Raw genomic sequence first — 54,951 nt, forward strand, 5'->3', positions numbered from 1 at the left:
ACAGCCACGAGAGGGGCGGGGCACAGAAGTCGGGCCGACACGGCCCCCCTCAAGGCATGGGCATCCCCCGCATCCTCCGCCGCAGGGCCCGCTGGGTCTCCGCGCGGCTGCGGCACACCCGCCACTGACCCGGCTCCTCCGGCCTCCCGGACGCGCAAGGCGCCCACAAGGCCCCGCGAGAGCCCCGCAAGGCCCCCGCGAGACCCGTCGGCCTGCCCACCGGCCCGCTCCGGAGCGCCTTCGGAGCGGCTAGAGCGCGCAGCCCTGGCTGTCGACCTCCTGGTTGGCGGTGCGGCCCCGCTCGATGTCCTCGCGCACCTCGTCCACCGTCAGGGCGTAACCCGTTTCCGGGTTGTCGAGGGACTTGGCGAAGACCACGCCGTAGACCTCGCCGCCGGGCGTGAGCAGCGGGCCGCCGGAGTTGCCCTGGCGGACGGTCGCGAAGAGCGAGTAGACGTCACGGCGCACGGTGCCGCGGTGGTAGATGTCCGGCCCCTTGGCCGTGATGCGGCCACGCACGCGCGCGGGGCGGACGTCGTAGGGCCCGTCCTCCGGGAAGCCGGCGACGATGGCGCCCTCACCGCTGGTCGCGTCCTTGGACGTGAACTTCAGCGGCGGTGCCTTCAGCGTGGGCACGTCCAGTACGGCGATGTCCCGCTCCCAGTCGTAGAGCACGACCTTCGCGTCGTACGTCTGGTTCTGGCCGCCTATCTGGACGGTCGGGTCGTCCACGCCGCCGACCACGTGCGCGTTGGTCATCACCCGGCGGTCGGCGAAGACGAAGCCGGTGCCTTCCAGGACCTTGCCGCAGCTGCGGGCCTCGCCGCGCACCTTCACGATGGAGCGCTTGGCGGTCGTGGCGACCTTGCTCCTGGCGAGCTTGGGGTCGGGCGGCCGGACCTCCGTGATCGGCTCGTTCGCGAAGGGGCTGAAGACCTGCGGGAAGCCGTTCTGCGCGAGGACCGAGGAGAAGTCGTCGAACCACGTGTCGGCGTGGCCCGGCAGCGCGCGGGAGACACCGAGGAGCACCTTGGAGTTGCGCACTTCCTTGCCGACCGTGGGCAGCGTCGTACCGGCGAGGAGGGAGCCGATCATCCACGCGACGAGGAGCATCGCCACCACGTTCACCAGCGCGCCGCCCGTCGCGTCCAGGGCGCGGGCAGGCTGCCAGGTGATGTATCTGCGCAGCTTGTTGCCCAGGTGGGTGGTGAAGGCCTGGCCGATCGAGGCACAGACGATCACGATGACGACGGCGACCACCGCGGCGGTCGTACTCACCGTGGCCGCGTCGTCCTTCGTCACGGCGTCCCAGATGACCGGCAGCAGATAGACGGCGACGAGACCGCCGCCGAGGAACCCGATCACCGAGAGGATGCCGACCACGAAGCCCTGGCGATAGCCCACCACCGCGAACCACACGGCGGCGAGCAGCAGCAGGACGTCCAGCACGTTCACCGATTCAATCCTCGCCTCGCATCGCGGCCGCCACGTCCCCGCAACCTTGTCATGCGCGCCAATCGAGCGGGACCTGCCTCTCGCGGTCCCAGGGACGCTCCCAGCCCGCGAAGTGCAGCACTCTATCGATGACTCCGGCGGTAAAACCCCAGACCAGAGCGGATTCAACGAGGAAAGCGGGGCCGTGGTGACCGCTCGGGTGGACCGCCGTCGCCCGATTCGCCGGGTCCGTGAGATCGGCCACGGGGACCGTGAAGACCCGGGCCGTCTCGTTCGGATCGACGACGCCGACGGGGGTCGGGGTGCGCCACCAGCCGAGCACGGGCGTCACGACGAAGTCGCTCACCGGGATGAACAGGCGCGGCAGCACGCCGAAGAGCTGGACGCCCCGCGGGTCGAGGCCGGTCTCCTCCTCGGCCTCGCGCAGGGCGGCGCGCAGCGGTCCGTCCGTCTTCGGGTCGCCGTCCCCCGGATCGAGGGCGCCGCCCGGGAAGGACGGCTGCCCCGCGTGGGACCGCAGGGAGCCCGCGCGCTCCATCAGGAGCAGCTCGGGGCCTCGCTCGCCCTCTCCGAAGAGGACGAGGACCGCGGACTGGCGTCCCGTGCCGTTCTCCGGGGGGAGGAAGCGGCTCAGCTGGAGCGGCTGGATCGTCCTCGCGGCGCGGGCGACGGGCGTCAGCCAGGCGGGCAGGCCGTCGGAGCTGAGCAGCGGGTGCGCCCCGGACGGCGGCCGGGCACCGCTGCCCGTCGGGTCGGCCGCGCCCTCCGTGCCGACGCCGGCCCTGTCGTTCGTCCTGCTCGCCGTGTCCGTCGTGTCAGTCGTGTCGCTCACGTGCGTCATCTGCACCCCCGTCCGTCTCTGGCCAACGCTCTTTGCCCCCGCGTTCGTTCCGTCCTGCTTCCGGTTCACCCCGCGGCCAGCGGCGGCGCGGGCTTTCCGGGGTAGTCCGCCGGGGGCTTGAGGCGCTGGCCCGGGAAGCCGCCCATCTCGTACTTCAGGAGCTTCTTCGCCTTCTCCGGGTCCGTCTCGCCTTCTCCGTACGAGGGGCAGAGCGGGGCGATGGGGCAGGCACCGCAGGCGGGCTTGCGGGAGTGGCAGATGCGGCGGCCGTGGAAGATCACGCGGTGGGAGAGCATCGTCCACTCGCTCTTCGGGAAGAGCGTGGCGACGGCCGCCTCGACCTTCACCGGATCGGTCTCCTCCGTCCACTTCCAGCGGCGGACGAGCCGGCCGAAGTGGGTGTCCACGGTGATGCCGGGCACTCCGAAGGCGTTGCCGAGGACGACGAACGCGGTCTTGCGGCCCACACCGGGCAGCGTGACCAGGTCGTCGAGGCGTCCGGGCACCTCGCCTCCGAAGTCGTCCCGCAGGGCCTTGGCCAGGCCCATGATCGACTTCGTCTTGGCACGGAAGAACCCGGTCGGCCTGATCAGCTCCTCGACCTCCTCGGGGACGGCCGCGGCCAGGTCCTCCGGGGTCGGGTACGCGGCGAACAGCCTCGGCGTCGTCTGGTTCACCCGCAGGTCGGTGGTCTGCGCGGAGAGGACCGTGGCGACCAGGAGCTCGAAGGGGTTCTCGAAGTCCAGCTCGGGGTGGGCGTACGAATACACCTCGGCCAGCTCGCGGTTGATCCGCCGGGCCCGGCGGACGAGGGCGGCGCGGGACTCCTGCGGGGGGACGGCCGGCGCCTTGACGGCGGCGGGCGCGGCGTCCCCGGCGGCGCGCCGCCCGGCGCCGGGAGCGGCCTTCTTGGCGGGGTCCTTCTTAGCGGTGGCCTTCTTAGCGGTGGCCTTCTTGGCGGCGGCCTTCTTGGCCGTGACCTTTTTGACCGCGGCCTTCTTCGCGGGGGCCTTCTCGGCGTCGGTCATCTTGGCGCCGGGTGCCGCCTTCTTCGCCGCGGCCTTCTCGGCACCGGGCGCGGTCTGCTCGGCCGCACTCGCCGCCGGCGTTGTCTTCTTCACTGGAGGTGCCTTCTTCGGGGAGGTCGGTTGCCTCGCGGGTGCCGTTCGCTTCTCGGGTGCCGTTCGCTTCTTTTGGTGCCGTTCACTTGTCGGGGGGGCGTCCGCTTCTCGGGGGACGCCTGCCCTACCGCAGCTGCCCGCTCCGGCGGGGTGTACCCACCGAACGCGCCACGCCTGTCCGATTTGCCGGATTATCCGATCCCCCGGACGTCTGTTCGCCCACAGCGGAATCGGGGGGTGCGGCCACCTTCCCGGCCCCCTTGGCCTGTGAGTTCACCGGCTTTTTGGATACCCGGTCAGCCTAGAGGCCGACACCGACATCCGTCGTCGGCCTCGTGGATCGGCCCCCAATTGGCCCCCTCCCGCACAGCACGCCACGTCGGTGCGGCAGACTTGTGACTGATCACACTGTTTGGACCGTCCGGCAAACTGGGGAACACGGTCCCCTGATGCAGGTCGACAAGGAGAGAACTCGTGGACGACGTTCTGCGGCGCGCCCCGCTCTTCGCGGCGCTCGATGACGAGCAGGCCGCGGAGCTCCGCGCCTCCATGAGTGAGGTGACGCTCGCGCGCGGGGATGCGCTTTTCCATGAGGGCGACCCCGGAGACCGCCTGTACGTGGTCACCGAGGGCAAGGTGAAGCTCCACCGCACCTCGCCCGACGGCCGCGAGAACATGCTCGCGGTGCTCGGCCCCGGTGAGCTGATCGGTGAGCTGTCGCTCTTCGACCCGGGTCCGCGGACGGCCACGGCCTCCGCCCTCACCGAGGTGAAGCTGCTCGGCCTCGGCCACGGCGACCTCCAGCCCTGGCTGAACGCCCGGCCCGAGGTGGCCGCCGCGCTGCTGCGCGCCGTCGCCCGGCGCCTGCGCAAGACCAACGACCAGATGTCCGACCTGGTCTTCTCCGACGTGCCGGGCCGCGTGGCCCGCGCGCTCCTCGACCTGTCGCGCCGCTTCGGCGTGCAGTCCGAGGAGGGCATCCACGTCGTGCACGACCTCACGCAGGAGGAGCTGGCCCAGCTGGTCGGCGCCTCCCGCGAGACGGTCAACAAGGCGCTGGCGGACTTCGCGGGCCGCGGCTGGCTGCGCCTGGAGGCCCGCGCGGTCATCCTGCTGGACGTGGAGCGGCTCGCCAAGCGCTCGCGCTGACGCCCGAGTCCGTACGAAGATGGGCCCCGCCTCTCAGGAGGCGGGGCCCATCGGCGTACCCGGCGGCATGGGGACCACGGTCAGATCAGGCCGTGTTCCCGCAGGTAGTCCAGCTGTGCCCGGACCGAGAGCTCCGCGGCCGGCCACAGGGAGCGGTCCACGTCCGCGTAGACGTGCGCCACGACCTCCGCCGCCTCGACGTGACCGTTCTCCACGGCCGTCTCGACCTGGGCCAGACGGTTCGCCCTGTGCGCGAGGTAGAACTCGACGGCTCCCTGGGCGTCGTCGAGGACCGGTCCGTGGCCCGGCAGGACCGTGTGGACGCCGTCGTCGACCGTCAGGGAGCGCAGCCGGCGCAGGGAGTCGAGGTAGTCGCCCAGGCGCCCGTCCGGGTGCGCCACGACCGTCGTGCCGCGGCCCAGGACCGTGTCCCCCGTCAGCACCGCCCGGTCGGCGGGCAGATGGAAGCAGAGCGAGTCCGCGGTGTGTCCGGGCGTGGCGACCACCCGCAGCTCCAGGCCGCCGGTGGTGATGACGTCGCCGGGGCCGAGGCCCTCGTCGCCCAGGCGCAGGGCGGGGTCGAGGGCGCGTACGTGAGTCCGGGTCAGCTCGGCGAAGCGGGCGGCGCCCTCCGCGTGGTCGGGGTGGCCGTGGGTCAGGAGGGTCAGGGCCACGCGCTTGCCCATCTTCCCGGCCGTCTCGACGACACGGCTCAGATGGGCGTCGTCGAGCGGACCCGGGTCGATGACCACCGCGAGGGGCGAGTCCGGCTCCGAGACGATCCAGGTGTTGGTGCCGTCCAGCGTCATGGCGGACGGGTTGGGCGCGAGGACGTTGACCGCGCGGGCGGTGGCGGGGCCGCTCAGGACCGCGCCACGCGGCTGGCCCGGGAGGGCTGCGGCTTCGGTCATACGGGGGTGACTCCCGTCGGGATCGGGGTGGGCGCGGGGCACGGCAGCGGGGCACGTGCGGGACGCGCACGGGGTCGGTCCTGAGTCATTTCGCGGCGTCCGGGGTGATCCGTTTGGTGAACTCGCCGTGGCCCGGCCATGAGAGCACCAGTTCGCCGCCCTCCAGGCGCGCCTCAGCGAGCACCGGGGCCATATCCTGCCCCGCGGCCGCGTCGAGCGCCTCGGAGGGCGCCACGTAGGCGCTCAGCGCCCGCAGCGTCGCGATCGTCGGCGGCATCATCAGCAGCTCGCCCTTGTCGTAGCGGGCGGCCGCCTCCACGGGGCGGATCCAGACGGTGCGGTCCGCCTCCGTGGAGGCGTTCCGCGTGCGCTGCCCCTCGGGGAGCGCCGCCACGAAGAAGAACGTGTCGTAGCGCTTGGGCTCGAACTCCGGAGTGATCCACCGGGCCCAGGCGGCGAGCAGGTCGCTGCGCAGGAAGAGCCCCCTGCGGTCCAGGAAGTCCGCGAAGGACAGGTCGCGGGCGACCAGGGCCGCACGGTCCGCCTCCCAGTCCTCCCCCGTGGTGTCGCCGACGACGGTCTCCGTAGAGGGCCCGGCGAGCAGCACGCCCGCCTCCTCGTACGTCTCGCGGACCGCCGCGCAGACGATCGCCTGGGCGGTGGCCTCGTCGTCGACGCCGAGCCGGGCGGCCCAGGACGCGCGCGTGGGGCCCGCCCAGCGCACCAGGTGGGCGTCGTCGCGCGGGTCGACGCCGCCGCCCGGATACGCGTACGCGCCTCCGGCGAAGGCCATGGAGGCGCGTCTGCGCAGCATGTGTACTTCAGGCGCCCCGCCGGCCGCCGCGCCCCGCCCGTCCCTGAGCAACATGACGGTGGCGGCGCGGCGCGGGGTCGCCGGGATCAGCTCGCCGCTCGCGAGGGCGCGGATGCGGTCGGGCCACTCCGGGGGGTACCACTGCCCATTTGCCATGGGCGGAGGCTATCCCCTGGTGAGCGGATGTTCGAGAGGCAGTGATGGGGTCCGGCGGGACCCCGCCACGGCTCAGGCCTCGGTCAGCTCCACCTGGAACTCGACCTCTACCGGAGCGTCCAACGGGAGCACGGCCACGCCGACGGCACTGCGCGCGTGCACGCCCTTGTCGCCGAGCACCTCGCCGAGCAGTTCGCTCGCGCCGTTGATCACGCCGGGCTGGCCCGTGAAGTCCGGGGCGGACGCCACGAAGCCGACGACCTTCACGACGCGCGCGATGCGGTCGAGGTCACCGGCGACGGACTTCACCGCGGCCAGGCCGTTCAGCGCGCAGGTGCGGGCCAGGTCCTTGGCCTCCTCCGGGGTGACCTCGGCGCCGACCTTGCCGGTCACGGCGAGCTTGCCCTCCACCATGGGGAGCTGCCCCGCGGTGTAGACGTAGACGCCGGACTGGACGGCCGGCTGGTACGAGGCCAGCGGCGGCACGACCTCCGGGAGCGTCAGGCCCAGCTCGGCGAGGCGGGCCTCGACGGCCGAGCCGCTTCGCGCCGCCCCGCTCATGCCTGCTTCTCGCGCTTCAGGTAGGCCACGAGCTGCTCGGGGTTGTTCGGCCCGGGCACGACCTGGACCAGCTCCCAGCCGTCCTCGCCCCAGGTGTCCAGAATCTGCTTCGTGGCGTGGACGAGCAGAGGCACGGTTGCGTATTCCCACTTGGTCATGTGGCCGACTGTAGTCGGTGTCAGGGGATGCTCAGGCTGGGCATGGGGGAAGCCTCGGGGTGGGTATCGGGGAACGCTCAGGGTGGGCTCCTGCGTAGGCGGGGCGGCGACTGGTTAGGCTCAATGGCGTGAGCAGGCTCCAGGTCGTCAGTGGCAAGGGCGGTACCGGCAAGACCACGGTGGCCGCCGCCCTCGCGCTCGCCCTCGCGACGGAGGGTCGACGCACCCTCCTCGTCGAGGTCGAGGGCAGGCAGGGCATCGCGCAGCTCTTCGAGACGGAGGCGCTGCCTTATGAGGAGCGGAAGATCGCCGTCGCTCCCGGGGGCGGGGAGGTGTACGCCCTCGCCATCGACCCCGAGCTGGCACTGCTCGACTACCTCCAGATGTTCTACAAACTGGGGGGCGCGGGGCGGGCCCTGAAGAAGCTCGGCGCCATCGACTTCGCGACCACCATCGCGCCGGGCCTGCGGGACGTCCTGCTGACCGGCAAGGCCTGCGAGGCGGTGCGCAGGAAGGACAAGAGCGGCCGGTTCGCCTACGACTGCGTGGTGATGGACGCCCCGCCGACGGGCCGCATCACCCGCTTCTTGAACGTGAACGACGAGGTGGCGGGCCTCGCGAAGATCGGCCCGATACACAATCAGGCGCAGGCCGTGATGCGGGTCCTCAAGTCGTCCGAGACGGCGGTGCACCTGGTGACCCTCCTCGAGGAGATGCCCGTGCAGGAGACCGCGGACGGCATCGCCGAGCTGCGGGCCGCGGGGCTGCCGGTCGGGCGCGTCATCGTGAACATGGTGCGCTCGGCCCTGCTGGACGACGCCGAGCTGGAGCTGGGCCTGGGGCAGGCCCCGCGCACGGCCATCGCCGAGTCGCTCTCGGCGGCGGGGCTCGGTGGCGCGCGGCGCGGCGGCAACGCCGAGCGGCTGGTGGACCCGCTCCTGGAGCAGGCCGCGGAGTACGCCGAGCGGCACGCCCTGGAGCGCGATCAGCGCTCCGTCCTCGCGGAGTTCGGCCGGCCGCTGCACGAACTCCCGTTGCTGGCGGGCGGGATGGACCTCGCGGGCCTGTACGAGCTCGCCACGGCACTGCGGAAGCAAGGGATCGCATGACCCCGGAACCGGCACGGACCTCGGACCCGGCGCGGGCCGCCGACTCGGCGCGGCCCCTGGACGCCGCCCGCGCGCTGGACGTCGACGCCCTGATCGACGACCCGAAGACCCGCATCGTGGTGTGCTGCGGTTCCGGGGGCGTCGGCAAGACGACCACGGCGGCCGCCATAGGCCTGCGCGCGGCCGAGCGGGGCCGCAAGGTCGTCGTGCTCACCATCGACCCGGCGCGCAGGCTCGCCCAGTCCATGGGCATCGACCGGCTCGACAACGTGCCGCGGCGGGTCAAGGACATCGACGGGGACGGCGACGGCGAGCTGCACGCCATGATGCTCGACATGAAGCGGACCTTCGACGAGATCGTCGAGGCGCACGCGGACAAGGAGCGGGCCGCCGCGATCCTCACCAACCCCTTCTACCAGTCGCTCTCGGCGGGCTTCGCGGGCACGCAGGAGTACATGGCGATGGAGAAGCTGGGCCAGCTGCGCTCGCGGGACGAGTGGGACCTCATCGTCGTCGACACCCCGCCCTCGCGTTCGGCGCTGGACTTCCTGGACGCGCCCAAGCGCCTCGGGTCCTTCTTGGACGGGAAGTTGATCCGGCTGCTCATGGCGCCGGCGAAGGTGGGCGGCCGGGCCGGGATGAAGTTCCTGAACGTCGGCATGTCGATGATGACGGGGGCGCTGGGCAAGCTGCTCGGCGGGCCGCTGCTGCGTGACGTACAGACGTTCGTGGCGGCGATGGACACCATGTTCGGCGGGTTCCGTACGCGGGCGGACGCCACGTACCGGCTGTTGCAGGCGCCCGGCACGGCGTTCCTCGTGGTGGCCTCGCCGGAGCGGGACGCGCTGCGGGAGGCCGCGTACTTCGTGGAGCGCCTCGCCGCCGACGCCATGCCGCTGGCGGGTCTGGTGCTGAACCGCGTGCACGGCAGCGGGGCCGCTCAGCTGTCCGCCGAGCGGGCGCTCGCCGCCGCGGAAAATCTTGAGGAGAGCGGCATTGTGGATCAGGAGGGCGGGAAGGTTGCTGGTCGTAACTCCCCTGTGAACAAGGCGACTTCAGAGCCCTCCGCGGTGCACGCGCCGATGACCGACCAGCCGCTGACCGACCCACCCGGGACCGACCCCTCCGGAACCAACCCGCCCGAGGCCGACCACTCCGCGACCGACCCCGAGTCCGCCGACCCGTCGGTCGAGAAGTTGACTGTTGGACTGTTGCGTCTGCATGCCGAACGCATGCAGCTGCTCGCGCGTGAGCAGCGCACGCGGGACCGCTTCACCGCGCTCCACCCGGAGGTGGCGGTGGCCGAAGTGGCCGCGCTGCCGGGCGATGTGCACGACCTCGCGGGGCTCCGGGCCATCGGTGACCGCCTGGCGAGCTGAGCGATCGGCGAAATGACCGCCTGGCGGGTCCAGCGGTCGATCAGGACCGCTCGACAGGTCCAGCGGTCGATGAGGACCGCTCGGCAGGTCCAGCGGTCGGCGAGCTGACCGCCCGGCGAGTCGAGGCGCCGACGGGCCGACTCCGTGGGAGCCAGAAGTGCGTCGACCCAGGGGCCCTACCCCACCGCGGCGTAGCTCTCGTACGTCTCCTCGTCCTCCAAGTCCACGGGCAGCAGGCCCGCGCCGCGCTCGTACTCGGAGCGCGCCGTCTCCAGGAGCCTGCGCCATGAGGTGACGGTGGGTCGCCTGCGCAGCAACGCGCGGCGCTCACGCTCCGTCATGCCACCCCACACGCCGAACTCGACGCGGTTGTCGAGCGCGTCGGCCAGGCACTCGGTCCGCACCGGGCATCCGGTGCACACCGCCTTGGCCCTGTTCTGCGCTGCTCCTTGAACGAACAGTTCATCTGGATCGGTAGTGCGGCAGGCCGCCTGCGCACTCCAGTCGGTTACCCAGCCCATACCGGCGCCGTCCTCTCCCGAATCGAGGCTCCCCCACGGCGGCAGCGGCATATTCACCGCCGCCAGTTGAGGACGTTACGGAAGGTGGGCACAGCGCAACACCCCCTTCGGGCCCAATCTTGAATGGCCCGAACGGACTATGGGTAAGCGGCAGATCACCCGACGGAGTGAGCGGGCGACATATGGGGAGAACCCGGCACATCGGGAGAGTTCAGTTGTGTCACGGCGGGCACTCGACGCCACATAAGGGAAAGTCGGGCAGGAATCCGTCGGAATCGGGAGGGACGGAGGCTTGTTGCCGCACCGCACTGCTGTGACAGTTGAGAACAGCTTAGGCCAAGGCCTTCCTCCCTGTCCGGCGATTGGCAACCTCCGTGGAGTGGTGCCCGACCGCTCCTGGCGGCGGGGCGGGCGGCCCGGATGTCACGATCCGGCACTCGAACATCCCGAGGAACACTTGCTCCCTCGGAACGCCGTTGCGTACGGATTAGGCTGCCCCCATGGGAAAGAAGCGCTCCGGCGGTGGTCTGTCACCAATTCAACAGGCCGCGAAGTTCCTAGGTGTCAGCGTGCTGGCGGGTGCGGTGCTGGCCGGGATCGCCCTGCCCGCGGCCGGAGCGCTGGGCCTGGCGGCCAAGGGTTCCGTCGAGGGATTCGACGAGATCCCCGCCAATCTGAAGCAGCCGCCGCTCAGCCAGCGCACCAGCATCCTGGACAGCAAGGGCGGCCACATCGCCACGGTCTACTCGCGTGACCGCACGGTGGTGCCGCTCAAGAACATCTCGCCGTACATGCAGAAGGCGATCGTCGCGATCGAGGACGCCCGGTTCTACGAACACGGCGCGGTCGACCTCAAGGGCATCCTGCGCGCGCTCAATCAGAACGCGCAGAGCGGCGGCGTGTCGCAGGGCGCCTCGACGCTCACCCAGCAGTACGTGAAGAACGTCTTCGTCGAGGAGGCGGGCGACGACCCGACGAAGGTCGCCGAGGCCACGCAGCAGACCCTCGGCCGCAAGATCCGCGAGCTGAAGTACGCGATCCAGGTCGAGGAGAAGCTGGGCAAGAAGCGCATCCTCAAGAACTACCTGAACATCACCTACTTCGGTCAGCAGGCCTACGGCATCGAGGCCGCCTCGCAGCGCTACTTCTCCAAGCCCGCCAAGGAGCTGAAGCTCCAGGAGGCCGCGCTCCTGGCGGGCATCGTGCAGTCGCCCAGCCGGTACGACCCGGTCAACGACGCCACGGAGGCCACCCAGCGGCGCAACGTGGTGCTGCAGCGCATGGCCGACACGCACGACATCTCGCAGCAGGAGGCCGACAAGGCCAAGAAGACGGAGCTCGGTCTGAAGGTGAGCCGCCCCAAGAACGGCTGCATCACCGCCGTCAGCGGCGCCGGTTTCTTCTGCGACTACGTGCGCGAGATCTTCCTCAACGACCCGGTCTTCGGCAAGACGAAGGAGGAGCGGGCCAAGATCTGGAACCGCGGCGGTCTGAAGATCCGTACGACGCTCGACCCGCAGTCGCAGGAGTCGGTGCAGGCGTCCATCAAGGAGCACGTGAACAAGGCCGACGACGTGGCGACCGCCGCCACCCTCGTCGAGCCGGGCACGGGCAAGATCCTCGGCATGGGCCAGTCGCGGCCCTACGGCTTCCGCAAGGACGAGACGACGATCAACCTCTCCGTCGACAGCGACATGGGCGGCGGCGCGGGCTACCAGCCCGGTTCGACGTTCAAGCCGATCGTCGCGGCGGCGGCCCTGGAGGGCGGCAAGTCCGCCGGGCAGAGCTATGCGTCGCCGTACGAGATGCCGTATCCGGAGCGGGTCCCGACCTGTAGCGGCAAGGACTGGGTGAACGTCAACAACGAGAAGCTCACCAACGAGAACGAGTCCGAGGTCGGCCCGTACGGCATGCGGGAGGCGACCGCCAAGTCGGTCAACACCTACTACGTGCAGCTGATCGGCGACGTCGGCATCTGCCCCGTGACGAAGCTGGCCGCCAAGATGGGCGTCGAGCGGGCCGACGGCAAGGAACTGGCGCAGGCGCCGTCGATCGCCCTCGGCACGCAGGAGATGTCGCCGCTGACGATGGCGAGCGCGTACGCGACCTTCGCCTCGCGCGGCACGTACTGCTCGCCGGTGGCCATCGAGTCGATCACCACGCTCGCCGGCAAGTCGCTGCCGGTCCCGAAGACGACGTGCTCGCGCGCGATGTCGGAGAAGACGGCCGACACGATCAACACCCTCCTGAAGGGCGTGGTCGAGGACGGCACCGGCCAGAAGGCGGGGCTCGGCTCCCGGGCGAGCGCGGGCAAGACGGGTACGACGGACTTCCGTTACGCCGCCTGGTTCGTGGGCTACACCCCGAACATGTCGGGCGCGGTCTGGGTCGGCGACCCGCAGCACAAGCGGCAGATGGTCGACATCACCATCGGCGGAGTCCCGTACGACAAGGTCTTCGGTGGCGAGGTGCCGGGCCCGATCTGGCGCGACGCGATGAGCGGCGCGCTGGCGAACAAGCCGGCGCCGAACTTCAGCTCCGTGCGGCTTCCCGGGGGCGACAAGGGCCGCGACAGGGGTGGTGACGGTTCCGGCGACGGCGCGGGTACCGGTACCGGTACCGGCGACGAGGGTGATGGCGGTGTCGGAGGCGGCGACGGTGGCGGTGGCGGTGGCGGGGATGACGGCAAGCCGGGCACCGGCGGGGGTGGCGACGGCGACCCGTGGCCGGGTATCTCGATCCCGCCGGACATGCTCGGTGGCCTCGGGAACGGTGGCGGCCACGGCGGGGGTCACGGCAATGGTGGCGGGACCGGTGGGGGCTGGCGGCGGTAGCGGTAGCGATAGCCGCTGACGGCAGGTGAGTAGTACGAAGATGAGGGCGCCCCCTGGTGCAGGGGGCGCCCTCATCGGCGTACGAGGTGCCGGGAATCGGGGTCCGCGTACGGCGGGAGCCGGAACCGGAGCCGAGTCGTGAGCGCTGCTGAAGCCGGGACCGGAGGCGTAAGCGCCGCTGGAGCCGGAACCGGAGTCGTAAGCGCTGCCGGAGTCAGGGGCCGGCGGGCCGAAAGCGGGAGCCCTCGGGCCGAACGCGGCGAACGGAGAGCGGTGGGGCGGCGGACGGGGAGCGGTGGGGCGGGGTCAGCCCGCGAGGAGCTTCTTGACCGTGGCGGCGACGCGGCCACCCTCGGCGAGCCCCGCGACCTTCGGGTTCACGATCTTCATGACCTGGCCCATGGCGCGCGGCCCCTCCGCCCCGGCGGCCCTGGCCTCCTCGACGGCCTGCGCGACGATCGCCTGGAGCTCGTCGTCGGAGAGCTGCTTGGGGAGGTACTCGGCGAGGACCTCGCCCTCCGCCTTCTCCCGCTCCGCCTGCTCGGTGCGCCCGGCCTGCCCGAACGCCTCCGCGGCCTCCCGGCGCTTCTTCGCCTCGCGGGCGATCACCTTCCGCACGTCGTCGTCGGAGAGTTCGCGCGCCTGCGTGCCCGCGACCTCTTCCTTCGTGACGGCGGTGAGGGTCAGCCGGAGCGTCGAGGAGCGCAGCTCGTCGCGCCCCCGGATCGCGGCGGTGAGGTCTTCCTGCAGCTTCGACTTGAGCGTGGTCATGGGGTGATTGTGGCAGGTGCGGGGCGTTTCCTGCCCACTGATTTCCCCGGGGCGCGGGCAGGTTGGCCGCCGGCTCCCTCGCGTCGGAGGGGCGTCGGCATCTGACACGATGGGAGGATGCGCGCGCGATACGCAGTACCCCTGGGCATCACGGCGACGGCCGCGGCCGGTCTCGCCTACTCCGTGGGCTTCGAAGCCCGTTCGTTCCGGCTGCGGCGGATCACGATCCCCGTCCTGCCGGCGGGGATGCGCCCCTTGCGGGTCCTCCAGGTCTCCGACATCCACATGGTGTCCGGGCAGCGCAAGAAGCAGCGGTGGCTGCGCTCGCTCGCGGGCCTGCGCCCCGACTTCGTGATCAACACGGGCGACAACCTCTCCGACCCGCAGGGCGTTCCGGAGACGCTGGACGCGCTGGGCCCGCTGATGGAGTTCCCCGGGGCGTACGTCTTCGGGTCGAACGACTACTACGGGCCGAAGCCGCGCAACCCCGCCCGCTATCTCGTCGAGAAGGTCCAGGGCAAGCACGGCCTCAACGGCAACGCGCCCGCCGTCGGCGTCATCCACAACCCCTGGGAAGACCTGCGCGACGGTTTCGACGAGGCGGGCTGGGTGAACCTCACGAACACCCGCGGCTCGCTGAAGGTCGACGGCTATGAGATCGGCCTCACCGGCGTGGACGACCCGCACATCAAACGCGACCGGTACGCGCGCGTGGCGGGCGGTCCGGACGCGGCGGCCGACTTCTCGATCGGCATCGTGCACGCGCCGTACCTGCGGTCCCTCGACGCGTTCACGGCGGACGGCTACCCGCTGATCCTCGCCGGCCACACCCACGGCGGCCAGGTCTGCATCCCCTTCTACGGCGCCCTGGTCACCAACTGCGACCTGGACACGGACCGCGTGAAGGGTCTCTCCACGCATACGGCGCAGGGCCGGACGTCGTTCATGCACGTGTCCGCGGGGTGCGGGGCGAACCGGTATACGCCGATGCGGTTCGCCTGTCCTCCGGAGGCGTCGTTGTTGACGTTGGTGGGGCGGGGGTAGGGGGGCGGGCTCGGGGGCCTTGGGGGTCTCGGAGACCCCGGGGGGCCGGGGGCCCGGGGAACCCGGAGATCTCGGTGAGCCTTCTGAAGGGCGGCCCGTGCGGATCACTGGCATACGTGTCCGCCGCCACCACCCCTACGGTGGAATGCATGATCACACCGACCCCCTCGGGCCGCTTGAGCCGCTCGGGCCGCCTGGGCCGCTCGGGCTACTCGGGCCGCTCAGGCCGCTCGCGGGCCTCGCGTGCGGCCGGCGCCGCGAGTGTCCCCGCGGAGGCAGTCGTGCCACCGGTACGCCGCCCCCGCGTGGCCGCCCTGCGTGCCCTGATCGCGCTGGCCGCGGTGACCGGAGTCGTGATCGACCTGGTCACCGGCAGCCCCTTCCGCGTCCTCAGCTACTTCACCGTCCAGAGCAATGTGCTGGTGGCGGTGGTCCTCGGCCTCTCCGCCTGGCGGGCGAGGCGGGCCCGGCGCCCCCTCCCGCCATGGCTGACCGGGGCCACGGTCTTCTTCATCGCCCTCACGGGCCTCGTCTACCACCTGGTCCTGGCGAACGGTTCCAGCGGCTTCTCCATGACGGACGTGGGGCCGACGGCCGACTGGCACGCCCTCGCCAACCATCTCCTGCACACCGTGACCCCGCTCGGGGTGGCCCTCGACTGGCTGCTGCTCACGAGGCCGGGCGGCCTGCGCCCCCGCCACGCGGCCCTCTGGCTGCTCTACCCGCTGACGTACCTGGCCTTCGCCCTGACCCGCGGCGCCCTGCTGCCACCGGGCTCGACGGCCCGCTACCCCTACCCGTTCCTGGACGTGGCCGCCCACGGCTACGCCGACATCCTCGGCAACGCGATCATCTTCGGCACGGCCTTCTACGCACTGGCCCTGCTGACCGTCGCCCTGGACCGCTTCCGCCCCGGCCCACGAAGCCCGAAGAACCGGATTTCGCCTCAGGCCGCCGGTCCGCTAAAGTAATCGATGTCGCCACGGGCCTGCAGCAATGCGGGGCGGTGGAACAACGACATCGGGGTGTAGCGCAGCTTGGCAGCGCGCTTCGTTCGGGACGAAGAGGTCGTGGGTTCAAATCCCGCCACCCCGACAGCCGAAATATCAGGTCGGGCGCCTGATCCGCATCGCGGGTCAGGCGCCCGACCTGCGCCAGGGGTCGTTTGGGAGAAATACGGGAGAAGATCTTGGTCGGCTTCTCCCGGGCGGGGCGACGACCACGGTGCGAGGTGCGTCAGACCCTGGCGCCACACTGCTGCGCCTCCGCAAATTCGGGTCAGGGCTCATGGACGCGCCGTCCGTCGGCGCCGCTCTCGGACCCGCCCGCGCCCGTGGTCGCACAGCGGTCCACGGGCCAAGTCGCCCCCACCCAATCGGTTGCCATCTGCGGGGTGCCGAAGTGAGCCCAACAAGGGCATGGGATGACCTTGAGCCCCTTCCTTTCAGCGTTCCCACTCCAAGGTGAGTACGGCCGCGGTGATAGACGACACTCGATTCGGTCTGCACCGAACTCTGCGGAAGAGTCACCAAGACTTAGGCGGGCCGCACCCCGCTCCGCCGGAGTCCGCGCTGCTGAGGTTGCGCGGCTGACTGTGCGCTGAGTCCACGACAAGGTGCCCTTGGGCGGGCGTTTGACCGGTGTAATCGCCCATGGACCAGCGTCCAGATAGGCGCGCTCGGCGAAAACGGGGATGCCCTGACGCTCGCAGACCCAGGGACGTGGTGGATGCGGGTCGCGGCGAAGTCGTGGGCGCGGCCGGGCAGTGGGTGAGATCCACCACCGCGGCCGTGTAGGCGTGGGCAGTGTCGACGGCGATGCCAAGCCGGCAGCGATCTGGGCGAGGGTGTCGCGCCGACGCAGGCACAAAAATTCGGCCAGGGCACGGCTGGTGCGGCGGGAGTTTGCAGCGGCGGTCATTCCCGCGGGTAACGAAAGACTGATCACCCGCTCCACCAGGGCATGAGACAGGTCGAGGCAGGATAGACCGCCAACCAGGCTCCTGCACCGATGGGTTGAGACTTCAACACCTTCTCCACGGCACGGGAGCCTTGTGCGCTGCGGGCACTACCACCATCTCCCGATCAGTGACCAGGCTGAAACATTCCAGTGAACACCGAGAACTCGATAATTGTTACCCTCGACTGTTCAAGCAAGGCCAACGGGGAAATATCTGTGACAAATGAACTGAGCTCGCTGGACCATCTCTCCACACTGGTGAAGGGCTGGCGCAAACGCCTCACACGGGATCAGATCCCGGAATTGAGGCAGAGCCGTCACGGGAGATCGAAGCTGGTCAGCCAGGAGGACATGGCGCAGCTGACCGGTGTCAGTAGCGTCTGGTACGGAAAGTTCGAGCGGGGCGGAGCGGCGCAGTATTCGGAGGACTTTCTGAACCGGGTCTCCTGTGCTCTGAGACTCGACGAGGCCGAAAGAAAGCTGCTGTTCCTTCACGCGGTTGGCTGGGAGCCGACGAGCCCGGCGCATTGCAAGGACAGCGGCATCACCGACGGAGTCCGACAACTGCTTGAACTCCAGCCGTGGCCCGCCTACGCATCCGACACTGCATGGGATGTCCTTTACCAGAACCGAGCCTTCAGTGAATGGTTCCCCTGTGGGGTCGCCGGTCAGAACGTCGTCAAGGAGGTGTTCGCCCACGACGCCGACAAGCGGATCCGCCTGCACAACTGGGAGCAGGACTGGGCCGGGCCGATGCTGGCCCAGATGCGGATGGCGCAGGCCCGCCACCCCGATAACACCCGCCTGAGCACGGTTATCGAGGAGATTCTCGAAATCAGCGCCTGTGCTCGCCGGCTATGGCGCGAGCACCGGGTCGTCGAGCATGCCCATGGGAACCGGCGCGGTGTGCTCCTGGCGGGCCAAGAGACGCCGACGACCATCGAGATCGTCATGACCTCCCCGCTGAGCAACGGGGAGCTGCGGCTGGTCTCGCTCATCCCAGTGCAGCCGCCGGAGGGATCCAGGTAGCAGACGGCATCGACTGGCGTTGCCCCAGCCGACGGCCGGGGCAACGCCAGATCGATGGGGCAGCACCTTCCGGTTCACCAGGAGGGAGTCTTCGGGAGCGGTTCGCCGTACCAGCATTCGATCATCGAGCGGGCGATCGACACGCCGGAAGGCAACGCCACCACTCCCTCAACCATCGCCTCCCCAAGCTGAGCCCGGGAGAACCAGCACGCCTGGGCGATCTCCTTGCCGTCCACCATGATCCCTGGATTCGTGGTCCGCGCGAAGAAGCCGAGCATCAGACTGGCGGGGAACGGCCACGCCTGGCTGCCGGTGTACTCGACCGAGTCCGCCCGGACGCCCACCTCCTCCAGCACCTCTCGGCGGACTGCCTGCTCCAGTGACTCACCGGGGTCCACGAACCCCGCCAGCACGGACCAACGCCCCACCTCCCACGCCGCGTTCCGAGCCAGCAGGCAGCGGTCCTCGGTATCAGTGACCAGCATGATCACCGCCGGGTCCGTACGCGGGAAGTGCTCCGTCCGGCAGGAGAGACAGCGCCTCATATGCCCGCCGAAGGCAATTTCGGTGGGATTCGCGCAACGAGGGCAGAAGGGGTGGGTCCGGTGCCAGGCGTCCAAAGCCACGGCGTGGACCAGCAGCCCGACGTCCCGGGGCGTCAGAAGCGTCCCGATCTCGCGAAGCCCGGACTCGCGTGCTCCGGGGGTCCGGTAGGGCTTCAGGTCGGGCACCGAGACGGCGAAGTAGTCCACCCCCGCAGTGTCCGAGCCGAGGAAGTACCGCATCCCGTCAGGTGCCGACGAGGCCGGCAGCAGGACGATCCCGACCTGCCCGGTTCCATCTGCGGCCACCAGGGTGCGGTCCTGAGCCACCAGTACCGCCCGGGTACTCTCCCGGTCCCAGGCCGCACTCAGCCAGGTCTCGTCCGTCCGGTGCTCCCCGGCACGGTCCACCGCGGCCCGGGACAGGGCCGGCTCCGGCATTTCGGCAGCTGCGGCCCGCACTAGGACTCAGTCCCCGAAGTGAGTATCTCCACCGTGAGTTCAGCCACCCGTGCCGCCGAGGCGGGATTCTGACCGGTCACCAGGCGGTTGTCCACCACGGTGTGCTCAGCCCACATCGGACCCGGGCGGACCTTGGCCCCACGCTCCGTCAGCCGCGTCTGCAGCAGGAACGGAACCACCTCGGCCAGCTCCATCGACTCCTCCTCGTCATGGGTGAAGACCGCGACCTCCTTGCCGTCGACCAGGTAAGTCCCGTCGGACAGCCGCAGGTTCACCAGCGCCGACGGGCCGTGGCAGACCGCCGCCACCACACCGCCCCGCTCGTACACCGCTGCCGCGAAGGCGGTCAGCTCGGTGGCATTGGGGAAGTCCCACATGGCCCCGTGTCCGCCGACGAAGTACACGGCGGCGTACTCCGCGGGATCGAGCCGGTCCGCAGTGGGCGTGTCGGCGAGCTTCGCGGCCACCGCCGGATCGGCAAGGAACCGGGCCGAGTCCTCGTCATCGGGTGCGACACCGTCCAACGGCGGCGAACCGCCGCGCACGGAGACGAAGCCGACCTGGTACCCGGCCTGGGTGAACACCTCGTAGGGGTGCGCCGCCTCAGGCACGTAGAACCCGGTGCTGCGGCCCGTGTCTCCCAGCTCACCATGGCTGGTGAGAGCGAGAAGGATCTTCGCGGAAGCGGAAGCGGAAGCGGAGGTGGACGAAGACATGGACATGGCTTACCTCTCGGAGGGGACGGTGGGGGTGCGGCCGGAGCGCTGTGCACCCCGTGGGCCACGCCGTGGAGCCGAAAGAGGCGAGGACGTGTCGGCCCACCGGGAGGCCAGGGACCGCCTCGTGGTCGTCGGTGCAGCCGAAGACCACGAGGCGGCAGCGGGGCTCCCCGCCGGCGTCCGCCGACGGATGGCATCGGGCCGCACCGACGGCGTCCGCCGGCGACCGGCAGTGGCAACCGAGCCCTCCAGTCGGCCGTTCGCGGCCGGTGACCGCAGGACGCGGTCCGCGCTGGCCGGGTTCAGTGCCATCGGGATGTCCTGCAGAACCGCCAGCCGCACGAGCGCCTGCACATCGGGGCTGTGCGGGTGTAGTCCCATCGGGTCCCAGAAAAAAATCATCAGGTCCACCTGCTGATCGACGATCATGGCGCCGATCTGTAGGTCCCCGCCGAGCGGACCGCTGGCCACCTGTTGGACGGCCAGCCCGAACCGCTCTGCCAGCAAGGCGCCGGTGGACTCGGTCGCCACCAGCTCGTGCTCGGCAAGTTCGCGGTACTGACGGCCGACCCAGTCGACCATCACCGCCTTCATGCCGTCATGGGCTATCAGCGCGATGCGCATGTCACTTACCCCCGTTGTGAAGTCGGCGCTGTGCGCCACGACCGTGTCCGTTGTCGTCACAGCCCCGACAAGTAATCGCCGTGGTCATCGGTATTCCGTCTGCTGCGGCGCCCACCGCCTACACCGCGTAGCCGTACGGGTCGGGCCAGTGCGGCTCGCCGCCGAGCTTGGCCGCGGCGTAGTGCGGCCAATAGGGGTTGCGCAGCAGTTCCCGGCCGAGCAGCACGACGTCGGCCCTGCCCTGCTCCACGATCTCCTCCGCCTGCCACGGCTCGGTGATCTTGCCGACCGCGCCGACCAGCATGGAGGTCTCGTCGCGCACCTGCTCGGCCAACGGAACCTGGTAGCCGGGGCCCACCGGGATCCGGGCGTCTGGGGCGATGCCACCGCTGGACACGTCGAGCAGGTCGATGCCGTGCTCCATCAGATGCCTCGCCAGCCGCACGGTGTCCTCTCCGGTCCAGCCCTCACGGTCGTCCCGGGTGTCCTCGCTCAGCCAGTCCGTGGCCGACGTGCGGAAGAACATTGGGAGGTCATCCGGCCAGACCTCGCCCACCGCGTCCACGATCTCCAGAGCCAGCCGGATGCGGTTCTCAAAGGAACCGCCGTAAGCGTCCGTCCGCTTGTTGCTGTACGGAGAAAGGAACGAGTTGATCAGGAAGCCGTGTGCCCCGTGTACCTCGACGGCCTGGAAACCAGCCCGCAGCGCCCGCCTGGCGGCGGCGGCGAAGTCCTTGACAATTCCGCTGATCTCACGAACCGTCAGCTCGGTCGGGGACGGATAGTCGCCGAACGGTACCGTGCTCGGCCCCACCGTCTGCCATCCTCCGTCGACCGGGGCGACCGGCTTCCCGCCGCGGAAGGGCGCCGCCGTCGACGCCTTGCGCCCGGCATGGGCCAGCTGGATCGCCGGAACGGTGCCGTGCTCGAGCAGAGAGTCGTTGATCTTCCGGAACGCCTCCTGCTGGCGATCGTTCCACAGTCCGAGACAGCCGGGAGTGATCCGGCCCTCCGGGTTGACCGCAGTGGCCTCGACCAAGATCAGGCCGACCCCGCCCACCGCACGAGTGGTCAGGTGCGTGGTGTGCCAGTCGTTGGGTACGCCGAGCTCAGGGCCGCTGGATGCCGCCGAGTACTGACACATGGGGGCCATCCACACACGGTTGGGGATGGTCAGAGCGCGAAGTCTGATGGGCTCGAAGAGTTTGCTCATGTCTGGTTTCCTTGGAGTGGCGCTGAACGAGATCTGAAGGCGACCGGGCCGGGGCTCAATGCCCCATGCCAAGGCCGCCGTCGACGGGAATGACCGCGCCGGTGATGTAGGCGGCCTCCGGTGAGGCGATGAACCGTACGACCGGGGCGATCTCGCCCGGCTCCGCCATCCGCCGCAGTGGGACGTGCGCACGGATCTCGTCCCTGCGCTCCTGGGAGAGCACGGCTGTCATGTCTGTCGCCACGATGCCCGGCGCCACGATGTTCACCGTGATTCCGCGACTGCCCAACTCTCGCGCCAGCGAACGACCAAAGCCGATCAGCCCCGCTTTGGCCGCCGCATAGTTGCACTGACCTGCCTCCCCCGACAGGCCGACCACCGACGAGATCAACACGATCCGCCCCGACCTGGCCCTCAGCATCCCTCGGCCGGCGCGCTTCACGACCCTGAAAACTCCGCCGAGGTTGGTCTCCAACACGGCACCGAAGTCGTCTTCGTCCATCCTGAGCAGCAGCCCGTCTCGGGTGATCCCGGCATTGGCCACCACCACCTCAACCGGCCCGTGCTCCGCCTCGACCTCGGTAAAGGCGTGTTCCACGTCCGCCGCCGACGTCACATCGCAGCGGACCCCGAAAAGGCCCTCCGGCGGTTCGCCCGAGCGGTACGTGATGGCAACCCGGTCACCTGCAGCGGCGAACTCCCGGGCGATCGACAGCCCGATCCCCCGATTCCCGCCGGTGATGAGAACTGAACGTCCCACAGACTTCTCCTTGCTGTCGCGCGCGGCATCCATCCATTCGGATGGCTCCCCCGTTGGCGCCGACAGATCAGAGAGTAGAAACAAAGATCAACAACTCGCACTTCCGAAAGTCCTGGTTGCCTACCGGGCCTGGTAGAAGTTCATTTGGCTGAGTAGGGACGCGAGTTGACAACCCCGGCGGTGGTCTCTTTCACTGGCCTCCTGATTCCGGGGGCGCATGAAACCGCGATGACAGTGCCGCGCTTCAGCCGAGTGACCGTTCCCGAGCTACACACCGCCCCGAATTCGGCAGGGCGTATCACGGATGACTACCCACACGACCAAAGGAACAGCGCATATGAAGTTCTGGCTCGTTGCAGGCGGCGCCGGCTACATCGGTGGACACGTCGTGAAGGCAATGCACGACGCCGGGGAGCACGTGCTCGTCGTGGATGATCTCTCCACCGGTGCGAAGTCCAACGTGCCCGAGGGAGTCCCCCTTGTCATCGCCGACGTTCGCGATGAACGGGCCTTGGAGCGGGTTTTCCAGGCATACCAGGTGGAAGGCGTCGTCAACCTGGTCGCTCGCACACAGGTCGGCGAATCCGTCGAACTCCCCTTGGCGCACTACCACCAGAACGTCGAGGGTTTCCGCGTTCTATTGTCCGCGATGAACACCGCCGGGGTGCGGAAGCTGGTGTACTCCTCCAGCGCCTCCGTCTACGGGATGCCGGATGTGAACCTGGTCACCGAGGAAACCTCGTGTGCACCGATGAGCCCGTACGGCCAGACCAAACTCATCGGCGAATGGCTCGGCATGGCGGCCCACCAGGCTCACGGCGTGGACGTGATCAACCTGCGCTACTTCAACGTCGCCGGGGCCGCCACCCCGGCCATGGCCGACAAGCGCGTGCTGAACCTCGTCCCGATGGTCTTCGAGAAGCTCACCGCCGGTGAGGCGCCTCAGATCTTCGGTGACGACTACGCCACGCCGGACGGCACCTGCGTGCGCGACTACATCCATGTGGTCGACATCGCCTCCGCACACCTGGCCGCCACTCGCTACCTGCGCGAGCACGACGGCGTCGCACGGACCTTCAACGTCGGTCAGGGCGAGGGCCTTTCGGTGCGTGAACTGATCGAGGTCGTTACCAGGGTGACCGGCCACGGCATCGAGCCGGTCGTGGTCGAGCGGCGTCCGGGAGACCCGGCGAAGGTCGTCGCGGACGCCACTCCCATCAAGCAGCACCTGGGCTGGTCCGCCCGGTACAACGTGACCGACATGGTCTCCTCAGCCTGGGAAGGCTGGTGCCTGCGCCACCCCGAGGCGCGCAGGACCGCCTGACCGCCTGACCGCCTGACCGCCTTCCGTACGCATGCTCTACAGGTCGAGACGACGACCCGCCGCGCCGCGCCCACCCGAGTGTGCCCGAGTACGGACTGTGGCTGAGCAGGGTGTACAACGCCTGGCTCGCCCGGTCCGAGTACGGGCACAGCGTCCGGATGCTGGAGGACATCGTGGCCCTCAGCTCTGGCGTGCGTGGCTCGGTGGAGACGCTCGGCCTGGCCCCGCCGACCAGCGTCGTGATCGAGTCCGACGGCTCCATCGAGGCTGTGGACACCCTGCGGTCGGTCGAGGAGGGTGCCACCCGACTCGGGCTCGACGTCCTCCGCCACTCCTTTGACGAAGCTCTGTCCCATCCAAAGCTGTTGCACCGGCAGCACGGCAAGGAAGCGCTCGCCGAGCAGTGCCGCGCCTGTCCACTCGTGGACGTGTGCGGCGGTGGCTACCTCCCACACCGCTTCAGCGAGGCCCAGGGCTACCGGAATCCGTCTGTCAACTGCGCGGACCTGGAGTACCTCCAAGGCGGCGGGCCGTGCGACGGTGCACCACCTGTGAGGCGAACCTCGCGCAGGGCTGACCATCGCGCTGCGACGACGCTCTGTTCTCGCTTGGATGGGCGCGGCCTCACTCGTCCATGGCCGCGCCCACCTGCATCCGGATCAGTAGGCGATGACGAGCCACACGGAGGGCCGGTCAATCGCGGCTCCGCCGGCGACATCACCGGTGCCGGTCACGGTCGCCGAGGGCGAGGCCGGCGAGTTGCGACGCGAGCGATGCCGGGGGTGCCGTCGCCCCGGACGGGCGTCTCGGTGCTGGGCGAGGAGCCATCGGGCTCTGCGGAGGCTGTTCCGCTCTGCAGCGGTTGAGGGCTTCGGGGGAGGCCCGGGTGGCGGGTATGGCGGCGTTCATCGTGGTCGGAGGCCCCGCAGGAGTAGGGTCGAAGGTGCCGAGAGGGATGTGGGATCGGCTTCCGTGTCGGTTTCTCGTTCGGCTTTAGCGCACCGGGCCGGCACCACTGCCCGGGGACAGGTCGACACCATGACGGTGCTCACCGTAGGACCCTCGCAGAACACGCTGCCCGTCGCGCCTTCCGACCGTTCGGGCTTGCGGTTGTCCCTCAGGCCTCCGGGCCCGCAGGCAGGGCTGCTCGACGGTGCCTGGTGGCCGCGCTCCCGTGACCTCGGGCGTGAACTGCCCGCGCTGACCGCGTTGCTGGACCCCCTGTGGGGACGTATCACTCGGGTCGCCGTCAATCCGGAGTACTGGGCCGGCGTACCGCGCGACGTGCCCGTCAAGGGCCATGTGGTCAAGGTGGGCGGGTTCCGTACCGAGCAGGACCCCCACCAGCTCCTGTTGCTCTCCTACCGCGTCGGTCGCTGGGACCTGTTGGTCGTTCCTCCCGAGGCCGATCCGGCCGTCGCCGCACGGCTCATGGCCGCCGCCTGCGATCCCCGGATCGTCCGCACCGCCAGCGCGCTCATCGCCGCGGAGGCGGGACAGTCGGGCCGCACACAGGCGACGGCGGCCGCAGCGGCAGCGGTAGCGGTGTGGGAAGTCGAGGGGGGCGCCACGGCCGCCCGCCTCAGCGTTCCCGGTGAAGGAAAGTGACAGCCATGGGTATCGGCATCGGCATCACCATCGTCGGCATCCTCCTGTCGATCGCTCTCACGGCGCTCCTCATCCGTCTTCGCGAGGGTCGGCACTCCTCTCGTCGGCTTCCCGTACGCCCTGACGGCCATGACCGGGACGGTCATGGCCACGCCCCGCAGCAGCCCGATGCGAGGGGTACGGCCGCCGGGCACGTCGAGGTCCGCCTCATCTCCGCCGACCCCGACGCGGCGCGGCAGGTCACCCAGCTCCTCAGCCGGTTCTTCGTCTCCGACGAACCCCGCAGCTACCCCACGGGCAGCGAGGGAGGCGGCAGCCGCTTGCACATGACCGTCAACACCCGGCTCACCCGGGAAGCCGAGCCGCCGGCCACGTCCTGGCTCGCCGGCAGCCGCTCGCAGGCCCGGCGCACCCACGTCGGTGAGACGGTCTGACCCCGAGTCTCCGTTTCCCTCCAAGCCACCCCCGTCACCGTCCGAGTCGCCCCGTCGCCGCCCGGTGTGCCGCTTCGTTTTCGCGGCAGGAAAATTCGTGATCTGTGTTCGCGAAGTGAGAGTTTAATGATCCGGGCAGGAAGGGTTTTTGGTGGAACGGGTGGAGGGGAATTATCCGGCGCGCATCGGCCGAGATGTCGTGCTACTGTCTTCATCAGTTGCAGTTGTGGTTCCCGAAAAACTTCAAGTGCTCCTGGTCGAATACTGCGATCGGAGCGCTTTTGTATGACCGGTCTTTTCCGGCGGGGTAATCATCGCGGCGACACGGTGTCCGCGCAGCGCGGATCCCGATGTACTGCCCCAAAGGAGATAGACATGGCTACTGGCACTGTGAAGTGGTTCAACGCGGAAAAGGGCTTCGGCTTCATCGAGCAGGACGGCGGCGGCGCCGACGTCTTCGCCCACTACTCGAACATCGCCGCCCAGGGCTTCCGCGAGCTGCTCGAAGGCCAGAAGGTGAGCTTCGACATCGCGCAGGGCCAGAAGGGCCCGACGGCCGAGAACATCGTTCCCGCCTGACGCGTACGCGCACACTTGCAGCTGGGGCCCGCATCCTTCGGGGTGCGGGCCCCAGCTGCATGCATTTCCCGCACGTCCTGGGGCCCGCCCCTGGTCACGGTCCGGCCGGTGTCCCGGCCGCACCCGTACGCGGGGATGGGTGTGGGCGTTCCAAGCCCCCCTCCCCCGCCCCACTGAACCCGTCACTCGTCACCCGTGACCCCCTCCGCGCCCTGCGCCCTGCGTCCGCCCGATCAGCGACATCAGTGGCATCAGTGGCCAGTTTCGCCTCCGGCTTCCGATATTGATTTCGGCCCGGTTTCGGCTCGCGTTTGAGTTCGGGTTTGAGTTCAGGTTTCAGTCTCTGTTTTTTCTTCGGTCCATTCTTGTGATTCTCTGCGCTGCTCATCGCTGCGGGAATTCCTTGATATGCGCCGCATCGAGGAAGGTTCCCCGCATGAACCGCACACGTTCGAACGACCGTTTCGCCCGCCCCCGTAGTGGCAGTGGTCACAGCCGTCGGCCCGCCGCCGTGCAGGGTGAGTTCGCTCTCCCCAAGACCATCACCCCGGCGCTTCCCGCCGTGGAGAACTTCGCCGAGCTGGGCATGCCGGCCCCGCTCCTCGCCGAGCTCGGCAGGCAGGGTGTGGCCGTCCCGTTCCCGATCCAGGGCGCGACGCTGCCGAACTCCCTCGCCGGCCGTGACGTCCTCGGCCGCGGCCGCACCGGCTCCGGCAAGACCCTCGCCTTCGGCCTCGCCCTGCTGGCCCGTACGGCGGGGCAGCGCGCCGAGCCCCACCAGCCGCTCGGGCTGATCCTCGTACCCACCCGTGAACTCGCGCAGCAGGTGACCGACGCGCTCACCCCGTACGCCCGTTCCATCCGGCTCCGCATGACCACCGTCGTCGGCGGGATGTCGATCGGCAAGCAGGTCGCCGCGCTGCGCGGCGGGGCCGAGGTCGTCGTCGCCACTCCCGGCCGGCTGAAGGACCTCATCGACCGCGGCGACTGCCGGCTGAACCAGGTCGGCATCACCGTCCTGGACGAGGCCGACCAGATGGCCGACATGGGCTTCATGCCGCAGGTCACCGAGCTGCTCGACCAGGTACGTCCCGAGGGCCAGCGGATGCTCTTCTCCGCCACCCTGGACCGCAACGTCGACCTGCTCGTGCGCCGCTACCTGACGGACCCCGTCGTCCACTCCGTCGACCCCTCGGCCGGCGCCGTCACGACGATGGAGCACCACGTCCTGCACGTCCACGGTGCCGATAAGCACACGGCCACCACCGAGATCGCCGCCCGCGACGGCCGCGTGATCATGTTCCTGGACACCAAGCACGCCGTCGACCGGCTCACCCAGGACCTGCTCAACAGCGGTGTGCGGGCCGCCGCGCTGCACGGCGGGAAGTCGCAGCCCCAGCGCACCCGCACCCTGACGCAGTTCAAGTCCGGGCACGTCACGGTGCTCGTCGCCACGAATGTCGCCGCCCGCGGCATCCACGTCGACAACCTCGACCTCGTGGTCAACGTCGACCCGCCGACCGACCACAAGGACTACCTCCACCGCGGCGGCCGCACCGCCCGCGCCGGTGAGTCCGGCAGCGTCGTCACGCTGGTCACCCCGAACCAGCGCCGCGGCATGGTCCGCCTCATGTCGGACGCCGGGATCAGCCCGCAGATCACCCAGGTCCGCTCCGGCGAGCAGGAGCTGCACCGCATCACCGGCGCCCAGGCCCCCTCGGGGATCCCGGTCGTCATCACCGCGCCGGTGACGCAGCGCCCCAAGCGTGCCGGTGCCGCCCGTGGCCGTCGCCGTCCCGTCTCGGCGGCGCGGCGTGCGCACGTACAGCAGCAGCGGAGCGCCGGTGACGCGCCGGTCGCCGCGGCCGTGGCCGTGACCGCCGCGTAGCTCTCGTTCCCCGAAGCCGTCCCCTCTCCGTAGGAGCACCCTTGACGCTGGTTCAGACGCTGGTCCGCCCCATGAGCGCCGGGTCCGTGCTCACCTCGGAGGACGACACCGCGGAGGAGGCCGAGCCGCGGGTCTGGGCCGACATGACCGTCGAGGACGCCCTGTGCGTCATGGCCGGCGCTCGCGTCAGCCGCCTCGTCGTCTGTGACGAGGACGGCAAGCGCACGGACCTGGTCACGTTGGCGGGGCTCACCGCCGTCCGTTCCGCTTCCGGGTACACGGACCGGGTCCGCCTGCGCGACATCGTCGCCCTCGGGGCTGTCGGTGCTGTCGGTGCCCCAGGGGCTGTCGGCGCCCGCGGCGCCCTCGCCGTCTGAAACAACTCATCGTCGCCACCCTCTCCCTGCGAGGTCTCATGCGCTGTGTCATCGCTCGTTTCCCGTTCGACCTGACCAAGAGCGGCGTGCTCGAGACGATGAAGGGCGTCAAGCCCGAACCCGTCACCGGGCAGTCCGTGATCATCGGGCGGCGCCACTACCCCGTCAAGCAGGTCGGCCAGGTCATCACCCGCCAGGACCCCCGCGACTTCAGCGCGGGCGAGGTGCTCCGCTCCATGGCGCAGCTCGGCTTCACCTGCCGTACGGCGCCTCCTGTCCGGGTGCCGGCCGTCGCCCCCTCGGCCGTCCTCAGCCCGCTCCAGCGGGCGTCCGCCATGCTGGGCGCCCCTGTGTCCGCCATGGCCGCCGTGCCCGCCGTGCCCGCCGTGGCCGTCTGATCGGAACAGCAGCAGCGAGGGCCGGTACTGATTCCAGTACCGGCCCTCGCTGTTTCCGTACCGGCCCACCGGCTTTCCGCCACGAACGGGTGGCGGGCGCCGGGCAGAGTGAAATCATGTGGCCCACGTGGCCCTTGTGGCCTTGAGGTGGTGGGTGGCCCGGGGCCTGGGGGGCGGATGGAGCGCGTCGTTCGGAAGGCGCTGTTGATCGGGGTGGGGGAGAGCCCCGGCGTCGAGCGGTACCTGCGGCCGCTCTCCGCCGCCGTCGACGCCGATCTGCGGGCCATGAGCGCCGCCCTCCGCGGCAGTGACTACGTGGTGGAAGTGCTGCGGGATCCGACGCGCAATGCCATCACCGAGCGCATCACCGCCCTGTCCGCCGAGGCGCCCCCGGACAGCACCCTGCTCCTCTACTTCACCGGGCACGGCGTACGCATCGGCGACACCGACTACCTGGTGCCCGCCGACGCCCGAGCCCCCGCCGCCGATGCCCCCACCCGGGCTGCCACCGATGCCCCCACCGGGGTCGCCGCCGGTGCCGCCGCCGACCGCTGGGACCAGCCGCACGTCCGTGAGTCGCTGCTGGGCGCCGACATCAGCAAGTACCTGGACCGGTGCCGTGCCGACACCGTGCTGTGGCTCGTCGACGCCTGTCGCTCGGCCGGGGACGGCGGGAACACGGCGTTCGGCAGCCGGGTCGTCAAGGGCCCGCCGAACGCCCGCTTCGCGATGATGACCGGGTGCGCCCCCGGCGAGCGCAGCGGCTTCGCCGACACGGGCAGCTTCTTCTCGCTGGCGCTCGCGCACGCCTTCGATCCGCTGACCGAGGCCACCACCGTGGAGCAGGTGTACGAAGTGGCCCGGCGTGAGGCCCGGACGCTGGCACGGCGGGCCCGGGCCGAGCCGCAGCAGGTCCTCGTCCGGTACGGCAGCGACCTTGAGGCCGAGTGCCGTGGCCGGCAGGTCGCCCAGGGCCGGCGGTTGCTGGAGACCTGGCGGGAGGCCGTGCGTACGCCGGCGCTCTGGCAGCACGTGCCGGAGGGCGACGCGGAGACCGTCGACCGTCTCCAGGACTGCCTGGGCGCCCTCGCCGGGGACGTGGCCCGCCATGTGCACCGCGCCCAGGAGCGGCTGCCCGACCCGTGGGCCGACGACGACTGTCCCGTACGACTGCTGCGTGACCGGCTTCCGATGGTGCTGCCGAAGGACGCCGAGCTGTCCGCGCTGGAGGTCACGGCGCTGATCGCGGGCGTACTGCTGCACGAGGCGGCCTGGGCCGAGCGGCTGAGCCAGGCCGCGGAGCTCCGCCCGCACCTCACCGACCGCCGGTCCGACGCGGACGCGCAGCGGCGGCACTACGAGCAGATCGCCGAGCAGCACCCCCAGATCACCGAGAAGCTCGGGGGCTGGCACTGGTGGCGGACCGGCCCCTCGGACGACCGCAACGCCGTCATGCTCTGGCTCGTGCACCGCTGGATCGGTGAGCGGTTCGCCACCGACGAGGAGGCCGTGCCCGCGGCCTGGGCGGACGCGTTCGTCACCCGGCTGCTCCAGCCCCAGGTGGCGCCGTCCGGGCCGGGCGTGCCCGCCGGCGAGGGGAGCGGTCAGGACCGTGCGGGCTCCGGGCCGGGCGTGCCCGCCGGCGAGGGGGCCGGTCAGGACCGTGCGGGCCGGCGCCCCTCGGCTCCGTCCTCGCTCAGCGGTCGGGCCGGCCAGTTGTCCCTCGCTCTGCGGACCGTCGCCGCCGGTCTCGTGCTCGGCGCGCCGCCCGACGAGCAGCGGCTCGCGCTCCCGGACCGCCACGTCCTGCCCGCCTCCTCCAACTCCCCTGCCGAGCAGGCGATGTGTAAGAGTCCGCAGCGCCTGCGCGTACGTCCCCTCGCCGCGCTGTTGCGCCTGGCGGGGCTGCTCGCCCTCGACGCCCGGCGCCTGCCCGAGGTCCTCGCCGAGCATCTCGCCGTCTCCGATCCGGTCGTGCCGCGCGACGTGATCACCGTCTTCCGGGACGCGACATGGGATCTCGAACAGGACGGTGCCGCCCCCGCGTACCTGCACCTGGACGCCGTCTGCCCGCATCCCTCCATCCACGCCGCGCTCGCCTCGGTGGTCGAGGACGCGGACGAGTTCGGGCACGCGCTCAAGGAAGCGGCGGCGCGGCTGTCGGCCGACGACGCCGCGCTGCTGCGGAGCGTGCCCGCCCGGCTGACCGACCACCGGCTGCGTCCGGACGAGGTCGACGGCTTCAGCGCGTACGACATACCGCTCGCGCACTTCTCCCTCGCGCAGACGGAGATCCGCCGGCTGCTCATGGGCGAGCAGCTCTACGACGGCAAACGGTCCCTGGCGCTGCGGGAGTTGTACCAGAACGCCCTGGACGCCTGCCGCTACCGGGAGATGCGGGTCCGCTATCTGCTCGGCTGCGGCAAGGAGCCCAGGCCCTGGGCGGGTCACATCCGCATCAGCACGGGCCGGGACGAGCGCGGGCGCTACGTCGAGTGTGTCGACAACGGCGTCGGCATGACCGTCGACCAGCTCAGGAACACCTTCACCCGGGCGGGGCGCCGGTTCGACCAGTCCCACGCCTTCCGGCGCGAGCAGGCCACCTGGCTACGTCATGACCGGGCCCTGCGTCTCTACCCGAACAGCCGTTTCGGTATCGGGGTGTTCAGTTACTTCATGCTCGCCGACGAGATGACCGTCGTCACCCGGCCCGTCGGCCCCGACGGACGCCCCGCCCGACGGGCCCTGCGCGTGGACATCCCGGTCAGCGGCAGCCTGTTCCGGATCCAGGAGGCCGACGAACGCGAGGGCGCCGTCCTGCCGGAGGGCGGTACCCGCGTACGTCTCCATCTCCGCAGCCCGGGTGCGCTGAGCGACGACGCGTGCCTCGACACCCTGAAGTCCCTGGTGCTGTACAGCGAGTTCACGCTGGAGGTGGGTGGCGGGAGCGGGGACGGTGACGGGGAGCCGCAGACGCATGTCTGGGCGCCGCGGTCGCTCCAGGCGGGCGGGGGCGCGTTCGAGGTCGGGGCGGAGTCGGCGCTCGAAGCGGTGCCGGGAGTCCTGTGGTGGGTTCCGGACGACGGCGCGATCGTGTGCGACGGCATCGTCAGCGACAAGCGCACCTTCGGTCACGTGCTCAATCTGACGGGCGCGCACGCGGGCCGGCTCAGCGTGAACCGGAACAAGCTGGAGGACTACGACTTCCGGTGGAAGTACCGGCAGATCCGGCGGGGCGCGGCCGCCCTCGCCGCGAGTCCCGGGCTGAACCTGCCCTGGCTGCGCAGCATGGAGTCCAGGAACCCCGCGATCGCCCGCATCCTGTGGCAGGAGTGGCGGGGCAAGGGGGTCCGGGCCCTGGCCGACTTCGGCCGTACGGTCGATCTCGACGAGGTCGGCTGGTTCAAGCTGGACGCGTTCCTGGGCGGACGCGCGGGACGGTACGAGGAAGACTGGGTGAGGGAGGCGGTCCGGCCCTGGCGGAACGCGGTCCTGGGGTCCGACGGCGGACCCGGCAGCCCCAACACCCCCGGCCACCCCACGCAGCGCGAAGCGGTCCCCCTGTCCCTCGAAGGTCACCCGGTGCCGTGTCCGGGCTGGTCGGACATCGCGAGCGGCGTCCACGGCGACTGGCGCAACGCCGTGCGGCTCGCCAACATGCACAAGATGACCGTGTCGGAGGCGGTACGCGCGGCCCGGGGCCTGCGCGTCGCCCACCCCCGCCTGGCGGCCCCCGCCGTGCACGCCCCGCACCCTCCCCCAGGTGACGGTCTGGAATGGCGGCCGGGCTTCCTCGACCTGGAGATCGTCGCCGGTCTCCTCGGCCCCGATCCCCACCCCATGGACGCCTCCCCCGGCCCGGGCCCGGGCCGTCGCTCGGCCTCGCGGGAGTCCGTGCGGGAGATCTACTTCCGGCATGAGCCCGACGACCTGAGCGGCATCGTGCGCACGTCCGCCAAGCGGCGCCGGACACTCGGTGAACTGGCGGACGTATGCGCCAAGTTCGCCCCGTTCCTGGCCACCGCACCACCCACCGCCCCCGCCCACCACCGGGAGTACGTCTGCACGGACGACGACCTCGCCCTGCTCTACCTCAAGGTGGACAAGCACAACTGGCGGCCCACCACGACGCCGTGGGACGTGCGGGCGGCGGCGGAGCGGATCGGCTGCGCCCCCGCCGACGCATGGCGGCGGCTGGCGGACTTCGACTGGTTGCGGCCCGTCCCCGACCCCGCCCTGACCAGCCGCTGGGCCGCCGTGCCGGACGACCTCTTCCCCGTGCTGTGGCGCTACGTCGTGGAGGACGACGACGGCAGCGCGACACTCCCGTGGGCGGCCACCATCGCCCTCGCCGCGGAACACGGGCTGCCGCTGCGCAAGGCGGAGCGGATCCTCGCCGAGCAGGCACGGCTCCTCGCCCTGCGCCACCGGCGGCGGTACCGCAAGGGCTCGCCGGGACGCGACGTGGTGCCCTCGCCCGAGGCCGGCGACCTCACGCACTGGCTGCACGACGCCGGCGTACGCGTGGAGGACGGTGTCTCCCTGCGGGACCTGGCCTACGTACAGCCCCACCAGATGTCCCGCGTGGAACTCTCCTGGTACGCCGACGAGTTGCGGGGCGCCGGGGTGGACACCCCCGACGCCGCCCCTCTCCTGGAGGCGTGGGACGACCTGCCGACGCCCAGCCGGTACGCGTTCTCGGGCGTGGACCCGTCCTTCGACGCCGGTGACTATCCGGTGCCGGCCACCTCGGCCGTGTTGTTCGTGGCGAGTCAGCAACTGCGGGAGAAGCTCTCGTACTTGTGGCGGACCGCCCGCCAGGAGGCGAAGCGCCTGGGGCTCGGCCCGGAACTCGTCGCGCCCGCACTCCCCAAGGGGCTGAAGAAGTTCTCCCCCACCTCGGACGAGACGGCGGCCCTGGTCGAGTACGGCTGGGAGGAGGACAGTGACTACGAATGGTGCGAGAGCCCTGTCTGGACGCCCCTCACCGCGCGGCACCTCGTCGCCTACGCCCGCGCCCGCCACCTCGGTGTCCGAGCCGCCTTCGAGGCGCTGGCCCCGCTGCGCGCCATCGGCGCCCTGGTCCCGGAGCTGTCCGCCGAGGCCGTGGCCGCCCTCCCCGAGGGCGTGCCCGGGCCCCACGACGTGGCGGTCGTCGATCCGGGCCACCGTGTCTCCGCGGCCGGGACGCCCCTGGTGCCGCTCGACCTCGTCAGCATCGCGGGCCGGCTCGGCGAGCCCGTACGGGACACCTGGCGCCGGCTCGCCCCGTACCTGCCGCTGGAGGGGACGGCGGCGGCGTTCTCCGGTGTCCCGGACACCGTGCCCCGCTGGCAGGACCTGGCGATCCTCTCCGAGAGGCTCGACGGCCGGCTGCCCGCCCTCGCCGGCCCCGTCGGCCGGGAGCGGCTGGCCGTCTGCGCGGCGGCGGTCGGCGAGACGCCCGACTGGGTGCGCGCCCGACTGACCACGTACGCACGGTTGTTCGGCATCGAACCGCCACCCCCAGACGACCCAGACGACCCCGACGGCCCCGATGGCCCCGATGGCCCCGACAGCCCGGACGACCCCGCCGGTCTCGCCGATCCCACCGATCCCGAGGACCAGCCGCCCCCCGCCGCCCCCGGGAACGACGCCCCTGAAAACGGCGCACGATGACTGCGAGAACGCCATGACGACGCCGCACGGCCCCATCGGCCCTGCCGGTCCCACCGACCCCCCTGGCCCCACCGGCCCCACCGCCGCCAACGCCCCCGCCCACGACCACTCCCTGGCGTACGCCGAAGAAGACCTCGGTGAGATCGACGCCGCCTCGTTCAGCCGGCGTGCCGCGCCCGGCGACGCGGGGGTCCTCGTCACCGGGGCCTGCCCGCGCTGCCACGGCCGTACGCAGACCCTGTTCCCCTGGGGCCTGCCGGGGACGGGCGGAAAGGGCGTACTGCGCCGGTTGCTGGGGGCGGGCCCGGCCGTGAGGCCGGCGGCCGGGGCCGATCCGCTCGTCGACGAGGTGCACTTCTGTGAGTGCGGCCACGCGCACCCCCTGTCCCCTGCGGACACCTCGTACCGAGGGTGCGGGGCGAGCTGGCGGATCGGGCGGTGACCGCGCACCGCGACCGGCGCTGGGCCGAACTGGCGCGCGACCTGGAGTTCACCCGCCTCCCGGAACTGCGCAGACAGGCCGAGGGCTGGCGCACCGGCCTCACCGGGCTGACGGCGCTCCTGGCGGTGCTCGTCCTGCTGAAGGGGCAGGACAGCCTGACGGCCCTGCCGGCCTGGGCCCGCCACACGGCGACCGGGCTGCTGCTGACCGCCTTCGTCCTCCTGGTGGTGGGCTCGCTGCTGGCCGTACGGGCGGCACACGGCGTCCCGGGCGGCGAGATCCTCCTGGGCGGTCAGTCGCTGCGGCGCTGGACCGAGCGGGAGGTCTCGCGGGTCACCCGGGCGCTGGGGTGGGCGTCCCTCTGCTGCGTCCTCGGGGTGGCCCTGGTGGCGGGCGCGCTCGTGCTTGCCTGGGCCACCACGGACCCCGCCCCGACGCATCTGGTCGAGGTCAGGACGGCCGACCGCGTCGCGTGCGGGGAACTCCTCGGCGCCGACCGCCGCCGCCTGTCCCTTCGTACGGAGACGGAAGGCATCCTCCGTCTGCGCCGGGCGACGGTGCTGGACTTGCGCCCGGTCCAGTCCTGCGCCGCCACCACGACCGCGGAGGCCGCCGTCGCTCTGCGGGGGTGAAAACAAGGGGCGGAAGCTGACCCGGGCGTTCCGGGGGACGTTCGTACGTCGTTGGGCTCTGCATGGCGGCTTTCGACGACTCCCCCCGCGACGCTTCCACGCCCACCGCTCAGGGCGGCGCGGTGACCTGGCCCGGCGCGGCGACCTGGCCGGGCGAGCTGGACGCGGCTCTCGACCACTGCGAGTGGTGCGCGCGGCTGCGGCAAGCCGATGGAGCTGCTGCGTCTGACGGATCGGACAGGTCTGACAGGTCTGACGGGCCTCCCGCCACGTTCGCGCTCTTCGCGCATATGCGCGTGGCAAGGAGAAACGATTCCGTGGCCGCCCGTCGGCTGTGGCCCGGCGGGTGGCGCGGGCGCGGGCGGGTCGTCCTGTGGTCCGCCGCGACCGCCGCGCTCGTGTCGGGGGTACTGGCCGTCGCGCTCGGCTGACCAGGGCCCGAGGCGGTGGCCCGAAGCGGCGGCCCGGGACCCGCCCCGCCCGTCATCCGTTCGGTTCGGCCCGAGCGGCCGGTGATCCAACCCGGTGGTAGACACGGACGCAGGAGCGGGCGCCGTTGCGAGAGCCCCGCTCGTGGGGATCCGGACGCCCGCCGCCACCCGCGCGCGGGCCACAGCGAGTGGAGGACCACTCATGTCCCAGGGCATAACCCTTTCCGTGAATTTCACCCGGGGTCTCGACGACGCCTGGTCGAAGGTCGCCCAGTTCGTGCCCAAGCTCATCGGGTTCCTGGTCGTGCTGGCGATCGGCTGGATGGTCTCGAAGCTGATCACACGGGTGCTCGACCGGGTACTGAGAAAGCTGGGCTCGGAGAAGCTCGCCGAGCGCGCCGGGGCCTCCCGGATGCTCGCCGGCTCCAAGTACGACATGACCGCGATCATCTGCAAGGTCGTCTACGCGGCCCTGCTGCTGATCACGCTCCAGCTCGGCTTCGGCGTCTTCGGCCCGAACCCGGTCAGCGCCATGATCGACGGCATCGTCGCCTGGCTGCCGCGCGGCATCGTCGCCGTCGTCCTGATCGTGGTCGCCATGGCCGTGGCGAACCTCGTGCGGGACATCGTCACCAACGCCCTCGCCTCGCTCTCGTACGGCAAGACGGTCGGCACGGTGGTCTGGGCCTGCATCGTGGCGCTCGGCGTGATCGCCGCGCTGGGCCAGGCCGGCATCGCCACCGCCGTCACCCAGCCCGTGCTGTACGCGGTGCTCGCCTCCGTCGCCGGAATCCTGGTCGTCGGTGTCGGCGGCGGCCTCATCGGGCCGATGCGGGAGCGCTGGGAGCGCTGGCTGCACACGGCCGAGCAGGAGACCGCCAAGGCCCGCACCAGCGCCGGCGCCTACCAGGCCGGGCGGGAGGACGCGCTGGCCAACCAGCCCGTACGCGACCGGGAGCCGACCGACCCCTTCTGAGCCGTACCCGCCCCCCTCGGGGACGGATCGTCAGAGCAGACCGTGCCGTCTCACCAGCCAGGAAATGGCGGTGAGGCGGCACACCGCGTAGTCGTGGCCGACCGGCTCGCGCCAGTCCGACTCGGCCAGCGCGTCGAGGAAACCGAGGGCGTAGTCGCTCAGCACCTCGGGGTCGGGAGCCCGCGGCACCAGCCCCGGGCCACCCGCCGCCAGGCGGTCCCGCAGATGGGCCACGTGCTGGTCGACGGCGGCGGTGAACGCCGCCTCGAAGGCGAATTCCGCGAACCGCGGGGTGTACGACGCGGTGATGCGGGCGAGCGGGGACATCCCTCCAAATTAGGGCAGCAGGACCGCCCCTCAGGGGGCATTTCGCCATGCCGTTGGTCACAGGGCGCCCGCCGCCGCGCACCGGGACACGCCGGCCGCGCACAGCGACAGAGGGAAGCACCCGGTGGGTGCTTCCCTCTGTGACCCGCTCTGTTCCGAGGTCGCGGTGCCGCGGTCAGCGGCGCGGGCCCTGCTTCCCCTCGCGCCAGCCCTCGCCCTCGACGCCGCGCTCGCCCTTCATCCCACGCTCGCCCTTCAGGCCGCGCTTGCCCTTCATGCCGCGCTCACCCGTGGCGTCGTCGAACTCGATCTGCTCCTTGCGGACGGTGTCCGAGATCTCGCGGGTCTCGGTGACCTTCTCCGTCTCCAGGTGCACGCGCTCGACCGGCACGGTCTCCTTGCTGACGACGGGCCGCTCGGAGTGCAGGGTCACCTCCGTCTCGGCCTCGCCGATGGTGCCGCGCACCCGGTCGCCCTCGCGGATCGGCTCCCGTACGACACGGACCTCCTCGTGGGAGACGGGCACGGACGTCGTGACGTCCTCGGTCACGACGACCTTCCGCAGCCGGGCGCGCCCGACCTCCTCCTCCTCGGTGCCGACCCGCAGCCGCTCCTCGGAACGCACCATGTCCTGGTCCTTGGAGCGGTCGTCCACCCCGGAGCGCGTGGCGTACTCGCGCTGCCCGGCGCCCGCGCCCACTCCGGTGCCGCCCGCTCCGGCCAGGCCGGCCGACCCGGTGAGCGGGTGCTCAGGGGTGCCCGCCGTGCCGGTGCCGGTGCCGGTCGCCGCCGTGCCGGGCCGGGTCAGCCCGTAGTGGGCGTAGAGCTCGTGCTCCTGGCCAGGGTCGAGGTGCTGGTCGGCGTCCACCCGCGGGGCCTCCTTCACGGCCTCCTTGGTGGCCGTGACATGCAGGTCGTCGCCGCGCAGCCGGGCTCCCGTGAGCGGCACGAAGCTCTCCTTCATGCCGAAGAGGCCGGTCTTGACGGTCACCCACTCGGGACGGCCGCTGCGGTCGTCGAGGTAGACCCGTTCGATGCTGCCGATCTTTTCGCCGGTCCGGTCGTAGGCTGTCAGGCCCTTGAGCGCGTCGGGGTTGGTGAAGGCCTCGCCCTGGGTCATGGATGATCACTCCCTTGGAGCATGCGACGGGCAGGAACCAATCCGCCACGGAACGACGCACGCCTCAAGGTCCATCGCGCTCCGCCAACGTCCGTCGCGCAAGGCGAAGAGTCACGCAGCGTACGGAGAACGCCCCGCGGGCCTGCGCCATCCCGGTCCATGCCGCGATCCGGCCGCCCCGCCCCCGATAGGGCCATTCGGGTGAACGCGTGCGCAGTGCGCCCACCCCCGCCCGGCGTCAGCCCCACGGCCGCCGGCTCTGCAGGGCCCGCGCCAGGCGGGGGCCGAGGCTCTGCTTGAGCCGGCGCAGGGAAGGGAGGCGGCCCACGGTCTGGTCCAGGTGGTAGTAGAGCTGCGGCGGCACATAGGGCAGCAGCGGCGAGTGGCGCTGGCCGAGCAGCGCGAACATCTGCCGGGGCTCCAGGCCGATGTACCGGGGCAGGTTCTCGTACCACTGGGCACTGTGCCGGGCCGCGCTCTGCACCGAGAGCAGGGCCTGCTTGCGTTCCCGCTCGTAGCGCGCGAGCGCGGCGGGCAGCTCGGCCGGGCCGGTGGATTCCAGCGCGCGGGCCAGGCACACGGCGTCCCGCAGCGCGAGGCTGGTGCCGGCCCCGATGGAGTAGTGCGTGGTGTGCGCGGCGTCGCCGATCAGGGCGAGGTTGCCGTGCGACCAGGTCTCGTTGGTGACGGTCGGGAAGGCCTGCCACTGGGCGTGGCTCTCGATGTCGGTACGGCCGAGCAGCGCGTGCCCGTCGAGCATCCCGGCGAAGAGCTTCTCCAGCAGGCGCAAGGCGTCGCCGTGGTCGAGGCGGTCGAGGCCGAGGCCGCTCCAGGTCGCGGCGGAGCACTCCACCACGCAGGTGCTGTGCCCGGAGCTGTAGCCGTAGGCGTAGCACCAGATCCAGCCGTGCTCGCTCTCCACGAAGGAGAAGGTGAACGCGGTGAACACCCGGGTCGTGCCGAGCCAGACGAACCGGTTGGCGCCGTTCGTCACCCGGGTGCCGAAGTGGGCGGCGCTCTCCGTACGGAGCCTGCTGTGGGCGCCGTCGCCCGCGACGACGAGGTCCGCGTCGGGCAGGTCGGCGCGGCCGCGGATCTCCGTGCCGAAGTCGAGGCGGACGCCCAGCTCACGGGCGCGGTCCGCGAGGATGGTCCGCAGGCGGTGGCGTCCGATGGCGTGGCCCACGTCGCCGTCGTGGGCCACGGTCCTGTCGCCCACGTACGCGAAGCCGCCGCGCCAGCACACCGACTGCTCCTCGACGGCGTGCGCGGAGACGGGGTCCTGGGCGCGCAGTTCCGCCAGGAGGTCGGGCCAGAACGTCACGCCCCAGCCGTGGCTCGCGCCGGCCGGATGTCTCTCGTGGACGGTGACCTCGTGGGCCGGATCGCGCAGCTTGGCGAGGATGGCCAGGTACAGGGAGGCGGGTCCCCCACCGACGCAATGGATCTTCACGCCGCCAACGTATGCGCCGTCCGCCGCCCGGCGGCCGACCCACGCCCCTGTGTCGCCGCCCCGGGCCGCCGCCTCCCCCACTCGGACGAGCGCCGCGTTTCCGTCACCGCCAGTGACGGAATAGCGATCATGAGTGACATCTGCGCAGGATCGAGAGGTCTCGGGATACGACGATGACGAGGAGAACGGACGTGTCGGTTCACCTCAGGCTGTTTCTGTCACTGGTCGTGGTGCTGGTGCCGCTGCTCGTGTGCGTCCCCACCGCGGCCGCGCCCACCGGCCCTGCCGCGCCCCGGGTCGGGTCCGTCGGCGGCCAGGTCGAGTGCGACTGGAAGTACGGCAGGTCCTGCGTGGTCGGCGGCGGCATGTCCTTCATGTGACACGCGCCGGCGCAGGTCCCGTGTCCTTCACCTGGCGTAGTCCCGGCGGCCACGGGATGCGTGCCGGGCCCGCCGCTAGTGAGCTGTCGGGCATGGATGACGACATGGCGAAGGCGCTCGCGCCTCCCTCGCGGCGCCACGCCCTGCGCCTCACCGCCGCGGGAATCCTGACCGCGGGAGCGGTCCCGCTGACCGCGCACCGCGCCACCGCGCGATCGGACGACGTCTGTACGGGCGGCTACGACGCGGAGTTCGAACGGGACCTGGCCGAGGCGGACGCCCGCATCGCCCCGGAGGACGACCGGGCCCTGTTCCCCGCCCGGGCCCCCCGCGGCCGGTACACCCTGCCCCTGCGCCGTGACTTCCGGGTCAGCGCGCGCTACGGCGTCCGCGGCGACTGGCTCGCCGGGCACCACACGGGCATCGACCTCGCGGTGCCGCGCGGGACACCGGTGTACGCCGTGGGAGCGGGTGTGGTGGTGCTCGCCCGCTGGTCAGGGGCGTACGGCAACGCGGTGACGGTGCGGATGCGGGACGGTCACTACGCCGTCTACGCCCACCTCTCCCGCATCCGGGTCCACCAGGGGGACGGGATCGGCGCCGGTGCCCGGGTCGGGAGCAGCGGCGCGACGGGCCGGGCCACGGGCCCGCACCTGCACCTGGAGATACGGGTCCGCCGCGGCTACGGCTCGGACATCGACCCGGTCCGCTACCTGGCCGAGCGGGGGGCCCGGCTCCTGTAGGCCTGGGCGGTGGGCCTGTCCGGCGGATCAGGTCGCGTCGCGCGTCCCGGCCCCGGTGCTACTGGACGGACGGCAGGAGGTTGGTGACGGGCGCCACGAGGTCGGTGACCTGCCGCAGCTGGTTGAGCTGGTTCAGGGCACCGAGCTGCTGCTCCAGGGTGGGTACCGCGGCGCGGTGCTCCTCGGGGATGCCGCTCATCTGGATGTCGTCGAGCGTGCCCTGGACGGAGATCATGCCCGGTCCCGGGGCATCCGGGGCGGCGTGGGCCGCCGGGGCGGCCAGGGCCGCGGCTCCGGCGGCCAGCGAGACAGCGGCGATGATTCGGCGTGCTGATGTCATGTCCTCAGAAACGTTCGTGCGGTGCGGAGGACACGGTTTTCGCGGCGCTCTCACTCAGGAGATCCGCAGAATCGCGCATCCGGCGCGTCGACTTGACGCCTTGACGTCTGGGAATGTGCCCTCCGAAAGAGCGTTTCTCTTCTCCTGTCACCTCCCTGCCGACGTGTCGCACGCCGTTACTTCGCCGGGAGAGCGGACGTTAGAAGCATGCGGCTGCGCGGAGCAGTCGCTCTTTCGATCCAAAGGAGAACGTGATGTCTCGCATCGCGAAGGCAGCCGCCATCACCATCGGCACCGGCGCCGTCGTCCTGGCGGGCGCCGGCCTGGCTTCGGCCGATGCCGGTGCGCAGGGCAGCGCCGTCAACTCGCCCGGCGTGCTCTCGGGCAACCTGCTCCAGATCCCGGTCAACGTGCCCGTGAACATCTGCGGCAACACCGTCAACGTCGTCGGCCTGCTGAACCCCGCCTTCGGCAACCAGTGCGTGAACGGCGGCGGCGGCCACCACGGTGGTCACCACCAGGGCGGCCACCACCAGGGTGGTCACCACCAGGGCGGCCACCACCAGGGCGGCCACCACGGCGGCGGTCACCACAAGGGCGGCAACCACGGCGGCGGTCACCACAAGGGCGGCCACCACGGCGGCGGCAACCACAAGGGCGGCTACGGCAGCTGACCCCAGCAGCTCGAAGAAGCCCCCGGGAAGCGTTCCCCCGGGGGCTTCGTGTTGTCCCCGGTTCCCTACGGCTGACGCCCGTACGTGTAGAGGCCTTTGTGGCCCAGCAGGTCGTCCGGGGCGACGTCCCACGGCGGCATCGGCTCGTGCCGGGCGACGATGCGCCGGTGCTGGGACGAGTCGGGGCCGGGGGGCCGCGCGGGAAGGTAGGGGGCCGCGTGGGGGTGGTGGCGCTGCCAGCGGTCCCACAGCAGGTCCACGAAGGCGTGGTTCAGCCAGAACACCGGGTCGTTCACCGAGGCCCCGCCCAGCATGTGCCCGCCGACCCAGCGGTGCACGCGGTTGTGGTTGCGCCAGCGCGCGTCGCCCTTCGCCGACGTCCAGCCCTCCAGCTTGTTGCGGAAGCCCTCGGGGGACCTGGAGTCCCAGGGCGGGACGTCGTAGCGCGGGTCGGCCATGGCCCAGGCCACGTCCCGCGCGGTGGGCAGGGCGATGGGGTCGCGCGAGCGTCCGAGGTCACGGGTGAGGAACTCCCCGTCGGTGATGCTCTCCCTGATGACCCAGTGCCCGCGGCGGTGGGCGAACGGGCCGGTCATGACCTGCCGGTCGGACCGCCGCCCGTTGCCGCCCATCAGGTCCTCGCCCCACAGGGACGCGGCGGGGCTGCGGTCCTTCGTCCAGTCCCAGTAGGGCACGGTGACCCCCGCGTCGAGACGTTGCAGGGCGCGTTCGAAGTCGAGCAGGAAACGGCGGTGCCAGGGGAAGAACGACGGGGCCATGTGCGCCACCCGCAGCCGGTCCTCCCCGTCCGACACGTAGTAGTCGATGTGCGTCCGGACGAATTCGTCGTACTCCCCTCTGCGCTTGAGCTTCAGGACCGCGTCGACGAACCTGCGCCGTTCGGCGCGGCTGAGGCTGCTCTGGTTCCTGCGCGTGGGGGCCATGGCCGTCCGTTCTGCTGTCCGGTGCGGGCGGGGCGGCTCAGTGGCCGCGGCCGCTCAGGGCCTGGAAGGGACCCAGCTCGTCGACGGCGCCGCGGGCGGCGGCGAGCGGTGTCTCGTACGACTGGTAGTGGTCCACCATGCTGAGGTAGCCGCCGTCCGCGCGGCGCATGAGCGCGAGCGGCCGCCCGTCGACGGTGACCCGCCAGCCGCCCGGCGCGTGCCCATGCGGCGCCGTCACGGGCTCGCCCTGGATGCGGCGGCCCCGGTAGGTCTCGTCGAACGGCGGCCCGTTCGGCGCGGCGGCCGGGACGTCCTCGGCGGCCGGCCGTGCGGTACGCGCGACACCGGCGGCGGCGAGCAGCGCCGAGGCCGCGACACCGAGGAGGTGGCGGCGCCGTACGCGCTCGGTCAGCGGCGGGGTGGTGCGGGCCCGGCTCGGGACCGGGCCCGCACAGTTCGGGAGCGGCGGCACGGTCAGGTGAGGCCGAGCTGCGTCATGGGGGCGGCGCTCAGCGTCGGCGCGTCGAGGCCGACGCCGGGCAGCGTCGGGGCGGGCAGCCCCCAGAGGTCGCCGCGCGGGGCGGTCAGGGGCAGACCGGGACTGGCGCCCGGAGTGGCGGCCTCGACGTCCGACGCGTTCACCTCGGCCTCAACGGCGTCGAGGCCGTTGTCACCGAGCAGACCGGACAGCGGGACCGCGGCGCGCACGGACGGCAGGCTGTTGTCGACCGGGACGCGCGGCACCAGGTGGTCGGGCAGCAGCTCGCCCTCCACGTAGTCGGGTCCCTGCGGGCCACCGCTGGGCACGGGTACGGGAACGCCGAGGGTGACCTCGGGGGCCTGCAGGTGCAGGGCGTTCTCGATCCCGTGCAGCGGAACGGTCACCTCGGGCTGCTCGGCCGCCGTCGCCGAGGCGGCGCCACCGGCCGCCGCCGCACAGGCCATGACCGCGGCGAGGGCACCTCTGGTCGACTTCTTCATTGCGGGTTTCGTCCTTTCGCCGTGACGGCCGCTCGGCCGTCACCGAATCAACGATCCTGCGCCGACATCAGCGCGAACTTCCCCCGTATGCAGCAATTCCTCACCCGGTCCAGAAGTCCCACCAGCGCGTCAGTACGAGCATCCCGATGACGCCCAGGTGCGCGAGAGGCAGGACCCAGGTGAATTCGTCGAGGAAAAGGCGTACGCCGCGCGGGACGGGGAGGAATCCGTGGCGCGCGTTGTGCGACGTCACCGACCAGAACATGAGAAGGGTCGCCGCCCACGCCAGACAGCACCACAGGCACAGCGAATTGATGCGGTAAAGGGACTGGAACTGCAGCCATCCGCAGAAGGCGACGCCGAGAGCCGTGCCCGCGTTCAGCGTCAGCCAGTACCAGCGCGGAAAGCGGGCGCCCGCCAGCACGGCCGCCCCGGCACCGGTCACCAGGGCATAACCGACGAGGCCGAGCAGCGGGTTGGGGAAGCCGAACACCGCAGCCTGCTCGCTCTTCATGACGGTGCCGCACGCCACCACCGGGTTGAGGCTGCACCCCGGGACGAAGTCCGGGTCCTTCAGGAGGGCGAGCTTGTCGAGGGTGATGACCCACGACGCGAGCAGCCCCGCCGCGCCGGTGACGACCAGCAGCAGGCCCGACCACCGGCCCCCCTCCTGCCGGTGGGGGCCGTCCCCGGGCGCCGCGGGGGCCGGCCCGGGCGCGGCGGCGCCCTGCCTCGGCACCCGGCGGGGCAGGTCTGTGGTGCTCATCAGCGCAGGCTTCGGGCGGGCAGCAGGCAGTGCGCGGCGTTGAGCAGCGTCTCCCCGGCACCGACGAAACCGCTCAGGCGCTCCTCGTCGACGGGCTCGCCCGGCCTGGCCTCGGGCCACGCGCGCGTGGTGGCCATGAAGTAGGCGTGGCCGCGCTGCTGCACGGCGGTGATCCACTCCGGCGGCACCACGCACTGCGCGTGGAGGTGCGGCATCGTGACGACGGCCTGTTCGCCCTCGACGAGGAGGGTGACCGGCAGGGAGGGGTGGTGGCTGCCGTCGACGACGGGGCCGCCGACGGGCAGGCCCGCGTCATGGAGCAGGACGCCCATGGCCCGGGCGGTGGCCTCGGGTCCCCCCTCGGTGTCCCCGAGGGAGTAGGCGAGCAGGAAGGGCATGTCCTTGTCGTCCTCGGGATGCTCGCCGCTCCAGGCGAGAACAGCCAGAGTTCCGAGATCGGCCGCTTGGAAAGGGCGCTGTTCGCCGGCAGTTGAGGTCATGAGGGGAACCGTATAGACGCGGGGAGCCCCGACCGGCCCCGTTGTCACCCATGTGGCCGAACGCCGGGACGTCATCACACGATGGGGTCATGCGGGCGATGCCTTGACCCTGCTTCCGGGCCCAGGGCAGGTGCCCCGGGTACACGAAAGGAGCCCCCGGGCACACGAAAGGGCCGGCCCGTGGAAGAGGTGGCCGGCCCTTGCGTCATCGTCTGTTCCCGCTTCGCGCCCGGGGCGATACACCGGGCGTCCAGGGGAATTGACCGCAAGTCACCGAGGAGGAAGTGCCGGGGGGACTGCCGGTCACTTGGCGACGGGGAGTCCGCCGAGGAGCTTCGCCGGGCCGCCGTGGGCGTTCAGGCCGTCCGCGGTGTCCTTGACGGTGCTGACGACGGAGTCCTTGTTCTCGGTGTCGAGCATGTTCGTGTTCACCGGCTTGGTGTCGAGCAGGGACTTGCCGGCCAGGCTCTCGAGTCCGCCGTTCAGGCTGGTGGGCGTCAGGTCGCCGGCGAAAGCGGGCGCGGCGGAACCGGCGATGGCGATCGAACCGGCAAGGACAGCGGCAGCCTTCAGGGCCTTCATCATGTTCCTTTCTTTGGCAACGCGTGTCGCCTATGGGAGCACCGTTCAGGCATCGATTGCCTGGCGTCTCACTTCACCGGGGCTAACGAGCACGTGCCGGTACGGAAACCCCTCGGCCTGAAACTTCCCCGAACCCGGAGGAATGAAGAAGGCATCTCGTCATCACATCGACCGACCGATTATCGGGCCGGTGGAAAGCCCCTCCCTCCGGGGTGTTCAGGGTGCCTTGGGCCCCGGCGGCGGGCCCGGCAGGCTGGGGGCGGGCAGGCCGCCGCCGACCATGGTGGCCGCGACCACGTTCACCAGGGCGGAGACCACCTTGGGGGCCTGTGCGGGTACGGCCGCCTTGTCGCCCGCGCCGGTGGCCTTCAGCAGGTCGTCGACCGACTTCTGGAGCGCGGCCAGGGCGTCCGCCTTGGGGTCGAGCGGCACCGCGCCGCGGCCGGGCGCGCCCGCGGCCGGCGGGGGCGCGGCGGGGACCTGCGCCCCGGGCAGGGCGGGGGCCTGCGGCAGCGCCGGCATCTGCGGCAGCCGGACGGCGGGGTCGGCGGGGCCCTTGGCGGTGGCCGGGTCCCTCACGGCCTTGGGGGCCGGGGGCTTGGCCGCCGCGAGTGCCTCCAGCGCCTTCTTCACCGCTTCGGTGTGCTTCTTGACGTCCTCGGGGGACAGCTTGTCGTCCTTGGCCTTGAGCACCGCGGTGAGCAGTTCCGAGACGGCGTTCAGGGCGCCGCCGAGGGCGTGCAGCTGCTGGGTCTGGGCCGCCAGGGTGTTGGCGTCGGGGGCCGGTGCGCGCGGGGCGGTCCTCGGCTCGTCCCGGGAGGCGTCGTCGTGGGCGAGGGCGGGGCCGGCCGCGCCGAGGAGCAACGTGGCGCACAGGGCGCTGGTCGCGAGACGCCGCAGGGGCAGAGCGCGCATGGGGTGGGTCCCTTCCGGTGCTGCGTCGGTTCTTGTGCTCACCGTGGGAGCGGCACACCCCCGCCGCAACCGAGCGCTCCCCTGGGCCGTGCCGTCGGCGGGGCACATCGGCGCAGGTGGGAAGGGAAGGTGACGGCCCGTCGGCCGGGCGTTGTGCCGACCTCCATTCGGGGCACCGCTCTCCGAGGACCCGTCAGAAGAGGACCGGTACGGCGAACGGCCGCCCCCGCCTTCGCGGGGACGGCCGTTCGACGGGACGACGTGTCAGTCGTTGACGCACGTGTTGCCGAACGCCGGGTTCAGCAGGCCGATGATGTCAACGGTGTTGCCGCAGAGGTTGATCGGGATGTGGATCGGCACCTGGACGGCGTTACCGGAGATCACGCCGGGGGAGTTGGTGGCGGCGCCCTGCGCGCCGGCGTCGGCGGTGGCGACGCCCGCGGTTCCGGCCACAGCGGCAGCGGCTACGGCGGAGAGGGCGAGTGCCTTGGTGGTACGCGACATGGAGTGCTGCTCCTAGGTAAGGGTGCGACGTACGGGCCGGGTGCCCGTATACAGGGATCAACTGCCGATCGGGACGGCGAGTTGTGCGCCCAGACGAGTGATGTGTGACGGGCCTCCCCCTGCGCGTAGGTCGATCCACCACGCCCTTCACCGTTCCGACACACGTACTCAGGTTGACGAAGCGGCACCGGACAGCGGCTACAGTTGCCCTTCTATTTAGGGCATTTCAGTCATACGCGCCAGATTCGCGCAATTACTGCGAACCTCTCATATCCGCTGTGGTCAGAGCTCTTCACACGTCGGAAGGCCAACGCCGTCATGCCACGGATCCTGCACGTCAGCCAGCCCGTGGACGGTGGTGTGGCACGGGTCGTCGCCGAGCTGGCCCGTGCCCAGGCGGCGGCGGGCATGGACGTCCACGTCGCCTGCCCGGACGAGGGCCTCCTGCCCCGGGCGCTGAGCGGCGCCGCGGGCGTGCGCACCCACCCCTGGGCGGCGTCCCGCTCCCCCGGCCGGCGGCTGCGCGCCGAGGTGGCGGACCTGCGCCGCGTCATCGACGACGTACGGCCCGCGCTCGTCCACGCCCACAGCGCCAAGGCCGGGCTCGCCGCGCGGCTCGCGCTGCGCGGGCGCATCCCGACCGTCTTCCAGCCGCACGCCTGGTCCTTCGAGGCCGTCGGCGGGACCACCGCCCTCCTGGCCAGGCTCTGGGAGCGCCGCGCGGTCCGCTGGACGACCCGCGTCGTCTGCGTCAGCGAGGCCGAGTGGCTCACCGGCCGCCGCGCGGGCGTCGACGGCTCCTACGCGGTGGTCCCCAACGGCGTGGACGTGGACCACTTCGCGCCCGGCGCCGGGCAGTGGGCCCGCGACCGGCTGCTGCCCGCCTCCTTCGCCCGCGCGCCCCTCGTGGTGTGCGTGGGCAGGCTCTGCCGGCAGAAGGGGCAGGACGTCCTGCTGCGCGCCTGGCCCACCGTCACCTCGCGGGTGCCCGGCGCCCGGCTGGTCCTGGTGGGGGACGGGCCCGACGCCGCCTTCCTGCGCGCGCGGGCGGACGCCTCCGTGCTGTTCGCCGGGGCGGCGCGGGACGCCGCCGACTGGTACCGGGCGGCCGACGTGGTGGTGCTGCCCTCCCGGTGGGAGGGCATGGCGCTGGCACCGCTGGAGGCCATGGCCTGCGCCCGGCCGGTCGTCGTCACCGATGTGAACGGCGCCCGGGAGAGCCTGCCGTCGGCCGCCCGCGCCCACGGACTCGTACCGCCGGAGGACCCCGCCGCGCTGGCCCGGGCCCTGGTCGCCGTGTTGCGGGACGCGCGGTTGCGCGACGCGCTCGGCCGGCGGTGCCGACGGCATGTCCTGGACCACCACGACGCGCGGTACGCCGCGGACGCCATCGACGTGGTGTACCGCGAACTGCTGGACGCGGCGCCCACCGAGTACAGGGAGTGCACCACCACGTGAGTGCGGAACGAACCGTTGCCTCCTCGTCAGGTCAGTCCCGGCAGGGCACCGCCGCCCCGCCCGGAACCTTCGTCATCGCCCCCCGGGGGGAACACGGCGCACCCACCCGGGACCGGACGCGACGCCCCTCCCGGCGGCGGCGCTCGGTCGCCGCGCTGGTGGCCGTCGACACCGCCGCCGCGCTGCTCCCCCTGCTCCTGCTCGACGGACCACGGCGCTACGCCGTCCTCGCGCCCCTACTGCTGGCCGTCGTCGTGGCCCTGAACGCCCAGGGGCGCCTGTACGCGTACACCGCGCTGCCCACGACGCTGGACGAGGTGCCCGCGCTCGCCGGCCGTGCCGCGCTCGGCTGGTCCCTCACCGCCGTCCTCGCCCCCGCCCTGCCCGCGCCCCCGCCGCCGCTCGCCCTGCCGACGCTGCTCGCCCTCGGCGCGGCCCAGTGCCTGCTCGGCGTCGGGGGGCGCGGCCTGGTGCACGGGCACCGGCGGGCGGGCGCGCTGCGCAGACCCCGGCCGGTACTGGTCGCCGGGCCCGTCGCCGACGCGCGCTCGGTGGCCGCGGCCCTGCTGCGGCGGCCGCGCTGCGGCATGCGGCCCGTGGGCGTGGTGAGCGACACCGACCAGCAGAGTGAGGCGGAGGCCCCCGGGCCCACCGTCGAACTGCCGGTGCTCGGCACGGAGGACGAGGTGCACCGGGCCGTGATCCAGAACGACGTACGCACCGTGCTCCTGATCCCCGGCGGCGCCCCCGGGCTCACCGGGCGGCTGCCGACGCTGAGCGGCTGCGAGCTGTGGGAGATCGAGGCGCGCCACGCGGAGCCGGCGCCCGCGCGGGACGGTGTCCGGCAGTACGTGGCCGGGTTCGCCTGCCGCCCCCTCGCTCTCTCGGGGCCGCGCGGGACCAGCGTGGGCAAGCGGGCCCTGGACATCGCGGTGGCCGGGGCGCTGCTGCTGGTGGCCGCTCCGGTGCTGCTGGCCTGCGCGCTGGTGCTGCGCGTCACCGAGGGGCCCGGTGTGATCTTCCGGCAGGAGCGCGTCGGCAAGGACGGGCGGCTGTTCACCCTGTTGAAGTTCCGCACCCACCGGCCCGCGGACCCACAGGAGGCGGCGACGCGCTGGAGCGTGGCCGACGAGCACCGGATGAACCCGTTCTGCCGCTTCCTGCGCAGCACCTCGCTGGACGAGCTGCCGCAGCTGTGGAACGTCCTGCGCGGCGACATGAGCCTGGTCGGACCCCGGCCCGAACGGCCCTTCTTCGTAGCGCAGTTCAGCCAGACCTACCCCGACTACGCGCGGCGGCACCGGATGCCGACCGGCATCACCGGGCTCGCCCAGATCCACGGGCTGCGCGGGGACACCTCCATCGAGGACCGGTGCCGCTTCGACAACGCCTACATCGACAGCTGGTCCTTCTGGCAGGACCTGTGCATCCTGCTGCGCACGCTCGGCTGCCTCGTGCGCCGCACGGGGAGCTGAGCGCCGTGCCCCCACGCGATGCCGTGCTGCGCGAACTGCGGCGCAGCGCACCCGTCCTGCCGGTCGTCCTGCTCATCGCGCTGCTCGCCCTGCCGGTGCCGGCCGGCGGCCAGGCCTCGGGCAGCGGCACCGGTCCCGGCACCGGGACGCTCGCCGACGCGGTCTCCGCCCTGGTCGTCGGCCACTGCGTCGTCCAGCTGGCCCGCACCGGCCGGCGGCCGCTGAGCAGGACCGCCGCGGTACTCCTCGGCCTGCCGGTCGTCGGCGTCACCGTGGCCGCCCTCGGCGCCTCCTCCGCGGCGACCGGTGTCGCCGGCGCCGCGCGCTACCTCCAGATCTTCGTGCTGGTCCCGGCAGCCGTCATGGTCCTCGTCCGCGACGCGCGCGACGTCCGCCTGATCGGCTGGGCGTTCGTCGGGCTCGCCCTGTGGCAGGGCGCCATCGGCGTGCACCAGAACCTGACGGGCACCGGGGCCTCGTACATGGGCGAGGACATCCGCGCGGTGGGCACGTTCGGCTCCACGGACGTGATGGGGATGGCCACGGTCGTCTCGTACGGGCTCGTCTGCGCCCTGGCGCTGGCCTTCCGCCCGCACGCGCCCCGGCAGCGCGCGGCGGCCGGGATCTGCGCGGCCCTGCTGACCGTGCCGCTCGCCCTGTCGTACAGCCGCGGGGCGTGGATCGCCACGGTCGCGGCCTGCCTCGGCGTGCTGCTGCTGGCCGGGGCCCGCCGGGCGGGCCGGGTGCTGCTGGCCGGGGCGGCGGCCGCCGTGGTGCTCGTCGCGGGGCTCGGCGTGGGCTCGGCGATGCTCCAGGAGCGGCTCAGCAGCATCACCCAGGTCACCGACGCCCCCGACCAGTCGGTCACCGACCGGTACACGATGTGGGCGGCCTCCGCGGACATGTGGCGCGAGCGCCCGCTGACCGGCGTGGGCCTCAAGGGCTTCCCCGAACACCGCGACGGCCACGCCTCGCTGGCCCTGTCCTCGGGCAGCGACACCGCCGGGGCGGGCAGCGGCTTCTTGCGCCAGCCCCTGCTGTCCCCGCACAACATGTACCTGCTCGTCCTCGGCGAGCAGGGGTTGCTCGGCCTCGCCTCGCTCGCCGGCGGCTGGGCGGCGCTCCTGGTGTGCGGGCTGCTGCGGTGGCGGCGCCGGTGCATGCGGCCGGGCGGACCCGGCGGCCCGGAGCTGGAGTGCGCGCTGTCGGCCTGCGGGCTGCTGATCTGGCAGCTGACCGACTTCGTCTACGCGGACATCGGCGGCCCCTCCACCGTCCTGACGGCGGTCGCCCTCGGCGTCGCGGCGTGGTGGGCGCTCGGCGCACGGCCCGCGACGGGAGAGGCGGCCACGCGATGACGACCGTGCCGCCGACGGTGGCCCCGCCCCCGCCCTCCGGCGCGCGGGCGGCCGAGGCGGGCCCGGCGCCCGACAGGAGCGGCGGCTCCTTCCTCGCCAAGGCCGCGCTGGTCACGGCCGCGCTGTCGGTGGCCGGTTCGCTCCTCGGGCTCGTCCGGGACCAGGCGCTCGCGCACTTCTTCGGCGCCGGCACCGACACCGACGCCTTCCTGGTGGCGTGGACCGTCCCGGAGCTGGCCGCGACCCTGCTCATCGAGGACGGCCTGGCCTTCTTCCTCGTACCGGCGTTCAGCCTGGCGCTGGCCCGCCGCGCCGCGAACCCCGCCACGGACCCCGTACGCGACCTCGTGCGGGCGTCGCTGCCCTGGATGTCCCTGTGGTTCGCCGCCGCCTCGCTCGTGCTGATGGCGGCGGCGCCGTACGTGGTGGCGCTGCTCGCTCCCGGGCTGCCCGACGCGCACCGGGCCGTGGACTGCACGCGGCTGACCGCCACCTGCGCCTTCACCTTCGGCCTCACCGGCTACTGCAGCGCGGCGCTGCGGGCGCACCACCGGTTCGTCGCCCCCGCGGCCGTGTACGTCGCCTACAACGCGGCCATCATCACCGCCCTGTTCGTGCTGGCCGCACCCTGGGGCGTACGGGCCGCGGCGGCCGGTGTCGCGGTCGGCGGCGCCCTGATGGTGGCCGTCCAGGCGCCGTCCCTGTGGCGGCAGTTGCGGCGGAAGCCGGGCGCGGCACCGGCCGCGGCGGGCCCGGCGGCGGACCGGACGCTGCAGACGGCGATCATCTGGACGGTCCTGCTGTTCGCCCTCTGCCGTCAGTCGCAGGTCCTCATCGAACGGTTCCTCGCCTCGTCGCTGCCCGCCGGCGCCATCTCGCACCTGAACTACGCGCAGAAGGTCGCGCAGATGCCGATGGTCCTCTCCCTCATGCTGTGCACCGTCACCTTCCCGGCGCTCGCCCGCGCGCTGGGCGCCGGGGAGACGGAGCGCGCCCGGGACCGCGTCGAGCGCGACCTCGTCCTGGTGGGCTGCATGGTGCTGGGCGGCACCGCCGCCATCGTCGCCACCGCGCCCCCGCTCATCGAACTGCTCTTCCAGCGCGGTGCCTTCACCGCGCCCGACACCGCCACCACCGCCTCCGTGATGCGCGTGTACGCGCTCGGCCTGCTGGGCCACACGCTGGTGGGCGCGCTCGCCCGCGCCCACTTCGCCGTCGCCCGCACCACCTGGATCCCGCTCTACTCGATGGCCGTCGGCATCGTCATGACGGCCGGGATCGGGTTCCTGAGCGTCGGCACCTGGGGCGTCCACGGCATCGCCGCCGCCAACGCCACCGGCATCTGCGTCACCGCGCTGCTCCTGCTGCGCGGCATGGGCCCGCGCACCGTGCCCATCAGGACGCGGGCCGTCGCCGGGCAACTGGGCCGGCTGGTGCTCGCCGCCGGGGGCGCGAGCGCGCTCGGCGCCCTGTGCGCGGGGCGGGTGGCGCAGCCCGCGCTCGCCGTCGCGGCGGGCTGCGCGGTGGTCACCGTCTCCTTCGTGCTGCTCGGCCTGCTCCTGCGGGCCCAGCCCTGGCCGTCCCTCCTCCGCTCCGTCACAGGAAAGCCGCGCCATGCCCGTTGACACCACCCCGTCCCCGTCCTCCTCCGCCCCCTCTCCCTCCGGCACCGACGCCGAGCCCTTTCTGCGGCTCAAACAGCCCCGTACCGCCGCGTGGATCGCGATGTACCACTCCGTCGCCGACCCCACCGACGACCCGTACCGCGTCACCGTCTCCCCCGACCGCCTCGCCGCCCAGCTGCGCTGGCTGCGCCGCCGGGGCCTGCGCGGGGTGTCGATGCGGCACCTCCTGGACGCGTGCGCGCGCGGCCAGGAGGAGAACCTGGTGGGGCTCACCTTCGACGACGGCTACCAGGACTTCGTCGACCAGGCGCTCCCGCTGCTGCGCCGCCACGACTGCTCCGCCACCCTGTTCGTCCTGCCGGGCCGCCTCGACGGCGACAACGCCTGGGACCCGCTGGGCCCCCGCAAGCCGCTCCTCGGCGCGGACGGCATCCGCCACGCCGCCGAGAGCGGCGTCGAGATCGCCTCGCACGGCCTGACCCACATCGACCTCACCACCGCCGACGACGAGGTGCTGCGCCGCGAGGTCGCCGGCAGCCGGGCGGCGCTGACCGGTCTGACGGGCACCGAGGTGCAGGGCTTCTGCTACCCCTACGGCCACGTCGACCAGCGGGTGATCGCCGCCGTACGGGACGCCGGGTACCGCTACGCCTGCGCCATCTCCCCCGGCCCCCTGACGGGCGTCCTCGCGCTGCCCCGCGTCCACATCGGCCAGCAGGACACGGCCGCGCGCCTGCGGCTGAAGCTGTGGACGAACCGGCTCAGGCACCGCGCCCTGGACCGTCCGGCGGTCGGCGGATGAGGGTGCTGCACGTCATCACCGGACTCGGGGTGGGCGGCGCCGAACTGCAACTGCGCCTGCTGCTGCGCCATCTGCCCGCCGACTGCGACGTGGTCACGCTGACCGACGCGGGCGCGGTGGCGCGGGGCATCGTGGCCGACGGGACGCACGTCACCGACCTCGGGATGGCCGGCAACCGCGATGTGGCGGTGCTGCCCCGGCTGGCCCGGATCATCAGGTCCGGCCGGTACGACGCCGTGCACACCCACCTCTACCGCGCCTGCCTGTACGGGCGCATCGCGGCCCGGGCGGCCGGGGTGCGCGCCGTGGTGGCGACCGAGCACTCGCTCGGCGACTCCCAGATGGAGGGCAGGCCGCTGAGCGCCGGGGTGCGCGCGCTGTACCTCGCCGGGGAGCGCCTCGGCCGGATGACGGTCGCCGTCTCCCCCGCCGTCGGGGAGCGGCTGAACCGCTGGGGCGTGCCCCGCCGGCGCATCCGGGTGGTGCCGAACGGCATCGACGTGGACCGCTTCCGGTACGACCCGGCCGCCCGCGCGAGGACCCGGCGGCGGCTGGGTCTGGCGGAGGGGACGTTCGTCGTGGGGGGCGTGGGTCGGCTGACCGGCGGCAAGCGTTTCGACGTACTGCTGCACGCGGCCGCCCGGCTCCCGACCGACGTCACCGTGCTGCTGATCGGCGCGGGCCCCGAGGAGCCGGGGCTGCGGGTCCTGGCCCGGCGTCTCGGCCTGGCCGAGCGGGTGCGGTTCGCCGGCGAGGCCGCCCACGAGGAAGGCCCCGACCGGGGCGAGGGCGCCGGGAGCGCGCCGGGCCTGCCCGCGCTGCTGTCCGCCATGGACGCGCTGGCCTCCCCCTCCCCCGAGGAGGCCTTCGGGCTCGCCCTCGTCGAGGGCCTGGCCTGCGGACTGCCCGTGCTCTACGCGTCCTGCCCCGCCGTCGACGACCTGCCGGCCGACGCCCGGGGCGCCCCTGCCGCGTACTGCCCGAGCGACCCGGACTCCTTCGCCCAGGCGCTCCACGACCTGCGCGGCACCATCCCCCCGCGCCGCTCGGCACCACCGGCGGCGGCCCAGCACTACAGCATCACCCGCAGCGCCGACCGGCTGATGCGTGTCTACGCGTCCGTCG

Annotated in this window: 54 protein-coding genes, 1 tRNA gene and 1 pseudogene (2 of these 56 only partly in view); 29 read left to right on the forward strand and 27 right to left on the reverse strand. The window is 71.9% G+C overall.

What is annotated here, in order from left to right; genetic code table 11:
• On the forward strand, nt 1-128 hold the 3' portion of the coding sequence (locus ACZ5GP_RS12705) for a hypothetical protein (RefSeq protein WP_358581329.1). 61 nt of this gene lie to the left of the window's left edge; the window shows 128 of its 189 coding nt (coding positions 62-189); its start codon lies off the left edge, out of view; the stop codon is at nt 126-128.
• Between the two features lie 121 nt (nt 129-249).
• On the opposite strand, the gene ACZ5GP_RS12710 is transcribed toward ACZ5GP_RS12705, so the two are convergent.
• The 3 genes from ACZ5GP_RS12710 to nth all read right to left on the reverse strand — a co-directional run bounded on the left by ACZ5GP_RS12710 (nt 250) and on the right by nth (nt 3,417).
• The gene (locus ACZ5GP_RS12710) at nt 250-1,455 is read right to left on the reverse strand and encodes a MarP family serine protease (RefSeq protein ID WP_468750864.1); all 1,206 of its coding nucleotides are present in this window, start codon (nt 1,453-1,455) and stop codon (nt 250-252) included.
• Between the two features lie 49 nt (nt 1,456-1,504).
• On the reverse strand, nt 1,505-2,296 hold the full coding sequence (locus ACZ5GP_RS12715) for an NUDIX hydrolase (protein ID WP_468750865.1): 792 nt from the start codon (nt 2,294-2,296) through the stop codon (nt 1,505-1,507).
• 65 nt (nt 2,297-2,361) lie between these two features.
• On the reverse strand, nt 2,362-3,417 hold the full coding sequence (gene nth, locus ACZ5GP_RS12720) for an endonuclease III (RefSeq protein WP_468750866.1): 1,056 nt from the start codon (nt 3,415-3,417) through the stop codon (nt 2,362-2,364).
• A gap of 474 nt (nt 3,418-3,891) precedes the next feature.
• On the opposite strand from nth, the gene ACZ5GP_RS12725 reads away from it, so the two are divergent.
• On the forward strand, nt 3,892-4,566 hold the full coding sequence (locus tag ACZ5GP_RS12725; protein WP_016642758.1) for a Crp/Fnr family transcriptional regulator: 675 nt from the start codon (nt 3,892-3,894) through the stop codon (nt 4,564-4,566).
• A gap of 80 nt (nt 4,567-4,646) precedes the next feature.
• On the opposite strand, the gene ACZ5GP_RS12730 is transcribed toward ACZ5GP_RS12725, so the two are convergent.
• From ACZ5GP_RS12730 to ACZ5GP_RS12745, 4 genes are all read right to left on the reverse strand, one after another.
• On the reverse strand, nt 4,647-5,477 hold the full coding sequence (locus ACZ5GP_RS12730) for an MBL fold metallo-hydrolase (RefSeq protein ID WP_358581322.1): 831 nt from the start codon (nt 5,475-5,477) through the stop codon (nt 4,647-4,649).
• A gap of 85 nt (nt 5,478-5,562) precedes the next feature.
• The gene (locus tag ACZ5GP_RS12735) at nt 5,563-6,447 is read right to left on the reverse strand and encodes an NUDIX hydrolase (protein WP_468750867.1); all 885 of its coding nucleotides are present in this window, start codon (nt 6,445-6,447) and stop codon (nt 5,563-5,565) included.
• 72 nt (nt 6,448-6,519) lie between these two features.
• Entirely contained in the window at nt 6,520-7,008 is a 489-nt protein-coding gene (locus ACZ5GP_RS12740; protein ID WP_358581318.1) for a RidA family protein, read from the reverse strand.
• Nucleotides 7,005-7,166, reverse strand: coding sequence for a DUF4177 domain-containing protein (locus ACZ5GP_RS12745; RefSeq protein WP_003975360.1), 162 nt, complete (start codon nt 7,164-7,166; stop codon nt 7,005-7,007). The genes ACZ5GP_RS12740 and ACZ5GP_RS12745 overlap by 4 nt, the downstream gene beginning before the upstream one ends.
• Nucleotides 7,167-7,294: 128 nt before the next feature.
• On the opposite strand from ACZ5GP_RS12745, the gene bagA reads away from it, so the two are divergent.
• Both bagA and bagB read left to right on the forward strand, forming a co-directional pair.
• Nucleotides 7,295-8,275, forward strand: coding sequence for an ATPase BagA (gene bagA / locus ACZ5GP_RS12750; RefSeq protein ID WP_468750868.1), 981 nt, complete (start codon nt 7,295-7,297; stop codon nt 8,273-8,275).
• A complete protein-coding gene (gene bagB, locus ACZ5GP_RS12755; protein WP_468750869.1) occupies nt 8,272-9,654 on the forward strand; it encodes an ATPase BagB in 1,383 nt (460 codons plus the stop codon). The genes bagA and bagB overlap by 4 nt, the downstream gene beginning before the upstream one ends.
• Before the next feature lie 176 nt (nt 9,655-9,830).
• On the opposite strand, the gene ACZ5GP_RS12760 is transcribed toward bagB, so the two are convergent.
• Nucleotides 9,831-10,175 carry a WhiB family transcriptional regulator gene (locus ACZ5GP_RS12760; protein WP_030782081.1) on the reverse strand — a complete coding sequence of 115 codons (345 nt, stop codon included), beginning with the start codon at nt 10,173-10,175 and terminating at the stop codon, nt 9,831-9,833.
• A 500-nt stretch (nt 10,176-10,675) separates the two neighbouring features.
• Between ACZ5GP_RS12760 and ACZ5GP_RS12765 the strand changes: the two genes are divergently transcribed.
• Entirely contained in the window at nt 10,676-13,009 is a 2,334-nt protein-coding gene (locus tag ACZ5GP_RS12765) for a transglycosylase domain-containing protein (RefSeq protein WP_468750870.1), read from the forward strand.
• 306 nt (nt 13,010-13,315) lie between these two features.
• Here ACZ5GP_RS12765 and ACZ5GP_RS12770 read toward each other — a convergent pair whose 3' ends face one another.
• Entirely contained in the window at nt 13,316-13,780 is a 465-nt protein-coding gene (locus ACZ5GP_RS12770; protein WP_468750871.1) for a GatB/YqeY domain-containing protein, read from the reverse strand.
• 117 nt (nt 13,781-13,897) lie between these two features.
• On the opposite strand from ACZ5GP_RS12770, the gene ACZ5GP_RS12775 reads away from it, so the two are divergent.
• From ACZ5GP_RS12775 to ACZ5GP_RS12785, 3 genes are all read left to right on the forward strand, one after another.
• Nucleotides 13,898-14,824, forward strand: a complete 927-nt coding sequence (locus ACZ5GP_RS12775; RefSeq protein WP_468750872.1) for a metallophosphoesterase — start codon at nt 13,898-13,900, stop codon at nt 14,822-14,824.
• A gap of 149 nt (nt 14,825-14,973) precedes the next feature.
• Nucleotides 14,974-15,795: a Pr6Pr family membrane protein gene (locus tag ACZ5GP_RS12780; protein WP_468750873.1), complete on the forward strand. Its 822-nt coding sequence runs from the start codon at nt 14,974-14,976 to the stop codon at nt 15,793-15,795.
• Nucleotides 15,796-15,845: 50 nt separating this feature from the next.
• A tRNA-Pro gene (locus tag ACZ5GP_RS12785) sits at nt 15,846-15,919 on the forward strand.
• A gap of 349 nt (nt 15,920-16,268) precedes the next feature.
• Here the strand turns inward: ACZ5GP_RS12785 and ACZ5GP_RS12790 are convergent.
• Nucleotides 16,269-16,822, reverse strand: a pseudogene (locus ACZ5GP_RS12790) (transposase family protein).
• A gap of 177 nt (nt 16,823-16,999) precedes the next feature.
• Here ACZ5GP_RS12790 and ACZ5GP_RS12795 point away from each other — a divergent pair.
• On the forward strand, nt 17,000-17,812 hold the full coding sequence (locus ACZ5GP_RS12795; protein ID WP_468750874.1) for a helix-turn-helix transcriptional regulator: 813 nt from the start codon (nt 17,000-17,002) through the stop codon (nt 17,810-17,812).
• A 74-nt stretch (nt 17,813-17,886) separates the two neighbouring features.
• Here ACZ5GP_RS12795 and nudC read toward each other — a convergent pair whose 3' ends face one another.
• The 5 genes from nudC to ACZ5GP_RS12820 form a co-directional block, all read right to left on the reverse strand.
• Complete coding sequence (gene nudC / locus ACZ5GP_RS12800; RefSeq protein WP_468750875.1) at nt 17,887-18,795, reverse strand: NAD(+) diphosphatase; 909 nt, start codon at nt 18,793-18,795, stop codon at nt 17,887-17,889.
• Nucleotides 18,796-18,815: 20 nt separating this feature from the next.
• A complete protein-coding gene (locus tag ACZ5GP_RS12805) occupies nt 18,816-19,532 on the reverse strand; it encodes a type 1 glutamine amidotransferase domain-containing protein (RefSeq protein ID WP_468750876.1) in 717 nt (238 codons plus the stop codon).
• 9 nt (nt 19,533-19,541) lie between these two features.
• A complete protein-coding gene (locus ACZ5GP_RS12810; RefSeq protein ID WP_468750877.1) occupies nt 19,542-20,159 on the reverse strand; it encodes a methylglyoxal synthase in 618 nt (205 codons plus the stop codon).
• Nucleotides 20,160-20,277: 118 nt separating this feature from the next.
• Nucleotides 20,278-21,372: an NADH:flavin oxidoreductase/NADH oxidase gene (locus ACZ5GP_RS12815; protein WP_468750878.1), complete on the reverse strand. Its 1,095-nt coding sequence runs from the start codon at nt 21,370-21,372 to the stop codon at nt 20,278-20,280.
• 55 nt (nt 21,373-21,427) lie between these two features.
• Entirely contained in the window at nt 21,428-22,132 is a 705-nt protein-coding gene (locus ACZ5GP_RS12820; protein WP_468751270.1) for a beta-ketoacyl-ACP reductase, read from the reverse strand.
• A 337-nt stretch (nt 22,133-22,469) separates the two neighbouring features.
• Here ACZ5GP_RS12820 and galE point away from each other — a divergent pair, with 337 nt between their 5' ends.
• The 11 genes from galE (at nt 22,470) to ACZ5GP_RS12875 (ending at nt 36,879) form a co-directional block, all read left to right on the forward strand.
• Nucleotides 22,470-23,456 (forward strand): UDP-glucose 4-epimerase GalE, encoded by a 987-nt coding sequence (gene galE / locus ACZ5GP_RS12825; RefSeq protein ID WP_468750879.1) that lies wholly within the window; start codon nt 22,470-22,472, stop codon nt 23,454-23,456.
• A 1,038-nt stretch (nt 23,457-24,494) separates the two neighbouring features.
• Nucleotides 24,495-25,064 carry a DUF5994 family protein gene (locus ACZ5GP_RS12830; RefSeq protein ID WP_468750880.1) on the forward strand — a complete coding sequence of 190 codons (570 nt, stop codon included), beginning with the start codon at nt 24,495-24,497 and terminating at the stop codon, nt 25,062-25,064.
• A 5-nt stretch (nt 25,065-25,069) separates the two neighbouring features.
• Nucleotides 25,070-25,498: a hypothetical protein gene (locus ACZ5GP_RS12835; protein WP_468750881.1), complete on the forward strand. Its 429-nt coding sequence runs from the start codon at nt 25,070-25,072 to the stop codon at nt 25,496-25,498.
• A gap of 375 nt (nt 25,499-25,873) precedes the next feature.
• Nucleotides 25,874-26,077, forward strand: a complete 204-nt coding sequence (locus tag ACZ5GP_RS12840; protein ID WP_004986771.1) for a cold-shock protein — start codon at nt 25,874-25,876, stop codon at nt 26,075-26,077.
• Between the two features lie 436 nt (nt 26,078-26,513).
• Nucleotides 26,514-27,965, forward strand: a complete 1,452-nt coding sequence (locus tag ACZ5GP_RS12845; RefSeq protein WP_468750882.1) for a DEAD/DEAH box helicase — start codon at nt 26,514-26,516, stop codon at nt 27,963-27,965.
• A 41-nt stretch (nt 27,966-28,006) separates the two neighbouring features.
• Nucleotides 28,007-28,342 (forward strand): CBS domain-containing protein, encoded by a 336-nt coding sequence (locus tag ACZ5GP_RS12850; protein WP_468750883.1) that lies wholly within the window; start codon nt 28,007-28,009, stop codon nt 28,340-28,342.
• 38 nt (nt 28,343-28,380) lie between these two features.
• Nucleotides 28,381-28,740, forward strand: coding sequence for an SCO5918 family protein (locus tag ACZ5GP_RS12855; protein WP_468750884.1), 360 nt, complete (start codon nt 28,381-28,383; stop codon nt 28,738-28,740).
• A 177-nt stretch (nt 28,741-28,917) separates the two neighbouring features.
• Complete coding sequence (locus tag ACZ5GP_RS12860; protein WP_468750885.1) at nt 28,918-34,398, forward strand: HD domain-containing protein; 5,481 nt, start codon at nt 28,918-28,920, stop codon at nt 34,396-34,398.
• Nucleotides 34,399-34,411: 13 nt separating this feature from the next.
• Nucleotides 34,412-34,840 carry a hypothetical protein gene (locus tag ACZ5GP_RS12865; RefSeq protein WP_468750886.1) on the forward strand — a complete coding sequence of 143 codons (429 nt, stop codon included), beginning with the start codon at nt 34,412-34,414 and terminating at the stop codon, nt 34,838-34,840.
• On the forward strand, nt 34,837-35,472 hold the full coding sequence (locus tag ACZ5GP_RS12870; RefSeq protein WP_468750887.1) for a hypothetical protein: 636 nt from the start codon (nt 34,837-34,839) through the stop codon (nt 35,470-35,472). Before ACZ5GP_RS12865 ends, ACZ5GP_RS12870 begins: the two co-directional genes overlap by 4 nt.
• A gap of 633 nt (nt 35,473-36,105) precedes the next feature.
• The gene (locus ACZ5GP_RS12875) at nt 36,106-36,879 is read left to right on the forward strand and encodes a mechanosensitive ion channel family protein (RefSeq protein ID WP_468750888.1); all 774 of its coding nucleotides are present in this window, start codon (nt 36,106-36,108) and stop codon (nt 36,877-36,879) included.
• A 30-nt stretch (nt 36,880-36,909) separates the two neighbouring features.
• Here the strand turns inward: ACZ5GP_RS12875 and ACZ5GP_RS12880 are convergent, their stop codons facing one another.
• From ACZ5GP_RS12880 to ACZ5GP_RS12890, 3 genes are all read right to left on the reverse strand, one after another.
• Nucleotides 36,910-37,206, reverse strand: a complete 297-nt coding sequence (locus ACZ5GP_RS12880) for a DUF6401 family natural product biosynthesis protein (RefSeq protein WP_468750889.1) — start codon at nt 37,204-37,206, stop codon at nt 36,910-36,912.
• Nucleotides 37,207-37,381: 175 nt separating this feature from the next.
• A complete protein-coding gene (locus tag ACZ5GP_RS12885; RefSeq protein ID WP_468750890.1) occupies nt 37,382-38,326 on the reverse strand; it encodes a DUF2382 domain-containing protein in 945 nt (314 codons plus the stop codon).
• A 238-nt stretch (nt 38,327-38,564) separates the two neighbouring features.
• Nucleotides 38,565-39,779 (reverse strand): FAD-dependent monooxygenase, encoded by a 1,215-nt coding sequence (locus ACZ5GP_RS12890; RefSeq protein ID WP_468750891.1) that lies wholly within the window; start codon nt 39,777-39,779, stop codon nt 38,565-38,567.
• A 191-nt stretch (nt 39,780-39,970) separates the two neighbouring features.
• On the opposite strand from ACZ5GP_RS12890, the gene ACZ5GP_RS12895 reads away from it, so the two are divergent.
• Both ACZ5GP_RS12895 and ACZ5GP_RS12900 read left to right on the forward strand, forming a co-directional pair.
• On the forward strand, nt 39,971-40,159 hold the full coding sequence (locus ACZ5GP_RS12895) for a hypothetical protein (RefSeq protein WP_468750892.1): 189 nt from the start codon (nt 39,971-39,973) through the stop codon (nt 40,157-40,159).
• Between the two features lie 92 nt (nt 40,160-40,251).
• Nucleotides 40,252-40,902: a M23 family metallopeptidase gene (locus ACZ5GP_RS12900; protein WP_468750893.1), complete on the forward strand. Its 651-nt coding sequence runs from the start codon at nt 40,252-40,254 to the stop codon at nt 40,900-40,902.
• 58 nt (nt 40,903-40,960) lie between these two features.
• Here the strand turns inward: ACZ5GP_RS12900 and ACZ5GP_RS12905 are convergent, their stop codons facing one another.
• A complete protein-coding gene (locus ACZ5GP_RS12905; protein ID WP_468750894.1) occupies nt 40,961-41,242 on the reverse strand; it encodes a hypothetical protein in 282 nt (93 codons plus the stop codon).
• A 254-nt stretch (nt 41,243-41,496) separates the two neighbouring features.
• Between ACZ5GP_RS12905 and ACZ5GP_RS12910 the strand changes: the two genes are divergently transcribed.
• On the forward strand, nt 41,497-41,916 hold the full coding sequence (locus ACZ5GP_RS12910; RefSeq protein WP_468750895.1) for a chaplin: 420 nt from the start codon (nt 41,497-41,499) through the stop codon (nt 41,914-41,916).
• A 65-nt stretch (nt 41,917-41,981) separates the two neighbouring features.
• Here the strand turns inward: ACZ5GP_RS12910 and ACZ5GP_RS12915 are convergent, their stop codons facing one another.
• The 8 genes from ACZ5GP_RS12915 to ACZ5GP_RS12950 all read right to left on the reverse strand — a co-directional run bounded on the left by ACZ5GP_RS12915 (nt 41,982) and on the right by ACZ5GP_RS12950 (nt 47,108).
• Nucleotides 41,982-42,860, reverse strand: coding sequence for a tyrosinase family protein (locus ACZ5GP_RS12915; RefSeq protein WP_468750896.1), 879 nt, complete (start codon nt 42,858-42,860; stop codon nt 41,982-41,984).
• Nucleotides 42,861-42,897: 37 nt separating this feature from the next.
• A complete protein-coding gene (locus ACZ5GP_RS12920) occupies nt 42,898-43,332 on the reverse strand; it encodes a tyrosinase family oxidase copper chaperone (protein WP_468750897.1) in 435 nt (144 codons plus the stop codon).
• Nucleotides 43,333-43,334: 2 nt separating this feature from the next.
• Nucleotides 43,335-43,841, reverse strand: a complete 507-nt coding sequence (locus ACZ5GP_RS12925; RefSeq protein WP_468750898.1) for a hypothetical protein — start codon at nt 43,839-43,841, stop codon at nt 43,335-43,337.
• 100 nt (nt 43,842-43,941) lie between these two features.
• Nucleotides 43,942-44,607, reverse strand: a complete 666-nt coding sequence (locus ACZ5GP_RS12930) for a vitamin K epoxide reductase family protein (RefSeq protein ID WP_468750899.1) — start codon at nt 44,605-44,607, stop codon at nt 43,942-43,944.
• Complete coding sequence (locus ACZ5GP_RS12935; protein ID WP_468750900.1) at nt 44,607-45,107, reverse strand: DUF5949 family protein; 501 nt, start codon at nt 45,105-45,107, stop codon at nt 44,607-44,609. Before ACZ5GP_RS12935 ends, ACZ5GP_RS12930 begins: the two co-directional genes overlap by 1 nt.
• Nucleotides 45,108-45,410: 303 nt before the next feature.
• Nucleotides 45,411-45,689, reverse strand: coding sequence for a hypothetical protein (locus ACZ5GP_RS12940; protein ID WP_358701227.1), 279 nt, complete (start codon nt 45,687-45,689; stop codon nt 45,411-45,413).
• A gap of 216 nt (nt 45,690-45,905) precedes the next feature.
• On the reverse strand, nt 45,906-46,604 hold the full coding sequence (locus ACZ5GP_RS12945; RefSeq protein WP_468750901.1) for a hypothetical protein: 699 nt from the start codon (nt 46,602-46,604) through the stop codon (nt 45,906-45,908).
• A 264-nt stretch (nt 46,605-46,868) separates the two neighbouring features.
• On the reverse strand, nt 46,869-47,108 hold the full coding sequence (locus ACZ5GP_RS12950) for a chaplin (protein ID WP_358701484.1): 240 nt from the start codon (nt 47,106-47,108) through the stop codon (nt 46,869-46,871).
• A gap of 318 nt (nt 47,109-47,426) precedes the next feature.
• Between ACZ5GP_RS12950 and ACZ5GP_RS12955 the strand changes: the two genes are divergently transcribed.
• The 6 genes in view from ACZ5GP_RS12955 to ACZ5GP_RS12980 are tightly spaced (at most 5 nt apart) and all read left to right on the forward strand, a layout consistent with a single transcriptional unit that may run on beyond the window.
• Nucleotides 47,427-48,566: a glycosyltransferase gene (locus tag ACZ5GP_RS12955; RefSeq protein WP_468750902.1), complete on the forward strand. Its 1,140-nt coding sequence runs from the start codon at nt 47,427-47,429 to the stop codon at nt 48,564-48,566.
• Nucleotides 48,563-50,041, forward strand: coding sequence for an exopolysaccharide biosynthesis polyprenyl glycosylphosphotransferase (locus ACZ5GP_RS12960; protein WP_468750903.1), 1,479 nt, complete (start codon nt 48,563-48,565; stop codon nt 50,039-50,041). Before ACZ5GP_RS12955 ends, ACZ5GP_RS12960 begins: the two co-directional genes overlap by 4 nt.
• 5 nt (nt 50,042-50,046) lie before the next feature.
• Nucleotides 50,047-51,399, forward strand: a complete 1,353-nt coding sequence (locus ACZ5GP_RS12965; RefSeq protein ID WP_468750904.1) for an O-antigen ligase family protein — start codon at nt 50,047-50,049, stop codon at nt 51,397-51,399.
• Complete coding sequence (gene murJ, locus ACZ5GP_RS12970; protein ID WP_468750905.1) at nt 51,396-53,024, forward strand: murein biosynthesis integral membrane protein MurJ; 1,629 nt, start codon at nt 51,396-51,398, stop codon at nt 53,022-53,024. Before ACZ5GP_RS12965 ends, murJ begins: the two co-directional genes overlap by 4 nt.
• Nucleotides 53,014-53,826: a polysaccharide deacetylase family protein gene (locus ACZ5GP_RS12975; RefSeq protein WP_468750906.1), complete on the forward strand. Its 813-nt coding sequence runs from the start codon at nt 53,014-53,016 to the stop codon at nt 53,824-53,826. Before murJ ends, ACZ5GP_RS12975 begins: the two co-directional genes overlap by 11 nt.
• A protein-coding gene (locus ACZ5GP_RS12980; RefSeq protein ID WP_468750907.1) for a glycosyltransferase crosses the window boundary here: on the forward strand, nt 53,823-54,951 show its 5' portion. Its footprint extends 35 nt past the window's final position; 1,129 of the gene's 1,164 nt are visible here — the first part of the coding sequence; the start codon lies at nt 53,823-53,825; its stop codon lies beyond the right edge, outside the window. The genes ACZ5GP_RS12975 and ACZ5GP_RS12980 overlap by 4 nt, the downstream gene beginning before the upstream one ends.

It is taken from the genome of Streptomyces sp. NPDC031466 (genome assembly GCF_055581265.1).

Coding starts and splice junctions, on each gene's coding strand:
- ACZ5GP_RS12715 (WP_468750865.1), bottom strand. CDS start 2,296: ATGACGCACGTGAGCGACACGACTGACACGACGGACACGGCGAGCAGG.
- ACZ5GP_RS12730 (WP_358581322.1), bottom strand. CDS start 5,477: ATGACCGAAGCCGCAGCCCTCCCGGGCCAGCCGCGTGGCGCGGTCCTG.
- ACZ5GP_RS12735 (WP_468750867.1), bottom strand. CDS start 6,447: ATGGCAAATGGGCAGTGGTACCCCCCGGAGTGGCCCGACCGCATCCGC.
- ACZ5GP_RS12740 (WP_358581318.1), bottom strand. CDS start 7,008: ATGAGCGGGGCGGCGCGAAGCGGCTCGGCCGTCGAGGCCCGCCTCGCC.
- ACZ5GP_RS12745 (WP_003975360.1), bottom strand. CDS start 7,166: ATGACCAAGTGGGAATACGCAACCGTGCCTCTGCTCGTCCACGCCACG.
- bagB (WP_468750869.1), top strand. CDS start 8,272: ATGACCCCGGAACCGGCACGGACCTCGGACCCGGCGCGGGCCGCCGAC.
- ACZ5GP_RS12760 (WP_030782081.1), bottom strand. CDS start 10,175: ATGGGCTGGGTAACCGACTGGAGTGCGCAGGCGGCCTGCCGCACTACC.
- ACZ5GP_RS12765 (WP_468750870.1), top strand. CDS start 10,676: ATGGGAAAGAAGCGCTCCGGCGGTGGTCTGTCACCAATTCAACAGGCC.
- ACZ5GP_RS12770 (WP_468750871.1), bottom strand. CDS start 13,780: ATGACCACGCTCAAGTCGAAGCTGCAGGAAGACCTCACCGCCGCGATC.
- ACZ5GP_RS12775 (WP_468750872.1), top strand. CDS start 13,898: ATGCGCGCGCGATACGCAGTACCCCTGGGCATCACGGCGACGGCCGCG.
- ACZ5GP_RS12780 (WP_468750873.1), top strand. CDS start 14,974: ATGATCACACCGACCCCCTCGGGCCGCTTGAGCCGCTCGGGCCGCCTG.
- nudC (WP_468750875.1), bottom strand. CDS start 18,795: ATGCCGGAGCCGGCCCTGTCCCGGGCCGCGGTGGACCGTGCCGGGGAG.
- ACZ5GP_RS12805 (WP_468750876.1), bottom strand. CDS start 19,532: ATGTCTTCGTCCACCTCCGCTTCCGCTTCCGCTTCCGCGAAGATCCTT.
- ACZ5GP_RS12810 (WP_468750877.1), bottom strand. CDS start 20,159: ATGCGCATCGCGCTGATAGCCCATGACGGCATGAAGGCGGTGATGGTC.
- ACZ5GP_RS12815 (WP_468750878.1), bottom strand. CDS start 21,372: ATGAGCAAACTCTTCGAGCCCATCAGACTTCGCGCTCTGACCATCCCC.
- galE (WP_468750879.1), top strand. CDS start 22,470: ATGAAGTTCTGGCTCGTTGCAGGCGGCGCCGGCTACATCGGTGGACAC.
- ACZ5GP_RS12830 (WP_468750880.1), top strand. CDS start 24,495: ATGACGGTGCTCACCGTAGGACCCTCGCAGAACACGCTGCCCGTCGCG.
- ACZ5GP_RS12835 (WP_468750881.1), top strand. CDS start 25,070: ATGGGTATCGGCATCGGCATCACCATCGTCGGCATCCTCCTGTCGATC.
- ACZ5GP_RS12840 (WP_004986771.1), top strand. CDS start 25,874: ATGGCTACTGGCACTGTGAAGTGGTTCAACGCGGAAAAGGGCTTCGGC.
- ACZ5GP_RS12845 (WP_468750882.1), top strand. CDS start 26,514: ATGAACCGCACACGTTCGAACGACCGTTTCGCCCGCCCCCGTAGTGGC.
- ACZ5GP_RS12855 (WP_468750884.1), top strand. CDS start 28,381: ATGCGCTGTGTCATCGCTCGTTTCCCGTTCGACCTGACCAAGAGCGGC.
- ACZ5GP_RS12860 (WP_468750885.1), top strand. CDS start 28,918: ATGGAGCGCGTCGTTCGGAAGGCGCTGTTGATCGGGGTGGGGGAGAGC.
- ACZ5GP_RS12865 (WP_468750886.1), top strand. CDS start 34,412: ATGACGACGCCGCACGGCCCCATCGGCCCTGCCGGTCCCACCGACCCC.
- ACZ5GP_RS12875 (WP_468750888.1), top strand. CDS start 36,106: ATGTCCCAGGGCATAACCCTTTCCGTGAATTTCACCCGGGGTCTCGAC.
- ACZ5GP_RS12880 (WP_468750889.1), bottom strand. CDS start 37,206: ATGTCCCCGCTCGCCCGCATCACCGCGTCGTACACCCCGCGGTTCGCG.
- ACZ5GP_RS12885 (WP_468750890.1), bottom strand. CDS start 38,326: ATGACCCAGGGCGAGGCCTTCACCAACCCCGACGCGCTCAAGGGCCTG.
- ACZ5GP_RS12900 (WP_468750893.1), top strand. CDS start 40,252: ATGGATGACGACATGGCGAAGGCGCTCGCGCCTCCCTCGCGGCGCCAC.
- ACZ5GP_RS12905 (WP_468750894.1), bottom strand. CDS start 41,242: ATGACATCAGCACGCCGAATCATCGCCGCTGTCTCGCTGGCCGCCGGA.
- ACZ5GP_RS12910 (WP_468750895.1), top strand. CDS start 41,497: ATGTCTCGCATCGCGAAGGCAGCCGCCATCACCATCGGCACCGGCGCC.
- ACZ5GP_RS12915 (WP_468750896.1), bottom strand. CDS start 42,860: ATGGCCCCCACGCGCAGGAACCAGAGCAGCCTCAGCCGCGCCGAACGG.
- ACZ5GP_RS12925 (WP_468750898.1), bottom strand. CDS start 43,841: ATGAAGAAGTCGACCAGAGGTGCCCTCGCCGCGGTCATGGCCTGTGCG.
- ACZ5GP_RS12930 (WP_468750899.1), bottom strand. CDS start 44,607: ATGAGCACCACAGACCTGCCCCGCCGGGTGCCGAGGCAGGGCGCCGCC.
- ACZ5GP_RS12935 (WP_468750900.1), bottom strand. CDS start 45,107: ATGACCTCAACTGCCGGCGAACAGCGCCCTTTCCAAGCGGCCGATCTC.
- ACZ5GP_RS12940 (WP_358701227.1), bottom strand. CDS start 45,689: ATGAAGGCCCTGAAGGCTGCCGCTGTCCTTGCCGGTTCGATCGCCATC.
- ACZ5GP_RS12945 (WP_468750901.1), bottom strand. CDS start 46,604: ATGCGCGCTCTGCCCCTGCGGCGTCTCGCGACCAGCGCCCTGTGCGCC.
- ACZ5GP_RS12950 (WP_358701484.1), bottom strand. CDS start 47,108: ATGTCGCGTACCACCAAGGCACTCGCCCTCTCCGCCGTAGCCGCTGCC.
- ACZ5GP_RS12955 (WP_468750902.1), top strand. CDS start 47,427: ATGCCACGGATCCTGCACGTCAGCCAGCCCGTGGACGGTGGTGTGGCA.
- murJ (WP_468750905.1), top strand. CDS start 51,396: ATGACGACCGTGCCGCCGACGGTGGCCCCGCCCCCGCCCTCCGGCGCG.
- ACZ5GP_RS12975 (WP_468750906.1), top strand. CDS start 53,014: ATGCCCGTTGACACCACCCCGTCCCCGTCCTCCTCCGCCCCCTCTCCC.